The following is a 56,152-nucleotide window of genomic DNA, read 5'->3' as shown; positions in this document are numbered from 1 at the left end:
CTATCATGTCAAACGGCCGACCCCTCACCCTGCCCTCTCCCTACGGGAGAGGGTTCCCCGCGCTAGACCTCACACGCCCGATCCCAATTATGCGCGCTCTAGCAACCGCCACAGTCTTGCTGGCACTCCTTGCGGGCCAAAGCGCCCTCGCCCAGTCGCGCGTCACCGTGCCGAACTTCTGGGATCCGCGGATCCGGCTCGACCGGCCCGAGCCCGGCCCGCCCCGCGTCATCCGCTTCCTGACCGATGACGAATACCCGCCGCTGCACTTCGCCGGGCCCGATGGCGGCCTGACCGGCTTCTCGGTCGAACTGGCGCGGGCCGCCTGCGAGAAACTCGGCTGGACCTGCACCGTGCAGGCCCGCCGCTTCGACACGCTGCTGGATTCCCTCGCCGAGGGCCGCGGCGACGTGCTGGCCGCGGCGGTGAACCTGACACCGCCGATCCGCGCCCGCTTTGCGGCCAGCCATCTCTATTTCCGCGGCAGCGCCCGCTTCGCCACCACCCGCGGCAACGCCCAAGCCGAACTCGACACGCGTTCGCTCCAAGGCAAGCGCGTCGCCGTCGTCTCCGGCACGGCGCATCAGGCCTATCTCGAGCGGCTTCTGCCCTTCGTCCAGCGCCGCGAGGCTCCCACCCTCGCCGCCGCTGTCACCGCGCTGCGCAGCGGCGACGCCGAATTCGTCTTCGGCGACGGCGTCGCGCTCTCCCTGCTGCTCGCCGGCAGCGCCGGCGGCGAACTCGCCTTCACCGGCGGCCCGTTCCTGGAAAGTCGCTATTTCGGCGAGGGCGTCGCCTTCCTCATTCGCAAGGACGAAGTGCCGCTCAAGCGTTCCCTCGACTATGCGCTGCAGTCGCTCTGGGACGACGGCACCTATGCCAGGCTCTATCTGCGGTTCTTCCCGGTGAGCCCGTTCTGAGTTTCAGCGTCATTCTCGGGCGAAGACCCAAGAATGACGCCCGTGATCTCAGACCTTCGCCGCAGGCGCGTTCGCGCTCAGCGCCTGCTTCGCCACCGCCGCCAGCCAGCCGGAGGCCGCGGGAAGGATCGCGTCGTTGAAATCATAGCGGTCATTGTGCAGTTCGCCGCCGTCGCGCACCGGGCCGTTGCCGATCCAGACATAAGCGCCCGGCAGCCGTGCCAGAAAATGCGCGAAATCCTCGCCCGTGGTGCTCGCCTTGAGGTCGCGCCGCAGCCCCACCCCGGTCGCAAGAGCCGCCGCCGCGGCGATCTCCTCCTCCGGCGCCGTGTTGATGGTGGCGGCGCCATGCATCGTCTCGACCTCGGCCTGCATCTCGAAGGTGGCCGCGATGTTGTGCGCGATCGCATTGATGCGCCCGAGCAGCCGCTCGCGCACCTCCGCCACGAAGGTGCGGAACGTGCCCTCGATGAAGACGCTGGTCGGGATCTGGTTCGAGGCCGAGCCACCATGCACCTGCCCGATTGAGACCACCGCGGACTGCATCGGATCGATGTTGCGCGAGACGATGGTCTGCAGCGCGACGATGAGATGACCCATGGCGACGATCGGGTCGCGCGTCGTCTCCGGCAGCGCCGCATGGCCGGCCGTGCCGTTGAGCGTGATCCTGAACCGGCCGGGCTCCGACATCACCGGCCCGCGATGCACGGCGATGGTGCCCGCCTCCAGCCCCGGCCAGTTGTGCAGGGCGAAGATGCGCTCCATCGGGAACCGTTCGATCACCCCGTCGGCGAGCATCGCCTGCGCGCCGCCGGCGCCCTCCTCGGCTGGCTGGAAGACGAACTGTACCGTGCCGCTCCAGCTTTCGTCGCGGGCGAGCAGGGCGGCCGCGCCGAGCAGCGCCGTGGTGTGCCCGTCGTGGCCACAGGCATGCATGACGTGCGGCCGCATGGATTTGTAGGACAGATCATTGGCTTCCAGGATCGGCAGCGCGTCCATGTCGGCGCGCAGGCCGACCGAGCGCTCCGAGCCGCCGCGCCTCAGCGTCGCCACCACGCCATGGCCACCGATGCCGGCGGTGAAGGGCACGCCGAGTTCGGTCAGCTTCGCCTGGACGAAGGCACTCGTCTCCTTCTCCTCGCGGCCCAGTTCCGGATGGGCGTGGAGATGGCGTCGCCATGTGGTCAGTTGGGCGTGCAGATCGGGATTCAAGGCGGTCGTCCTCTCGAAGGCGTGTCGGCGGGCAGCCTATACCCGGCACGCCATTCGACAACTGCTCCAGACGCATCCCGTCCGACTCATTGACGCCCCCCTTCGCAATCTGCGAAAGCCCGTCCCTCGCATTTTCGCGCAGAACCTGGAGAGGACACCACTCCCGATGCCGGTTTTCGACCCCGCCCTTGTGGACGCCGCCCAGCGTTCGGCCGCCTGGCCGTTCGAGGAAGCTCGCAAGCTCGTCGCGCGGATCGAGAAATCGGGCAAGACGGAGGTGATCTTCGAGACCGGCTACGGTCCCTCGGGCCTGCCCCATATCGGCACCTTCGGCGAGGTCGCGCGCACCTCGATGGTCCGCCACGCCTTTCGCGTGCTGACCGATGACGCCATTCCCACCCGCCTGATCGCCTTCTCGGACGACATGGACGGGCTGCGCAAGGTTCCCGACAATGTCCCTAACAAGGAGTTGCTGACGGCAGCGCTGGGCAAGCCCCTGACCGAGGTGCCCGACCCCTTCGGTACGCATGACTCGTTCGGCCGGCACAACAATGCGCGGCTGCGCGCCTTCCTCGACCAGTTCGGCTTCGACTACGAGTTCAAGTCCTCGACCGACAGCTACCGCGCCGGCGAGTTCGACGCGACACTGCTGAAGATGCTGGCGCGCTACGACGCCATCATGAAGATCATGCTGCCGACGCTTCGCGAGGAGCGGGCGGCGACCTATTCGCCCTTCCTGCCGATCCACCCGGTGACGCGTGTCGTCATGCAGGTGCCGATCGAGGCGCGCGACGTCGAGGCCGGCACGATCGCCTGGACCGACCCGGCGACCGGCGAGCGCTTCGTCACGCCCGTCACCGGCGGAGAGGTCAAGCTGCAGTGGAAGCCCGACTGGGCGATGCGCTGGGTCGCGCTCGGCATCGACTACGAGATGGCGGGCAAGGACCTGATCGACTCGGTCAAGGTCTCCTCGCAGATCGCGCGCGCGCTCGACGGCACCCCGCCCGAGGGCTTCAACTACGAGCTCTTCCTGGACGAGCAGGGCCAGAAGATCTCGAAGTCGAAGGGCAACGGCCTGACCATCGAGCAATGGCTCGAATACGGCCCGCAGGAGAGCCTGGCGCTCTACATGTTCCAGCGCCCGCGCGAAGCCAAGAAGCTCCACTTCGACGTCATCCCGCGCGCGGTCGACGAGTATCTGCAGTTCCTCAGTGGCTATGAGCGCCAGGACTGGAAGAACCGCCTCGGCAATCCCGTCTGGCACCTCCACCATGGCGAGCCGCCGCAGCCAGAAGTCATCGCCACCGGCGAAGGCGACAACGTCTCGCGGGCACAGATCACCTTCGGCCTGCTGATGAACCTCGTCGCCGTCGCCAATTCCGAGGACAAGGCCGTGCTCTGGGGCTTCCTCCAGCGCTATGCACCAGGCATCTCGCCGCAGACTCATCCGCGCCTTGATGCACTGGCCGGCTACGCGATCGCCTATTTCCGCGATTTCGTGAAGCCGGCCAAGACCTACCGCCTCGCCGACGAAACCGAGGTGGCGGCCTTCACCGCGCTCGACGCCGCCATTGCCGCCCTGCCGGCGGATGCGACCGCGGAGATGGTGCAGGACACCGCGCTGGACGTCGCCCGCGCCATCCCGCGCTACCAGAACCTCACCGCCAAGAACGCGACGCCCGAGCGGCCGGGTGTCTCCGGCGAGTGGTGGAAGGCAATCTACCAGGTCTTCTTCGGCGAGGATCAGGGCCCGCGCTTCGGCTCCTTCGCCGCGATCTACGGCCTCGCCAACACCCGCGCCCTGATAGCCAAGGCACTGGCCGGCGGGCTGGTCGAGGAGCATGCCGCCTTCATCGCGTCGCGAAAGGCGGATTGAGACAGCCGTCGGTTGCCGGCGCCGCCATCCGGGGACCCGCCTTCGGCCCGCGGCTGAATCGGCACGACGTGATGTCGTGCCCATCAGCGGCAATCATATGAACCATCGGTCCGGTGGTGACCCGGGCGAGGTCGGTTTAACCGGACCGTCACCAGCGCTGCCGCATAATGCTCCACAATCAGGGGAGCGTTCGAATGAGTGGCCATGATGCGCTGGTTGTCCGCGGTTTGGTGAAGCGCTTTGGCGGCTTCACAGCCGTCAATGACCTCAACCTCACCGTGCGGCGCGGCGAACTCTACGCCTTGCTCGGTCCCAACGGTGCCGGCAAGACCACCACGCTCAGGATCGTCGCGGGGCTGCTCTCTCCGGATGCGGGAGAGGTCAGCATTTGCGGGATCAACCGCCTGCGCGATCCGGTTGCGGCCAAACGCGTGGTGGCGTGGCTCCCGGATGAACCCATGGTTTATGACAAGCTTACGCCTGTCGAGTATCTCGATTTCGTCGCCGGCCTCTGGCAGGTCGAGCCGGCGGTGACAAGGCAGCGCCGCGACGCCCTGCTGGAAACCCTCGACCTGACCCGCGTGGCCGATCAGCGCTGCGAGGGCTTTTCCAAGGGCATGCGCCAGAAGGTCGCTCTGGCTGGCGCGTTGATCCACGAACCCGATTTGCTGATCCTCGACGAGCCGCTGACCGGCCTCGACGCGTCGATGGCGCGCCATGTGAAGGACCTGCTTCAGGACCGTGTCGCAACCGGCGTGACGGTCATCCTGACCACGCATATCCTCGAAGTGGCTGAACGGCTCAGCGACCGCATCGGCATCATCCGCCAGGGCAGGCTGGTCTGCGAAGGCACGATGGCCGAATTGCGCGATGGGAGCGCCTCCCAAGGCTCGACCCTGGAGGATGTCTTCCTCGATGTCGTCGCGCGCGGAGAGGCAGCCTGACATGACGGCCCTCCTGTCCGGAACGACCCGCGCCGTGCTGGCGCTCGAAGCCCGCCTGGCCTTGCGCGGCATCGCCGACATGGCAGGTCCCAAGACACCCATGCGTCCCTGGCGCATCGCGGGCGTGCTGACTGTTGTCTGCACGCTCATTTTCGGCGTTTCGCACTTCCTGCTGACGACGGCCGGCGAACTGGACCCCGCCGATCCGCGCCTTCAGATCACCCTGACGATCAATCTTTGCTTCCTGTTCGTCCTCATGATCTCGGCTGCGCTCGATTCTGCCGCCTATGCGCTGTATGCGCGCGGCGACTATGACCTGATGTTCTCGGCGCCCCTGCCTCCGCAAGCCGTGCTGCTTGTCAGGGCTCTCAACGTCCTTGGCTTCACGCTTGCCAAAGCCGGTCTCTATGGCGCGCCGATGCTGATCCTGCTGGCGCTGCAGCGCGGCCCTCACTGGCTGGCGGGCCTGCCCCTGATCCTGGCCCTTGCGCTTAGCGCAACCGCCATCGCGATCGGACTGGCCATGGGCCTGGTGCGCCTGATCGGCATCCGGAGCACGCGCGTCGCGGCGCAGGTGATGGCCGCGCTGGCCGGTCTGCTGGTGCTCGTGATGGTGCAGTGGGAGGCGATTTTCGGGCCGGGTCCAAAGGACGCACTCCTCGCGGATTATGTCGCCGATCCTCAGTCTCTCGTCTGGCAAGTGGCGCTGCTGCCGGCCCGCGCCGTGACGGGCGACGTCGTGGCCCTCCTGGCCGTGATGGCCTGCGCTGGGCTGATGGCCGTGCTGATGTTCACCGGCCTGGCCGAGAGCTTTGTGCGCAATGCGGTCCTCGCGGCAGGATCGGCGGCTGCAGCCCCGCCCCGCGCCCGGCGCAGTCGCGCCTCCTTCGGCACGTCGCCGGTGGCGGCGCTGATGCTCAAGGAACGGCGCATCATTCTGCGCGATCCATGGCTCCTGTCGCAGATCCTGATGCAATGCATCTTTCTGATCCCGATCGTGATCGTGACGGTTTATCGGGTCGCGACCGGGGCCGACGATGCCTCGGCGCTCGTGCCGGTCCTGATTGTTCTCTGCGGTCAGATTGCCGGGGGCCTGACCTGGATCGCGATGTCGGCAGACGAAGCCGCCGAACTGGCCCTGACCGCACCGCTGGACCCCCGCTTGCGCCAGCGCGCCCGTTTCGGCGCCATCGCCTGGCTCACCGCCCTGTTCGCCGCGCCGCCCTTGATGCTCCTGCTGATCTTCGATGCCTGGGCCGGTCTGGTCAGTCTGCTCGGGGTCGCCTGCGCCATCGCCTGCGGCATCCTCGTCAACATTTGGCATCAGCCGAGACTGGCGAGGACCGGCATGATCAGGCGGCGCATGAAGAGTCCCATCTCCGTAACGCTCATGGAGCTTTTGGCCTTGATGATGGTTGCGGTCGGTCTCTGGCCCCTGCTGGCGGGCGACTACCGGGCCGCGATGCTCGGCGCGCTCCTGGCCGCGGCAACCATGGGCGTGCTGTATGCGGCGCGCCCACGTGCAGCAGCCTGAGCAGGGGACCGTCAGGATCGAGGTCGGAGGGCGGCCGTTGAAACCTCAGGCCGCCTGGTCCTGGTGAAACGGTCGCCGATCACGATGGCGGACCGGCCCCTCCCCTACCCCATCGATGGGCGTCGTCGTCCGCTCCTTCCGAAGTGGCTTCGTAGCGACCACCTCGCGACCGATGAACCTCGTCGTCCACCGCACTGGACAGCGCAGCGATGGCTCGACCGCAACCGGAAACCATGATCATGAATGATATCAATCAATTCAATTTGTCGGCCGAGGCCGTCGAGCACGCCATCACCTCCCGCCGCGCCATCCGCGCCTTCCTGCCGACGCCGGTCGATCCTGCCCTGCTGCACCGGCTGATCGAGGTCGCGGCGCGGGCGCCCAGCGGCACAAACATGCAGCCCTGGAAGCTGCGCGTGATAGGTCCGCAAGCGCGGGCGCGGCTGGAAAGCGCCCTGCTGGCGGCGCTGGACGATCCCGGCTTGGTCCAGTCCGAGGAATACCGCTACTATCCCGAGACCTTCCGCGAGCCCTATCTCTCGCGCCGCCGCAAGGTCGGCTGGGATCTCTACGGCCTGCTCGGCGTCGCCAGGGGCGATGTCGCCGGCATGAAGCGCCAGAGCGCCGCCAATCTGCGCTTCTTCGGCGCCCCTGTGGCGCTGATGCTGACGGTCGACCGTGATCTCGAGATCGGCTCCTGGATCGATCTCGGCATGTTCCTCCAGAGCCTTCTGGTCGCGGCGCAGGGACATGGCGTGCAATCCTGCCCGCAGGCGATCTTCGCCCGCTTCCACCCGGTGGTGCGGCGCGAACTCGCCATCCCCGAGAACGAGATCGTCGTCTGCGGCATCGCCATTGGGCACGCCGACCCCGACGCCCCGCAGAACGGCCTCGTCGCGGAGCGCGAGCCGGTCGAGGGCTTCACCACCTGGCTGGATTAGAAATGGTGGCGCCTATTTGGCGATCCGCCTCGCAAGCTCGGCTATGCGCTGAACCTCAACCCGCACTGCGCCAAAATCATGCTTCTGACCCAGAAGGACGAAAATCTCTTTCACTGGATCGACTAGTCGGAAGATATGGCCACCCGGTTCGTCCGCAAGTTCGGCATCGCCCATAATGGGTCCAGGAAAAATGTGCCCGACGATGTCGCCGAGGAGATAGTCGTCCAGTCGCTCGTCGAAGTGCTCCAGTGCGTTTCGCAGTGCACGGTCGACTAGCGGTGAGGAATTGCTGACCGCGAACTGCCTCCGAAGCTTAGCTGCCCGCGCTCGGGCCAACGGCCCCTTGTCGGCAGGAAAGAAAAAACGAGAGAGGGCGGCAGCATGTCCCAGCGCCTCGTGGACGCTGGCCACGATCTCGGCAGGACTGCCATCTGCTTGCAGAGCTGTTCCAAATCTGGCGAAGGATGCATCTGCGCGTCCAGCAGCATAAAGGATCGCGTGAACGTAAAACGCTCCGTAAACTGGGTAGATACCCTCGTGATCGCTCACGGTCATTTTAGCGCGGACTTGTCTTTCGCCTTCACTGGTCATGCCCATCCCAACCAGCCATTTCTTTTGCAAATTATTGAATTAGCGCGAGTTTTAGCTTTTAGCGTCAGATGATCACGGCGCGAAAATCTTATCCCATTTCTGGGGTCGATAGTTATGCCGGCTTGCGGACCAGCTTGAGCGCCGGCTGGACAGCGTAGTGCATCGCGACGATCGCGATGCCGCCGATGATCAGGCCGAACACGGCCGAGAACACCGCGCCCGTCAGCCATTCCAGGATACCGCCCAGCGGCAGCATCGCGCCGGCCGCGACCGCCAGCCCATGGCTGGCATGGCCGATCGCCGTCAGCCCGAACTCCTCCAGCCCATGAATGATGATGCCGCCGCCGACCCAGAGCATCGCCGACGTGCCGACCGCGCTGAGCGCCGTCAGGAAATGCGGCATGCCGAGCACCAGACCCCGTCCAAACCAGCGAACCGGCGCGAAACGCTGCTGCGCCAGCGCCAGACCGATATCGTCGGCCTTCACGATCAGCGCCACGGCGCCATAGACCAGCACGGTGATGCCGATGCCGACCACCGCCAGCACGATCGCCTGCATCTGGAAGGAGGCGGTCGAGACGGTCGACAGCGTGATCGCCATGATCTCGGCCGAGAGGATGAAATCGGTCTTGATCGCACCGGCGATCTTCTGCTCCTCGAGCAGCTTGGGATCGAGCGCGGCCTTGCCCGCTTCCGCCGGTGTCGCGGCGGCATGCGGCACGACCAGCTCGACGATCTTCTCGGCGCCCTCATAGCAGAGATAGACCCCGCCCATCATCAGGAGCGGCGTGATCAGCCAGGGCGCGACGAGCGCCAGGATCAGAGCACCCGGCAGCAGGAACAGCAGCTTGTTCTTCAGCGAGCCGAGCGCGATCTTCCAGATGATCGGCAATTCGCGGGCGGCGGCGAAACCCACCGCATAGCGCGGCGTCACGGCCGCATCGTCGATGACGATGCCGGCCGCCTTGGTGCCGGCCTTGGTCGCCTGCGCGACGACGTCGTCGACCGACGATGCCGCCACCTTGGCGATGCCGGCGATATCGTCGAGCAGCGCAAACAGTCCTGAAGCCACGGTCTCATCCCCCTGCTGCACGGCAGCATAGCGGCTAGCGATCTGCCGCAACCGCGTCGTGACGAAGACGCAGCTCAGCGGATTTGGTTCAACCCGGATTGATCTCGAACAGGCCCGCGCAGCCCATGCCGCCCGCCACGCACATGGTCACCACCGCATAGCGCGCCTTGCGACGACGCCCTTCGAGCAGCGCATGTCCGACCAGCCGCGCCCCGCTCATGCCGAAGGGATGGCCGATCGCGATCGCCCCGCCATTGACGTTGACCTTGTCGGGATCGATGCCGAGCTTGTCGCGGCAATAGAGCGACTGTGAGGCGAAGGCCTCGTTCAGCTCCCAGAGATCGATGTCGGACACGCTCAGGCCGTTGCGCTCCAGCAGGCGCGGCACCGCGAAGACAGGGCCGATGCCCATCTCGTCGGGCTCGCAACCGGCCGAGGCGAAGCCGCGGAAGATGCCGAGCGGGGACAGGCCGCGCCGCGCTGCCTCATCCGCCGACATCACAACGCTGGCCGAGGCGCCGTCCGAGAGCTGGCTGGCATTGCCGGCGGTGACGAACTGGTCCTCGCCGCGCACGGGCTTCAGCTTGAGGAGGCCCTCCAGTGTGGTGTCGGGGCGATTGCCCTCATCCTTGGCGAGCGTGACGGGCTTCTGGCTGACCTCGCCGGTCGCCTTGTCGGTGACGGCCATCACGGCGCTCATCGGCACGATCTCGTCGTCGAATAGGCCCCGCTCCTGGGCGGCGGCCGTGCGCTGCTGGCTCGCCAGCGAGAATTCGTCCTGCGCCTGGCGCGAGATGCCGTAGCGCTGCGCCACGATGTCGGCCGTCTCGATCATGGTCGTGTAGATCGTCGGCTTGTTGGCGAGCAGCCAGTCGTTCAGGGCGAGATCGCGCCGCGTCACCGGCTGCACCAGCGAGATCGACTCGACGCCGCCGCCGACGGCGACCGGCACCCCGTCCATCACCACGCGCCGCGCCGCATGGGCGATCGCCTCCAGGCCCGAGGCGCAGAAGCGGCTGACGGTGACGCCGGCCGACTGGACCGGGAGACCTGCCACAAGCGCGGCATGGCGGGCGACGTTCAGCCCTGTCGCGGCCTCCGGATAGCCGCAGCCCATCACCACCTCCTCGACCGCCTCCGGCTCGAGCCCGGCGCGCTCCAGAGCGTGCCGGATCGCATGGGCCGCCATGTCGGCGCCGCGCATCTGGTTGAAGGCCCCGCGATGGGCCTTGCCGATCGGCGTACGCGCCGTGGAAACGATGACGGCTTCGGTCATGGAGCGTGTCTTCCCTGCCTTGTACTGTGGAGATGTCGATCCGCCCGCTCAGGCGGATCGCGCCTTGAGGTCGGCGAAGCCCTTGCTCTCGTCCGCGAGCCGGCGCAACAGCGGCGCCGGCTGCAGCGTGGCATCGCCCGTCTCGGCCGCCTGCTGCTCCAGCCGCGCTACGAGGGTACGAAGCCCGACCGTATCGGCCCAGTACATCGGGCCACCGCGCCAGGCCGGCCAGTTGTAGCCGCTGAGCCAGATCACATCGATGTCGCCGGGGCGCGCCGCGATGCCTTCTTCCAGGATGCGCGCGCCCTCGTTCACCATCGGGTCGAGCAGGCGCGACAGGATCTCATCAGTGGTGAAGCTGCGCCGCGTCACGCCCTGTTCTTCCGAGATGCGCGCGATCAGCGCCTCAACCTCGGGGTCGCGCTGCCCGCTGCGCGCTCCTTCCGGATAGAGGAAATAGCCGCGCCCGGTCTTCTGGCCGAACCAGCCGGCCTCGCAGATCGCATCCGCGACGGCCGCCGTCTTGCCGCGCGCCTTGCGCGAGCGCCAGCCGATGTCGTTGCCGGCGAGATCGGCCATGGCGCAGGGACCCATCTTGAAGCCGAAGCCGGTCAGCGCCGCATCGACCTCATGCGGCAGCGCGCCCGCGATCAGCAGCCGCTCGGTGGCGCGTGTGCGGGCCTCCAGCATGCGGTTGCCGACGAAGCCGAAGCCGTTGCCGACGACGACCGGCACCTTGCCGAGCCGGCGACCCAGCGCCATCGCCGTCACCACCACATCATCGGCGATGCCCTGCGGCCGCACGACCTCCAGCAGCTTCATGACATTGGCCGGGCTGAAGAAGTGCATCCCCAGCACGTCCTGCGGCCGCTTCGTCGCCGCCGCGATCGTGGGTACGTCGAGATAGGAGGTGTTGCTGGCGAGGATCGCGCCGGATTTTGCGATGCCGTCGAGCGCCCCGAAGATCTGCTGCTTGACGCCCATCTCCTCGAAGGCCGCTTCGATCACGATGTCGGCGTCAGCCGCCGCAGCGAGCCCGACCGCGGGCGTGATCAGCGCCAGGCGCTCGTCGCGCTTTTCGGGCGTCAGAGAGCCACGTGTCACCGACATCGCGTAGATCGCCGCGACCCGGTTCATGCCGTTGTCGATCTGCGCCTGCTCCTGCTCGATCAGCGTCACCGGGATGCCGGCATTGGCGAAGCACATCGCGATGCCGCCGCCCATCGTGCCGGCGCCGATGACGGCAGTCCTCGCGATCGGGCGCGGCTTCACATCGGCGCCGATGCCGGGCACGCGAGCGATTTCGCGCTCGGCGAAGAAGACATGGCGCAGCGCGGCCGAGCGCGGATCGGCGACGAGCTTCAGGAAGAGCGCCCGCTCGGCCGCAAGCGCCTCCGCGAAGGGCAGCGTGAAGACGCCGCGGACGGCCTCGATCAGCGCCATGGCATTGGGCATTTCGCCCGAACCTTTGGTAGTCGCCAGCGCCTGCGCCTCGAAGGCCTCGCGGTCGGCGGCCGTCAGGCGGCCGGTCCTGTCACAAACCCGTTCCGGTGCGCCGCGGGCGGCAAGGTCGCGCGCCAGCGCCACGGCGGCGGCCACCACATCGCCATCGACCACCTCGTCGACAAGCCCCAGTTGCAGCGCCCGGCTGGCGGCGATCGGCTCGCCCGCCAGCATCAGCGGGAAGGCCTGTGCCGCACCGATCAGCCGCGGCAAACGCTGCGTGCCGCCGGCTCCCGGGATCAGGCCGAGCTTGATCTCCGGCAGGCCGAACGAGGCCGAAACCGAGGCGACGCGGCCATGGCAGGCGAGCGCGACCTCGAGCCCGCCCCCGAGCGCGACACCCTGGATCGCGGCCACGACCGGCTTGCGGCAGGTCTCGATCGCATCGAGCACATCGGGAAGAAACGGCGCGAGCGGCGGCTTGCCGAATTCGCCGATGTCGGCCCCGGCGATGAAGGCGCGGCCAGCTGCCGCCAGCACGATCGCGCTCACCGTCGGATCGGCGCCCGCCTCGGCGATGGCGCGGGCGAGATCGGCCCGCAGCGCCTGGCCGAGAGCGTTGACGGGAGGGTTGTCGATCGTCGCGATCGCGATCTCGCCCTCACGGGCGAGCCGGACGGTCTCCATAGGCATGCGTCCCTGCTGTGCCGGCGCTGGGGCGCGGCCGGTCGAGGGCGAAGGAGGACATGGCGGAGGTCCCCTTTGTCAAGCACGCCACTGCTTGACCCCCGGCGAAGCGCCATGCCAAGCCTCCCTCCGAGAGCCGGGCCTTAGAGCGTCGATCCGCGGGACCCGGCCGGGACATGGGATGGAGATCCGGGGATGACGAGCGCCGTTCTGACCGAAACCATGGCGCCCGGCGTCCTGCAGATCACGATGAACCGACCCGAGCGCAAGAACGCGCTCGACCGCGCCAGCTATCTCGGCCTGATCGCCGCTTTTGCCGCGGCAGAGGCCGATGCGGAGATCCGCGCCATCGTGGTCACCGGCGCGGGAGGCTGTTTCACCAGCGGCAATGATATCCGCGACTTCGCGGCGTCCGCCGATGACGGCGCCCGCGTCGCCATGGATTTTCTCGGTGCGATCTCGACGGCGAAGAAGCCGGTTGTCGCCGCTGTGGAAGGTTTCGCCGTCGGCATCGGCACGACGATGCTGCTGCATTGCGACCTCGCCTTTGCAGGCGCAGGCGCGGTGTTCCGCATGCCCTTCGTCACGCTCGGGCTCTGCCCGGAAGGCGCGTCGAGCTACCTGCTGCCGCTCGTGGCGGGCTCCAAGCGGGCGGCAGAGTTGCTGATGCTGGGCGAGAGCTTCGGCCCTCAGGCGGCGCTGGAGGCCGGCCTGCTCAACGGCGCTCTCGCCGAGGGCAAGGCCCTGGAGGCCGCACTCCACAAAGCCAAGGCGTTGGCGGCTCTGCCGCCGCAATCGGTCGCGCTGACCAAGATGCTGCTCAAGCGCGGCCAGGCCGCGAGCGTCGCCGAGACACTGGCGACGGAGGCGCGGCATTTCGGCGAGCGCCTACGCTCTGCCGAAGCCCAGGCCGCCTTCGCCGCCTTCCTCAAGCGCTGAAACCGGTCGGGAGGGCTGCGCCTTCCCGACCGCGCGTCAGGCTTTTGCGCCCACCGCCGCTCGCGAGGCGCCGAAGGGCAGCGCCCGCCAGATCATGAGGACCCAGATCGCCATCGTGCAGACGCCGAGCACACCGGCGATCGGCCGCGACAGGAAGCCGATCAGCGACCCGTCCGCCTTGATCATCGACGACATGAAGTTCTGCTCCAGCATCTCGCCGAGCACGAGCCCGAGGATCAGCGGCGCGACCGGCACGCCATGCTCTTCCAGCAGCCAGCCGAACACGCCCATCGTAACCATCAGCACGACGCCATAGAGCGAATTCGTCATGGCGTAGGAGCCGACGATGCAGAAGATCAGGATGATCGGCAGCAGGATGTTGCGCGGCACGCGCAGGATCTGCTTGGCCGACTTGATCGCCGCCCAACCCAGCGGGAACATCAGGAGATTGGCCAAGATGAAGATGATGAAGACGGCGTAGATCAGTTCCGGCGTCTGCAGGAACACGCTCGGACCCGGGTTCATCCCCTTCATGTAGAGCACGCCGATGACGATGGCGGTGATGGAATCGCCGGGGATGCCGAAGACGAGCGCCGGGATCCAGGCCGCGCCGAGGGCCGAGTTGTTCGCCGAGGTCGCATCGACGATGCCCTCGATATGGCCGGTGCCGAACTTCTCCGGCTCCTTCGAGGTCTTTTTGGAGATGGCATAGGAGACCCAGGCCGCGATGTCGGCGCCCGCGCCCGGCAAGGCGCCGATCACGGTGCCGATCATCGAGCCGCGCAGGAAGTTGAACCAGTACTTCTTCAGCACGCCGCCGACGCCGGTCATCAGGTTGCCGACGGCCTGGGCGACGACATGGCCGCCCTTCTCCATCGTCACCGCTCCGCGCAGCAACTCGGACACGGCGAACATGCCGATCAGCGTCGGGATGAAATTGATGCCCGACAGCAGATCGACATTGCCGAAGGTGAAGCGCGGTTGTCCTGCGGCAGGGTCGATGCCGACGCAGCCGATCGCCAGCCCGATGAAGAGCGAGAGCAGGCCCTTCAGCGGATCGCCCGTCCCGATGAAGACGGCGCAGGTCAGGCCGAGACAGGCCAGCCAGAAATACTCGAAGGACGAGAAGTTGATCGCCACCTCCGCCAGCACCGGCGCCAGCACGATCAGGATGGCCACACCGAAGATGCCGCCGAGCACCGAGAAGACAAGGTTGGTGCCCATGGCGAGGTTGAGCTGCCCCTTCTTGGTCATCTCGTAGCTCTCGTCGGCATAGGCCGCCGAGGCGGGCGTGCCGGGCATCCGCAGCATCGCGGCGGGAATGTCGCCCGCGAAGATCGCCATCGCGGTCGCCGTGACAATGGCGCCGAGCGCCGGCACGGGCGCCATGAAGAAGGTCACCGGCACCAGCAGCGCCGTCGCCATCGTGGCCGTCAGGCCCGGCATGGCGCCGACGAACATGCCGAACATGGCGGATCCCATGATGACGGCCAGCACGGTCGGATCGAAGACCAGCCCGAAGGCGGTGGAAATCGCGGTCATGCCGGTCTCCTCAGAGCACGCTGTCGAGGATGCCGCGCGGCAGCGGGACACGCATGAGGCTGCCGAAGAAGTACTGCACCGCAATCGTCATCACGGTCGCCACGACCAGGGCCATGAGCGGCCGCACCCCGAACCACAGGAACAGGCCGAGCTGGATGAGGAAGGCGGTCGGCATGAAACCGAGCGGCTCGGAGGCGACGAGATAGAACACCATCGCCGCCAGCATCAGGGCAAAGGAAGCGAGCCGCCCCGGGCGGCGCGCCCAGTCGTCGAGCACGAGCAGGGGACGCCCGCCGCCACGCCATTCGCGCAGCATCAGCAGGACGGAGCAGAAGATGATTCCGCCCCCGATGATCCGGGGGAACAGGCTCGGCCCGTATTTCTGACCCGGGAAAGGCGGAAAGGTGAAGGTCATCGCGATCATCGCGCCGGCGAGCAGCAGGAACGCGGTGCCGACGACGGCGTCATTGAAGCGCATCGGACAGACTTTCTCGAGATGGGAAGCCGGCATGGCGCAAGGCGCCACGCCGGTGGCACGACGGCGACCGCGCTCCCTGCGCGACCGCCGTCGTCGGCGTCGTTACGCCGGCTTCTTGGCAAGGCCGGCCGCGGTCATGGCCGAGCCCATCGCCTTGTCGCCCTCGGCCATGAAGGCCGCGAAGCCCTTCTGGTCCTGATAGGTCATGCCGAAGCCGCGCGCATTCATGAAGTCCTTGAACTCCTTGGAGTCGAAGGCCTTCTTGAGCTCCGTCATCAGCGTCGCCTGCACGGCCTCCGGCAGGCCCTTCGGCCCGGCGATGCCGCGCCAGGCGCCGACGGAGTAGTTGATGCCGAGCGTCTCGTTCAGCGTCGGCACGTCCTTGAACTGCGGATTGCGCGCCTTGGCCATGATGGCCAGCGACTTCGCCTTGCCGGCGTCGATCATGGCGCGGGCTTCCGGCACCGAGCAGGTGACGATGTCGATACCGCCGGCGGCGAGATCCTGCATCGCCGGTGCAGCACCGTTCGAGGGCGCCCAGGCGACATGGTTCGGCTTCAGGCCCATGGCTTGCAGCCAGCCGATCAGGGCGAGATGCCAGATGCCGCCCTGGCCGGTGCCCGAGGCCTTGAACTTGCCTTCCGGAGCGGCCTTGATCGCGTCCGCCAGGGCCTTGATGTCCTTGTAGGGCGAGTCCGCCTTCACTTGCACGCCCGGCGGATCCTCGTTCATCAGTGCCAGCGGGGTGTAGCTGGTCGGGTTGAGCTCGGTCAGGCCCTGATGGTGCATCATGGTGATTTCCACCGTGATCATGCCGATCGTGTAGCCGTCGGGCGCAGCCGTCGCGATCGCCGAATGGCCGACGACGCCCGAGCCGCCGGTGCGGTTGACCACGTTGAAGGGCTGGCCGAGATTCTTCTCGAGGATCGCGCCGACGATGCGCGCGGTCGCATCGGTGCCACCGCCCGCACCCCAGGGGCAGACGAGGGTCACGGGACGGCTCGGCCACTTCGCCTGTGCGATGGCGGGGGCTGCGATGAGCCCGGACGCGCCGACGGCGGCCGCCCCGGCGAGAACGCTGCGCCTGCTGATGATGTCGTTCATTCGATTCTTCTCCCTAAATCGATTTAGTCACCGAGCGCTCCTCGTCGTCGACGGGGCACCCTTACATGGACGGCTGCATCTGAACCGATTGTCGTCGCAGAGACAACTGCCTTGGCAGCAATTTCTACAAGGCGCAGGCGATCGGCAGGACCGACGCAGCGACCGCCTCGACGATGGCGCCGGTGCTGAGATCGGGGCCGGGGGCCGCAGGGGCCCGCGGCGGCAGCCCGCTCTTCGCCGCATGATCCTGAAGCGCGCTGCCCTCGGCCACGGCGTAGCTGCGCTGGGGCGCCACGCCGGCGACGAGCACTTTGTCGGACGGATTGCCGGTGACGACCCCCGACAGCCGCCCCTGACGGTCGAAAACCGGAGAACCGGCCTGCCCGGGCTGCAGCGGCGCCGACACGGCCGAAGCGGGGCCGATCGTCATGCCCTGCCCCGGCAGGACGAGGGACACGCGCCGCCCGCCCTCGTCGCCAAAGGCCAGGAGCAGCAGCGGCTCGCCCTCGGTCAGAGCCTCGCGCCTGAGTGACGGCACCACGAGCGCCGCCCCTCCCTGAAGATCGAGCAGCGCAAGACCGCCCTGCACCGTTCCGCGCAACTGGGCAGTACGCCCACCGACCTGGAGCGCACGACAACCCTCGATGGCGGCGGCGGCGGTCGCCACCACCCGATCGCCGACGGCAACCGCGACGCCATGGCGCTGTGTCGGACGAAGCTGGGCGACGGCCGCGGCCGTCGCCGCCGCGGGAGCCGAAGGAGCGGACGCCACGGCCGAAGCGGCCGGCAACGGACCGCTTGGGAAAGGCTCGAAGCTCGCCGCGATCGCGATCACGAGCTTGTCCACGGTACCCGAGAGCGCCTTCTCATAGCCGATCGAGAAGCCACGCAGTCCCGTCGGGCCGGTGGCGAGACGGCGATAGAACTTGCCGGTCGGCGTCTCGCCGGTGACCACGAAGAAATCCGGCCGCAGCAGCTTGTAGGTGATCTTGCGGCCCGGGTTGTTCGGTGTCGGCGCGGTGGCCTTCTGGAAGACGGCCTCCAGCGTCTCGCCCGGAGGCGCCGCGGAGGTATCCAGCGTGATCTTGCCGTCGGCGCTCTGCCAGCGGCTTCCCGCCGGCGCCACATCCCGCTTCGGCAGCACCGTCATCGGGATGCCGATGCGCAGGCCGGTGCGCTCGTCGGCGATCACCCGGAAGCCCGCCGCCCCGCGCGCCGCCTGCGCCGCCTGGGCTAGGCTGCGCCGCTCGGCGGCTGTCAGCACACCGTCGGGCGTGCCCTTCCCCGCCTTGAAGGCGTTGATCGCGCGGAAGGTCAGCGGGCCGTAGCTGCCGCTGACCGCGCCGTTGAAATGTCCGCTCCAGATCAGATCGGCCTGGATCGCCTTGCGCTCCGGCTCGGGCAGGCTCTCGAATCCGGCTTGGGCGGCGGCGAGTTGCGGGTTGGCCGCGGGCGCGGGAGCCTGCGCGTGCGCCCCGACGGACAGCGCCGCGCAGAGAGGCATCATCAGCGCCGCCGACACGATCAGACGCAACGAACGGGCTCTCATGACCGCCTCCCACCCCGATGGCCGGCATTGAGCGTCAGATCGACAGCCCCTGCAAGTGTTTCCGGCCGCCGATCGGGGGGCGCCCGACGCTCGATGCCGGCCCCCCGCGACCTTTCGGATTGCACCAATCGACGCCGGTGATAGCCTGCCGCCGCGACCATACCCGTCATGCCGTCTTTGCCTTGGGCTGGCGGAATGCGGGACGTCATCCGGAGGGAATGCCCATGCGCCTGTTGCCCCGCCTCGCGCTGGTTCTGGGCCTGGGCCTCGCCGCCCATCCCGCCTTCGCGCAGAAGGCCTATGTCCGCAACGACCTCGCCGCCGACGGCCAGCGGCTGGAGGAACGCCTCAAGCGCGAGGTCTCGGCCGGCCCCCGCTCGGCCGCCGATCTGGTGCGGGCCGGCGATGCTGCGCTCGCCCGTGGCGATGCCCGCGCCGCGCTGCCCCAGGCCAATGCCGCCGTCGTCGCCGAGCCCGCCAATGCGGCCGGCTGGCGCCTGATGGCACGCGCCGCCAACGCCATCGAGCCACGCGACTATCGCGAGCGCTGGGAGCTGCGGGAGCGCGCCATCAGCGCCGCCTATCTCGCCTATCAGCGCGCGGCCGGTCGCAATGACGAGGCCGCCTCGCTGGGTCTGCTCGCCCGCATCTTCGAGCGCCATGAGCTCTGGCGCCCGGCCCTGACGACCTACCGTCTCAGCCTCGACCTCGTCGACAACGCCTCGCTGCGCACCGCCTATGAGGGCCTGCGCGAGCAGCGCGGCTTCCGCCTGACCGGCAACAAGGTCGATGCCGATGCGGCGAGCCCGCGCGCCTGTTTCGAATTCTCCGAACCGCTGGCGCGCGGCCGTATCGATTTCGCCCCTTACGTCGCGATCTCCGGCGGCAAGGGCGATTTCGCCGTCAGCGCCGAGGACCGTCAGATCTGCGTCGATGGCCTGCGCCATGGCGAGCGCTACGGCTTCGTCATCCGCCAGGGCGTGCCCTCGGCGATCCCCGACGAAAAGCTGCTGAAATCCGCCGACTACGAGGTCTATGTCCGCGACCGCACGCCTTCGGTGCGCTTCACCGGCAAGAACTACGTGCTGCCGCGCACGGGCCAGCAGGGCGTGCCGGTCGTCTCGGTCAACGCCGACAAGCTCAACCTCGAGGTCATGCGCATCGGCGACCGCAACCTGATCAATTCGGTCCATTCCGAGGACTTCCTCGGCCAGATCGGCGCCTATCAGTCGAAGCAGATCGAAAGCGACAAGGGCCAGCGCGTCTGGACCGGCTCGATGGAGGTCAAGTCCGAGCTGAACAAGGACGTCGTCACAGCGTTCCCGGTGATCGAAGCCGTCGGCGCGCTGAAGCCCGGCGTCTATGTGATGTTCGCCAAGCCCAGCGGCGGCCTCGCGCCGGCCGCCTCCGACGGCGATGGCGACTATGACGACGGCACCACCCGCGCGACGCAGTGGTTCGTCGTCTCCGATCTCGGCCTGACCGCCTTCTCCGGGCCCGACGGCGTGCATGTGCTGGTGCGCTCGCTCTCCGACGCCACCCCCGTCGCCAATGCCGAATTGCGCCTGCTGGCGAAGAACAACGAGGTGCTGGCGACGCTCCGCTCCGACGCCAATGGCTATGCCCGCTTCGATGCCGGCCTCAGCCGTGGCCAGGGCGGACTGGCGCCGGGCCTCGTCACGGCGGGGCTGGGGGAGGATTACGGCTTCCTCGATCTCAAGCAGACGGCCTTCGATCTCTCGGATCGCGGCGTGAAGGGCCGCGTCGCCCCCGCCGGCCTCGATGCCTATCTCTACACCGAGCGCGGCGTCTATCGCTCCGGCGAGACGGTCTATCTGACCAGCCTGCTGCGCGATGCGCGCGGCGCCGCCGTCACGGGCCTGCCGCTGACGCTCGTCGTCAAGCGGCCCGACGGCGTCGAATATCGCCGCCGCCAGGTCGAGGATCAGGGCGCCGGCGGCCGCGCCCATTCGATCCCGCTGCTCTCGGGTGCGGCGACCGGCACCTGGCGCGTCCAGGCCTATGCCGATCCCAAGGGCCCGGCGATCGGCGAGGTCTCCTTCCTCGTCGAAGATTACGTTCCCGAGCGGCTCGAACTGACCCTGTCGCCGAAGGCGCCCGTCCTGCAGGCCGGCCAGCCGGCCGAGATCGACGTCAGCGCGCGCTATCTCTATGGCGCGCCGGGCTCAGGCCTCGACGTCACCGGTTCGATGACGATCCGGGCCGCCGGCCAGTCGGCCATTCCGGGTTTCGCCGGCTATCAGGTCGGCCTCACCGACGAGGCCTTCGAGCCGGTCCAGTCCGAATTCGAGGAGAGCACGACGACCGACGCCGCCGGCAAGGTCACCGTGACGAACCCGGTTGCGCAGCCGGAGACCAACCGCCCGCTCGAGGCGGAATTCACCATCCGCGTCGGCGAGCCCGGCGGGCGCGCCATCGCGCGCTCCGTCACCCTGCCGATCGTGCCCAAGGGCGCCGCCATCGGCGTGCGCAAGGCCTTCAAGGACGGCGAACTCGGCAATGGCCAGACCGCGACCTTCGACGTCATCATGGCCAATGGCGACGGCCGCCGCCTCGCCAGAGCGGGCGTGAAATGGACCCTGTCCAAGGTCACGCGCAACTATCAGTGGTTCTTTCAGGATGGCCGCTGGAACTATGAGGGTGTCAAGTCGACCCGCCGCGTCGCCGATGGCGAGGTCGCTGTTGCGGAGGCCGCGCCCGCCCGCATCGCCGCGCCGGTCGAATGGGGCAATTACCGCCTCGACGTCGCCGCCGACGGCCCGGACGCGACCGAAACCTCGGTCTCCTTCAGCGTCGGCTACGAGGCCGACAAGACCGCCGACACGCCGGATGTGCTCGACGTCATCATCGACAAGGCGGCTTATGCGGATGGCGAAAGCCTGAATATCCGCCTCAGCCCCCGCTTCGCCGGCAAGGCTACGCTCGCGGTCATCACCGACCGCGTCGTCGATCTCCGCACCATCGACATCGCCACCGGCGGCACCACCGCGACCGTCCCGGTCAAGGCGGAATGGGGTGCCGGTGCCTATCTCGTCGTGCTCGCCCACCGGCCGATGGACGCCGCCGCCAAGCGCCTGCCCGGCCGGGCCATCGGCCTGTCCTGGTTCTCGATCGGCAAGGAGAGCCGTACGCTCGCGCTCGATCTCGGCGCGCCCAACCTCGTGCGCCCGCTCTCGACGCTGTCGCTGCCGGTGAAGGTGACCGGCGCCCGGGCTGGCGAGGAGGCTTTCATCACGGTCGCCGCCGTCGATGTCGGCATCCTCAACCTGACCCGCTTTGAAAGCCCCGACCCCAGCCAATTCTTCTTCGGCCAGCGCCAGATCGGCCACGAGCTGCGCGACCTCTACGGCTATCTGATCGACGGCATGCAGGGCACGCGCGGCGCGATCCGCAGCGGCGGCGATTTTGCCCCCGCGCTCGAAGGCGAGAAGCCGACACAGGAGCCGGTTGCCCGCTATTCCGGCGTGGTCAAGGTCGGCCCCAACGGCGTGGCGAAGGTGGACTTCGAGCTGCCGGCCTTCAGCGGCTCGCTGCGCGTCATGGCCGTCGCCTGGTCGGCGGGCCGCACCGGCCAAGCCAGCGCCGACGTGATCGTGCGCGATCAGGTGGTCGCGCAGGCGACGCTGCCGCGCTTCCTCGCCATCGGCGACCAGTCGCGCTTCCACCTCGCCATCGACAATGTCGAGGGCCCGGCCGGCCCTTATGTCGTCGATCTCGACATCCGCGGCCCGGTGCTGGTGCCGGCCGACGCCACCCGCCGCACGATTCAGCTCGCTGCTGGCGCCAAGGCCCAGATGACGATCCCGGTGACGGCCGCAGGCCTCGGCCGCGCCGAATTCGACGTCCGCATCACCGGGCCCGGCGGCGTCGGCACCGTGCAGAACCTCGCGGTGCGCGTGCAGCCCTCCGCGGCCACGATCGCGCGCCGGATCGTGCGCCCGATCCCCGGCAATGGCGGCGCGATCACCGTCTCGGCCGATCTCCTGGCCGATCTCGTGCCCGGCTCCGGCCAGGTCTCGGTCTCCGTCTCGCCGCTGGCTTCGCTCGACGTGCCGGCCTTGCTCAAGGCGCTCGACCGCTACCCCTATGGTTGCACAGAGCAGACGGTCAGCCGCGCCATGCCGCTGCTCCATGTCAACCGGCTCGCCTCGCTCGAGCATCTGGCACTCGACGCCAATGCCGATGAGCGCGTTCAGAACGCGATCGAGCGCGTGCTCGCCCGCCAGGGCGCCAACGGCTCCTTCGGGCTCTGGAGCGTCGGCGGCGAGGATCTCTGGCTCGACGCCTTCACGGCGGACTTCCTGACCCGGGCCCGCGAGCGCCAGTTCCCGGTGCCGCAGACCGCCTTCAACCTCGCACTGGACCGGCTGCGCAACCAGGTGGTCAACACCGGCGAGATCGTCAAGGAGGAGGCGGCCGGCATCGCCTATGCGCTGTATGTGCTCGCCCGCAACGGCCGCCCGGTGATGGGCGATCTGCGCTATCTCGCCGACAACAAGCTCGCCGATTTCGCCACGCCTATGGCCCGCGCCCAGATCGGTGCGGCGCTCTCGGCGCTCGGCGATCGTGGCCGCGGCCGCGCCGCCTTCGTCAGCGCGCTCGCCGGCCTGCAGGAACGCGGCGACGACGGCCTGTCGCGTCCCGATTACGGCTCGCGCCTGCGCGACGGCGCCGCGGTTCTGGCGCTGATCGCGGAATCGGCCGGCGACCGGGCCGAGATCGGCCGCGCCGCCGCCATCCTCGACGGCGCGCGCAACGCGGCCCGCTATACCTCGACCCAGGAGCAGGCCTGGATGGTGCTCGCCGCCCAGGCGATGGCGAAGGATGCCGAAGGCATGACGCTGACGGTCGACGGCACTGAGCGGAAGGGGCCGCTCTACCGCACCCTCTCGGCTGCGGCGCTGGAGCAGAAGCCGCTGACGGTTGCCAACCCCGCCGCGGCGACGGCCCAAGCGGTGATCACCGTGGCCGGCATCCCGACCGGCGCCGAACCCGCCCTCAACCAGGGCTTCGGGCTGGAGCGCGTGATCTACACGATGAAGGGCGAGAGGGCCGACCCCGCCCGCCTGCGCCAGAACGAGCGCTATGTCGTGTCTCTCACGGTCACCGAACCGGCCAGCCGCTTTGGCCGCCTGCTCCTGGTCGATCCCGTCCCCGCCGGGCTCGAGATCGAGAACGCCAACCTCACCGAAGGCGCATCCGTCGCCGGCCTCGACTGGCTGAAGCAGGAGGTCGTTCCCGTCCATACCGAGGCGCGCGACGACCGCTACGTCGCCGCCTTCGAGCGCTCGGGCGGCAAGGACCAGAAGCTCGTCTACACCGTCGCCTACATCGCCCGCGCCGTCTCGCCCGGCCGCTATGTGGCGCCTGCCGCCGTGATCGAGGACATGTACCGCCCCGACCGTTTCGGGCGGACCGCCTTCGGGACGGTGGACATCGCCTCGGCGCGGTGACGTCTTGAGCCCGCACGAGCCCGGTACAGGCTCCTCCCCTCCCCCTCGTGGGGAGGGGTCAGAGCCCGCTCGCTTCCGCAAGCTGAAGATCGCAGCCGCATCGCTTGCCCTGCTCCTCGCCACCGCGACCGCCTCCCTCCTCCACTACGCCGCCAACCTCCCGCCGCTCGACCTCGCGGCCGCGAGCGAGCGCTCGACCGTGGTGCTCGACCGCGAGGGCCGGCTGCTGCGCCCCTTCCTGACCGCGGACGGCCGCTGGAAGCTCCCGGTCGGCACGGGCGACGTCGATCCGCGCTATCTCGCCATGCTCAAGGCCTTCGAGGACAGGCGCTTCGACAGCCATGCCGGCATCGACCCGCTCGGGCTCGTTCGCGCCGCCGGGCAGATGCTGTGGAACGGCCGCATCGTCTCCGGCGGCTCGACCCTGACCATGCAGGTCGCGCGCCTGCTGGAGCCGCGCGAGGAGCGCAGCCTCGGTGCCAAGCTCCGCCAGGCGGTGCGCGCCGTCGAGCTGGAGCGGCGCTTCACCAAGACGGAAGTCCTCGACCTCTACCTCACACTCGCCCCCTTCGGCGGCAATCTCGAAGGCGTGCGGGCTGCCAGCCTCGCCTGGTTCGGCAAGGAGCCGAAGCGCCTCTCGACCGCCGAGGCCGCCCTCCTCGTCGCCCTGCCGCAATCGCCCGAGACGCGCCGGCCCGACCGCTTCGTCGAGGCCGCCCGCAAGGCCCGCGACCGTGTGCTGGCGCGCGTCGAACAGGCCGGCCTCGCCACGGCTGCCGAGGTCGCGGCCGCCCGGGACGAGCCAATCCCCACGGCGCGCAAGCCCTTTCCCAACCTCGCCCCCCATGTCGCCGAGCAGGTCGTGGCCGAAGCACCGGCCGCCCGCAGCCATCGCCTGAGCCTCGATGCGCGGCTGCAGGCTGCGCTGGAAGCGCTGGCCCGCGACCGCAGCCTCGGCCTCAGCCCCCAGGTCTCGATCGCCATCCTCGCGGTCGACAACGAGACCGGCGAGATCCGCGCCTCGGTCGGCGGCGTCGACTATTTCGCCGCCGAGCGCGCCGGTTCGCTCGATCTGACGCGGGCGCTGCGCTCCCCGGGCTCGGCGCTCAAGCCCTTCATCTACGCGCTCGCCTTCGACAACGGCATCGCCCATCCCGAGACGATGCTGGAGGACCGGCCGGCGCGCTATGGGCTCTATATCCCTGAGAATTTCGACATGACCTTCCAGGGCATGGTCTCGGCCCGCAAGGCGCTGCAGCTGTCGCTGAACGTGCCGGCGGTCGAACTGCTCTCGGCGCTGGGCCCGCAGCGCTTTCTGTCGCGACTGCGCGATGTGGGCACCGCTGTCGCCATGCCCAGGGAAGGTGGCGCGCCCGGCCTCGCCGTCGGTCTCGGCGGTCTCGGCATCACACTGCAGGATTTGACCCGCCTTTATGTCGGGCTCGCGCGGGGCGGGGATGTCGCGCCGTTGAAGGTGCGGGCGGAGGATGGAGGCGCGCCCTCGCCGCGCCTCGTCGAACCCGTCGCCGCCTGGTATGTCGCGGACACGCTGCTGGGCGCTCCGCCGCCGCTCAATGCCGTGCCCGGCCGCATCGCCTTCAAGACCGGCACCTCCTATGGCTATCGCGATGCCTGGGCGGTGGGCTTCGACCGCAAGCATACGATCGGCGTCTGGGTCGGCCGCGCCGACAACGGCGCCGTGCCAGGCCTTGTCGGGCGCGTCGTCGCCGCGCCCATCCTGTTCGACGCCTTCGCCCGGATCGGCCTCGATCCGCGCCCCTTCCCGCAGCCGCCCGACAGCATCGTCGCGACATCGGCCCATCTGCCGCCGCCGCTGCGCCATCTGCGCCAGGACGTTCCCAAGACCGTGGCCGCGATGACGACGCCGTCGCTGAGGCTCGCCTTCCCGCCCGAGGGCGCCCGCATCGATCTCGCTGCCTCGGCCGCCGACGGGCGGCCCGAGCTCAACCTCAAGGTCGCGGGCGGCGCGCCGCCCTACACCTGGCTCGTCGACGGCGCCCCGATTCTCAGCCCGACGCGCCGTCGCGAAGCGATCTGGCAACCGCCGGGCAAGGGCTTCCTGCGGATCTCGGTGATCGACGGCACCGGCGCCAGCGAAAGCGTCTCGGTCAGGCTGCAGTAGCGGGCTACTCCGCCGGCTGCGGATGCGCCGCCGGCCCGTCCTTCGTGACATGCCCATGCACCGCGCGCGTCTTGCTCGCCAGATAGGAGTAGGCGACCGGCACGACATAGAGCGTCAGGATCGTGCCGAAGGTCATGCCGCCGACGATGACCCAGCCGATCTGCGAGCGGCTTTCGGCGCCGGCCCCGGTCGCGAGCGCCAGCGGCACCGCGCCGAGCACCATCGCGCCCGTCGTCATCAGGATCGGGCGCAGCCGCAACTCGGCCGCCTCGACCAGCGCGTCGATCATCTCCTTGCCCTCCTCCCGAAGCTGGTTGGTGAATTCCAGGATCAGGATGCCGTGCTTGGTGATGAGGCCGACGAGCGTGATCAGCCCGATCTGGCTGTAGACGTTCATCGTCCCGCCGGTGAAGTACAGTGCCGCCAGCGCGCCGGTCAGCGACAGTGGCACCGACACCATGATCACGATGGGGTCGATGAAGCTCTCGAACTGCGCCGCCAGCACCAGATAGATGAAACCCAACGCCAGAAGGAAGACGATCGCGATCGAGGCGCCCGACTGCTTGTACTCGCGGCTCTGGCCGCCATAGTCGATCTGCACCGTCTTCGGCAGGACGCGGGCCGCGGCCTGCTCCAGCACCGTCAGGGCGTCACCCAGCGAATAGCCCGGCGCCGGCACCGCCGTGATGGTGGCGGACCGCAGCTGGTTGAACCGGATCAGTTCCTTCGGCGCCACGCCCTCCTCGACCTTGACCAGGCTCGACAGCTGCACCACCGCACCGCCGCGTCCCATCAGATAGATGGACTGAAGCGCTTGTGGCGTGTTGCGATCCTCGCCGGCGACCTGGATGACGACGTCGTACTGCTCGCCATTCATGTTGAAGCGGGTGACCTGTCGCCCGCCCAGCAGCGTCTCCATCGTGCGGCCGATGACGTCGACACCGACACCGAGATCCGCCGCGCGCTGCCGGTCGATCGAGACCTTGATCTGCGGCTTGTCGAGGATGAGGTTGGACTCGACATTGGTCAGAGCGGGCGAGCCGGCGACCTCGGCGATGACGGCGTCGACATAATCCTTGATCTGGAGATAGGACTCCGAAGATCGCAGCACGAACTCCACCGGCCGGCTGCTGGCACCGCCCTGCCCGAGGGAGGGCGGGTTGGTGGCGAACAGCCGGATTCCCGGAATCTGGGACAGTTGCCGGTTGATCTCCGCGACGATGGTCTGCTGCTTGCGCGTGCGCTCTTCCCAGGGCTTCAGCCGCGCGAAGGCGATCGCGCGGGTCACGTCCGGGAAACCGACGATCACGAGATAGGTCTGGACCTCGGGAATCTTGCTGAACACCTCCTCGACCCGGCGCGCATACTCCGCCGTGAAGCTGATCGTCGCCCCTTCCGGCGCGACGCCGATGGCGGTGATCGTGCCGCGATCCTCGACCGGGGCGAGTTCCGAGCGAAGCCCCGTGAAGAAGAAATAGCTCGCCCCGGCGACCCCCAGAGCCAGGATCACGATGACGGGGCGGATCGACAGCGCCCCGCGCAGCGAGGCGCGATAGCCCCTCGACAGGCCGTTGAAGCCGCGCTCCATCACATTGTAGAGCCAGCTGTGCGAGGTCTCATGCTTCAGCAGCTTGGCGCACATCATCGGCGTCAGCGTCAGCGCGACGAAGCCCGAGACCAGCACCGCCCCCGCCAGCGTCAGCGCGAACTCGATGAAGAGCTTTCCGGTCCGCCCCGTCGAGAACGCCATGGGCGCATAGACCGCCACCAGCGTCAGCGTCATCGCGATGACGGCGAACGCGATCTCGTTGATGCCGCGGATCGCCGCAGCATTGGACTCCATGCCGTCCTCGATATGGCGGTGGACGTTCTCCAGCACGACGATGGCGTCGTCGACCACGAGCCCGATCGCGAGCACCATGGAGAGCAGGGTCAGCGTGTTTACGGTGAAGCCGAGCGCATACATCAGCGCGAACGAGCCCACGAGCGAGACGGGGATCGTGACGAGCGGGATCAGTGTCGCACGCAGCGAGCGCAGGAAGACGAAGATGATCAGGACGACGAGGACGACCGCCTCCAGGATGGTCGTGTAGACGGCCTGGATCGACCGATCGATGAAGACCGAGCTGTCATAGGAGGTCGCGATCGTCATGCCGTCCGGCAGATCCTCGATAATCTCCGGCAGCGCTGCCCGGACGCCGCTGGAGACGTCCAGCGGGTTGGCGGTCGCCTGCTTGACGATGCCAATCGTCACCGAGGATTTGCCTGTGAACCAGGCGGCGTTGCGCTCGGCCAGCGCACCCAGTTCGACGCGCGCCACGTCCCGCAGCTTGATCGGGAAGTTGTTGGCGTCCTTGACGACGATCTGCTGGAACTGTTCCGGCGTGGTCAGCCCGGTCTGGGAGAGCACCGTGAATTCGCGGTTGTTGCTTTCGATCCGGCCCGAGGGAATTTCGACATTCTGGGCGCGGACCGCCGCCTCGATCTCCTGGACCGTGATGTTGTAGGCCGACATGCGCGCCCGATCGAGCCAGATGCGCATCGCATAGCGCCGCTCACCGCGGATCTGCACCTCGGCGACGCCGGTGATGTTCTGCACGCGGTCGGTGATGAAGCGGTCGGCGAAGTCGGTCAGTTCGAGCGGAGAATGGCGCTCGCTGATCAGCGAGAGGAAGAGGATCGGCTGCGCGTCCGCCTCGACCTTGGCGATGATCGGCTCGTCGATCTCGGTGGGCATGCGCCCGCGTACGCGGCTGACGCGGTCGCGCACGTCCGAGGCCGCGACGTCGGGATCGATGTCCGGACGGAACCGGACTGAGATGAAACTGCGCTCCTGGCGGCTCGTCGACGAGATGATCTCGATTCCCTCGATACCCGCGATCGAGTTCTCGAGGATCTGCGTGACCTGGGTCTCGATGATCTCGGCGCTGGCACCGGTGTAGTCGGTCCGCACCGACACGACCGGTTCGTCGATGTTCGGATATTCGCGCACCGTCAGGCGCGTATAGGACACCGCGCCGATCAGCACGACGAGCAAGCTCAGCACCGTGGAGAAGACGGGCCGGCGGACGAAGAGGGCGAAGATGCTCATGGTTCGGCTCAGGGGCTCGTCGGCACGGCGGGCAGAGCGCTCGTCTGCAAGGGGCGCGCACTGTTCTTGATCGAGACGGTCGAGCCATCCCTCAGCCGCATCTGCCCGGAACTGACCACTTGCATCTGCGGGTTCAGGCCCTTCACAACCTCGACCTTGCCGGGCAGACGCTTGCCGAGTTCCACTGAGACGCGCTTCGCCTTCCCGTTCTCGACGATGAAGACGACCTTGCCGACCCCGTCCGGCACGATGGCGGATTCCGGGATCAGCATCGCATTCTCGCGCTGGTCGACGACGATGGTGACGCGGGCGAAGAGCCCCGGCTTCAGCACGAGGTCGCGGTTGGGCACGGTGGCGCGCAGCCGGATCGCGCGGCCATTGATGTCGACGACGGGATCGACCGCGAAGATCCGGCCCTGGAAGTCCTTGTTGGGAACGGCATCGACCTTGAGGCTGATCGTCTGGCCGACCTTGACCTGGGCCAGGAAGATTTCGGGCACCCGGAAATCGACCTTGATCGGATCGATATTGGTCAGCGTGATCAGCTGCTTGCCCACCGCGACATAGTCGCCGACGCTGACGGCGCGCAGGCCGACGACACCATTGAAGGGGGCGACCAGCGTCGACTGCGCGAGCTTGGCCCGCGACAGCTGGACCCGCGCCTCGGCTGCGGCGAGCTTGGCGGTGGCCTCGTCGAGCGCGACCTGCGTGCCGACGCCGCGCTGGCTGAGCGAGCGGTTGCGCTCGAAGGTGTCCTTCGCCAGTCCGAGATCGGCCTGCTGCTGCTTGAGTTCGGCGTCGAGGATCGCGGTGTCGAGCTTGACCAGCACCTGCCCCTTCTCGACCCGCTCGCCCTCCTTGAAGCCCAGAGCGATGACGCGGCCCGCGATCTCCGGCGCGATCACCACCGACTCGTCGGCGGCCAGCGTGCCGAGCGCCTCGACCTCCTCGTTCACGGTTCCGCGTTCGATCTTGGCGACCTCGACCGGCACGCCCGCACGCGGCGCAGCCGGAGCCGCGGCCTGGGTTGGGGCCTTCGTCTTCTCATAGTGGCGATAACCATAGTAGCCCCCGCCCACGAGGCCGATTAGCAGGAGCAGATAGACGAACCGCTTCATTGAACTGGACGCTCCGGGGCAACGCGATTATTTTAGACTGGACGGTCCAGTTTGATAAGGGGTGTGATGGGCAGAACCATGACGGACGCTGCCGAGCAGGAAGTCTCTGCTTCCGACGAAGCGGATGCAAGACGCCTGCCGTCACGATTACGGGCGGACAAGCATCGCGCCATCATCCGCGCCGCCTCCGCCATGTTCCTCGCGGAAGGCTATGAGCGGGTGACGCTCGACCAGATCGCGCAGCGCGCCGGCGTCTCCAAGCAGACCATCTACAGCCACTTCGCCGACAAGGATGCGCTGTTCCGCGCGATCTGCACGCAACTTGCTGAAAAACTGACGATTCCGCTCCGTCGGCCGGTCGCGGAAGCAGACCTCCGCAGTGCTCTCGTCAGGCTCGGCGAGGATACGCTGGCGATGATGCTGAACCCGCATTCCCTCGACCTCCATCGCCTCGTCATGAGCGCCGCGACGCGCTTCCCCGAACTCGGCCGAGCTGCTTACGAAGCGGGTGCTCTGCGGATCATCGACGACCTTTCGGCGCTCTTGATGCAGCGTTCACATCTCGGTGATGGCCTCCCCCGGCCGCTCGACGTGGCGCGCTCCCGGGTGCTGGCGGAGCAGTTCGTCGGCATGCTCCGGGGCTTCCATCAGCATCGGGCCCTGATGAACGTCGAACAGACACCGCCCGGCCTCCGCGCCGCCTATGTCCGCGATTGCGTCGATCTGCTGCTGCGGGGCGCCTGACGGCCGCAAAATCCGTCACCTGACTGTCATCTGCTCTGGTTAGCAATCCCTCACCAGAGAGCGTGAACCCGGCGGCATGACCTGCCTCGGGCCGAAGTCATGCTCGCCCCTGAACGCGGGACCGCGATCATGCTGCGCATCGAAGGCCTGACCAAGCGCTTCGGCACCAATGCCGCGGTCGACAACGTCACGCTCTCCATCCCCCGGGGCGAGATGGTCGGCATCATCGGTCGGTCCGGAGCCGGCAAATCGACGCTGCTGCGCATGCTCAACCGCCTCGCCGATCCCAGCGCAGGCCGCATCGTCTCCGGCGACCGTGACGTCACCGCCCTCAAGGGAGCGGCCCTGCGCCGCTGGCGCCGCGACACCGCGATGATCTTCCAGCAGTTCAATCTCGTCGGCCGGCTCGACGTGCTCACCAATGTGCTGCTCGGCCGCCTGAACCACCGCTCGACCGCCCTGACCCTGGTCAAGAGCTTCTCCCGCGACGACAAGATCCGCGCCATCGCGGCCCTCGAGCGTCTCGACATGGGCCATCTCCTGGCCCAGCGGGCCGAAACGCTGTCGGGCGGCCAGCAGCAGCGCGTCGCCATCGCCCGCGCCCTGGTCCAGGAGCCGCAGATCATCCTCGCCGACGAGCCGATCGCCTCGCTCGACCCGCGCAACACCCAGGTCGTGATGGACGCGCTGTTCCGGATCAACCGCGAGGACGGCATCACCGTCGTCTCGAACCTGCATCATCTCGATATCGCGTCGAAATACTGCGACCGGCTGATCGGCATGGCCGCCGGCAAGGTCGTTTTCGACGGCCCGCCCCACCAACTCACCAGCGAGGTCGCGGCCAAGCTCTACGGCATCGAGGCCAAGGACGCCGGCGCCGAGGCGCTCGACCAGCTCGAGGCCATCGCCAGCGAAGAGGCGCAGCGCGCCAAGCAGAACGTCGCCTGACTTCCGCCCGGCCCGCCGGGCGGTCTCTCCCCGAAGACCAACAGGAGCTCTCCATGCTGACCCGTCGTCACACCCTGACGCTCGCCGCTGCCGGCCTCGCCGCCTCGCTGGCCGCCCCCGCCTTCGCCCAGGATTGGAAGGCGAAGTATCCGGAACTGATCTTCGCGATCGTCCCCGCCGAGAACGCCGCCGGCGTGACCGAGCGCTATACGCCCTTCGTCAACTACCTCGCGAAGGAACTCGGCACCAAGGTCACCCTGCGCATCGCCAACGACTACGCCGCGATCATCGAGGGCCAGCGCGCCGGCAACATCCACATCGGCATGTATGGCCCCTCCTCCTTCGCCCGCGCGCTGATGACCGGCGCCAAGATCGAGGCCTTCGCGATCGAAACCAATCTCGACGGCACCAAAGGCTACCACTCGGTCTTCTATGTGAAGAAGGACTCGCCCTATCAGAAGGTCGAGGACCTCAAGGGCAAGAACCTCGGCCTGGTCGATCCGAACTCAACCTCCGGCAACAACGTGCCGCGCTTCGCCCTCAACGCGATGAAGATCGAACCCGAGACCTTTTTCGGCAAGGTCGTCTACACCGGCAGTCATGAGAACGCGGTCATCGCGCTCCAGCAGGGTACGGTCGACGTCGCCGCCAATTGGTGGAACGACGAGACCGAGTCGAACCTTCTGCGCATGGCGCGCAAGAACATGGTCAAGGCCGAGGATTTCCGCATCATCTTCAAGTCGGACGAGATCGTGAACTCGCCGATGGCCTATCTGACCGATCTGCCCGAGAGCCTGCGCACCGCGATCCGGACCGCCGTGCTGAACATCCAGACCAAGGACAAGGCCGCCTTCGACAAGATCTATAATGGCAAGCAGGGGCCGATGGTGCCGGTCACCAACGATGCCTACAAGCCGATCATCGAACTGAACAAGTTCGTCGACGAACTGCGCCGCAAGAAGGCGTCGTAAGGACGACACGCTCACCAGAGAAAGCGCAGGGGCCCTCTCCCATAGGGAGAGGGCAGGGTGAGGGGTCGGCCCCTTGACGTTCTGGCTGCGCTCTCACTGCGGCGTACCGGTCCGCTGAGAGACGCTGGTCCGCGGCCTACACCTCACCCCTGCCCCTCTCCTGACAGGAGAGGGGTTCCCCGCGCCCGATCGGCAACGGATTCACAAGACGATGACCCTCGCGATCGACCGCAACGACCCCGCGATCACCGCCCATGCCGCGGTCTACGCGAGCGCCATGGCCGCCAAGCGCCGCCAGACGCTGATCGGCGCGGCCGTTCTCGCCATTCTGGTGTGGCTGTCCGCGATCGGTTCGGAGGTTGATCTCGGCAAATTCGTCGACAACGCCTGGCGCTTCCCGAAATATATTCTCGACACGATGCCGACGCTGCGATTGGCGACATTCGGGGCGGATTTCGCCGAGTGGTTCTGGGGTTGGAAGGGCTGGCTCAAGCTGCTCTGGCAGACGATCCTGATCGCCTATACCGGCACCATCCTGGGCGTCGTCGGCGGCTTCCTGCTCTGCTTCGTCGCCGCCGCCAATCTCGGCCGTTCGGGCTGGATGCGCTTCGTCACCAAGCGCTATCTCGAATTCTGCCGCACCGTGCCGGAAATCGTCTTCGCGCTGATCTTCGTCATCGCCTTCGGGCTCGGCCCCTTGCCCGGCGTGCTCGCCATCGCGATCCACACCACCGGCGCCATGGGCAAGCTCTTCTCGGAGGTGGTCGAGAACATCGACATGAAGCCGGTCGACGGCCTCACCGCGACCGGGGCCGGCTGGTGGCAGGTGATCCGCTATGCCGTCGTCCCTCAGGTGCTCTCCAATTTCGCCAGCTATTCGCTGCTGCGCTTCGAGATCAATGTCCGCGGTGCCTCGATCATGGGTTTCGTCGGCGCCGGCGGCATCGGCCAGGATCTGATCGAGGCCATCCGCAAATTCTACTTCACCGATGTCAGCGCCATCCTCCTGCTGATCATCCTCGCCGTCATGGTGATCGACTACGGCACCGAGCGCCTGCGCCACGCGCTGCTCAGCCTGGAGCACGGCAAATGACTCTGGCCCTCTCCGCCTCCGACCGCGCCGCGCTGGCCGAACGTCACAAGGCCGCGATCGACGGCTCGCTGCGCACGCGCCTGACCACGATCGCCGTGGTCGTCGGTCTCGTCGGACTGTTCGTCTACGGGCTTTCCACGCTGGAGGTGTCGTTCTGGCGTCTCGTCGCCGGATTTGGCAATCTCGGCACTTTCGTCGTGCTGATGCTGCCGCCCGATCCTGGCTCCTTCGCCCGCGCCATCATTTTCGTGAAGGCCCTGTTCGAGACCATCGCCATCGCCTTCCTCGGCACGATTCTGGCCGCGATCCTCGCCTTTCCGCTCGGCTTCCTCGCCGCCAAGAATGTCGTCGCCAACCGCGTCGTCCATTTCCTGGCGCGTCGCTCGATGGACACGGTGCGCGGCGTCGATGCGCTGATCTGGGCGCTGATCTGGGTCAATGTGGTGGGCCTCGGCCCCTTCGCCGGCATGCTCGCCATCATGACGAGCGACATCGGCGCCTTCGGCAAGCTCTATTCCGAGGCCATCGAGTCGGCCGATCGCAAGCCGGTCGAGGGCGTAACCTCGATGGGCGGCAACAAGCTCCACGAGATCCGCTTCGGCCTGATTCCCCAGGTGCTGCCTGTGATCGCGAGCCAGGTGCTCTACTACATCGAATCCAACACCCGCTCCTCGACCATCATCGGCATCGTCGGCGCCGGCGGCATCGGGCTCTACCTCGCCGAGACGATCCGGACCCTCGAATGGCAGCAGGTTTCCTTCCTGATCCTGCTGATCCTCGCCGCCGTCACCGCGATCGACTTCATCTCGGCCAAGCTGCGCTTCGCCATCATCGGCAAGCGCGCGATCTGAAATCGGAGCGACGCTCGGGCGAAGACCCGGGCGTCACTCCGCGAAGGGCTCGACCACCATCTCCATGCGCTCGCCGGCGAAGACGCTGCTGACCAGATGAATCGGCGTCAGGTCCGGCAGCGCATCGACGGCGACCGAAACCATCACCGGCGCGCCGGGCTCGATCTGCAAAAGTTCCGCCTCGCGCTCATCCGCCAGCCGCGCCGTCAGCCGCGTCGACAGGCGGACATAATCGGCGATCCCATAGGCCTTGAGCGCCGCCGTCATCGAGGCCCCACCCTCCCGGAACGCCGCGTCGAAATCCGGAAAGCGCGCGACCGCCAGCCAGTGCGTGCCCGTGCCCATCGGCGTGCCGTCGGCCAGGCTCAGCCCCTCGACGCGCCACAACCTGGCACCATCCTCGAGCCCGAGAGTCGAGCAGGTCTCGGCCTCTCCGTCGACCTGCGCGGCCGAAAGCATCCGGCTCAACCCGACGAGCCCGAGTCGGCCGAGATTGGCCCGCATGCTGACGCGCCGGCCGAGCGGATAGGCGACGCGCCGCGGGCTCACCTGCGTGCCGCGCCCCCGCGAGACCGTAACCAGCCCCTGTTCCGCCAGATGGCGGAACGCCTGGCGCACCGTGTGGCGGTGGACACCATAGCGCTCCGCCAGCGCCGTGGCCGCCGGCAACGTCTCGCCGGTGGCATGGTCACCCCGGGCGATCGCGGCGGACAGATCGTCGGCGATCCGACGCCAGGCGGTCCCGCTGTCGGCCGCACCGGCGTCGGCGCCCGGACCTTCGGTCAAAAAACTGTCATTCAAAATGTATAGACCTTTCCAGCCAGACATCCTATTATAGTCTAGACATTCACGAACAGCCAGACGGCAGGCGACGATGACCGCAACCACCACCGACAGGCAGCGCTGGATGGCGATCCTCGCCCGCGCCAGCCGCGCAGAGATCACCGACCTGGTGGGGCCGGAGTTGCCCCGCCACGAAGTGCTCAAGGCGCCCGAGACCGGGACGGTAATGGTCGAGGGTCGCGCCGGCGGCGCCGGCCGGCGCTTCAACCTCGGCGAGGCCACCGTGACCCGCTGCGTCGTCAGGCTGTCCGACGGACCGATGGGCTTCTCCTATGCACTGGGCCGCGACGCCCGCAAGGCGCGCCTCGCCGCCGTCCTCGACGCCAGGCTCCAGCGCGAGGAGGCGACATCGCCCCTGCACCGGGCCATCGACGATCTCGCCGCCCGCCAGGGCGCGGCCCGTGATCTCGCCTCGCGCAAGGCGGCCGCGACCAAGGTCGATTTCTTCACTCTCGTCAGGGGCGCGTGATGGCGACCGATACGCTCATCGGGGCCGGCTTTTCCGACCCCGTCTTCCAGTCCCAGGCCGCCTTCCGCGCCTTGCTCGGCGCCCTGTCGGAGCCCGGCACACCGCAGGCCGTCCGTGGCGGCATCGCGCCGCCCGAGGGACTGCATGCGGCGACCGCGACCACCCTGCTGACGCTGGCGGATTACGAGACGCCGATCTGGCTGCCGCCTGCGCTGCGCAACGGCCCGGCCGGCGCCTGGCTGCGCTTCCATTGCGGAGCGGCGCTCGTCGAGGAGCCGCGCCGCGCCGCCTTCGCCGTCATCGACGGCGCCGCGCTTGCGCCGCTGCTCGCAGATTTCGATCCGGGCAATGACCAGTTCCCCGATCGGTCGACGACGATCATCGTGCAGTGCTCCGCCTTCCATGGCGGCGAGGCGGTGACCCTCTCGGGCCCCGGCATTGCGACCCGGCGCGACATCGCCCCGGCCGGGCTGCGTCCGGGCTTCTGGGCCGGGGTCGCGGTCAACAACGCCGCCTACCCGCTCGGTATCGATTTGCTGCTGGCCCATGCCGACAGCGTCATCGGCCTGCCGCGCTCCACGCAAATCGGAGGGGCGGCCTGATGTATGTCGCGGTCAAAGGCGGCGAAGCCGCCATCCTCGCCACCCATGAGCGCGTCGCGGAAGCGCGCCGCGGCGACGCGGCCGTTCCCGAGATCAGCGTCGCCCAGATCCGCGAGCAGCAGGCGCTGGCCTGCGCGCGCGTCATGAACGAGGGCTCGCTCTATGATGCCGACCTCGCGGCACTGGCGCTGAAGCAGGCGCAGGGCGACGTCATCGAGGCCGCCTTCCTGATGCGCGCCTATCGCACCACCTTGCCCCGCTTCGGCTCGTCGGAGCCCGTCGACACCGCGAAGATGGCGATCCGTCGCCGCGTCTCGGCGACCTACAAGGATCTGCCCGGCGGGCAGGTGCTGGGCCCGACCTACGACTACACCCACCGGCTGTTCGATTTCGCGCTGATGGATGACGCAGCGCCCTCCGTCATGGTCGGGCTTGACCCGACCATCTCGGGACAGGACGACACAGGAGCTTCATCGTCCAGAGACGCTCGGGTCGAGCCCGAGCATGACGGCCTTCACGCCCCCCTCGACACCCACATGCCCCGCGTGCCCGACATCCTCGGCGCCGAGGGGCTGATGGAGCCCGAGGTTGCGCCCGAGGGCGACCCGCGCCCCTTCGACCTGACCCGGGAGCCGGTCTCCTTCCCGGCCGACCGCGACGTCCGCCTGCAGGCCATGGCGCGCGGCGACGAGGGCTTTCTGCTCGGGCTCGGCTATTCCGTCCAGCGCGGCTTCGGCGGCAACCATCCCTTCGTCGGCGAGATCCGCGTCGGCGAGGTCTCGGTCGAGTTCGTGCCCGAGGAGTTGGGCTTCGCGGTCGATCTCGGCGAGATCACCCTGACCGAGTGCCAGATGGTCAATCAGTTTGCCGGCTCGAAGGACGTTCCGCCGCAATTCACCCGCGGCTACGGCCTGGCCTTCGGCCATAGCGAGCGCAAGGCCATGTCGATGTCGCTCGTCGATCGCGCCCTCAAGGCCCGCGAATTCGGCGAGGCGGCCGAGTACCCGGCTCAGCAGGACGAGTTCGTCCTCTACCACTCCGACAATGTCGAAGCGGCGGGCTTCGTCGAGCATCTCAAGCTGCCGCACTATGTCGATTTCCAGGGCGAGCTCGAACTGATCCGCCGCATCCGCCGCGAGCGCGAAGCACGCCTCGCAGCCGAACCCGAGACGCTGCCGGAGGCCGCGGAATGACCGTTCACCAGACCCTGCCGGGCGACGAGGCGAACCCAGCCTACAACTACGCCTATCTCGACGAGCAGACGAAGCGGATGATCCGCCGCGCCCTGCTCAAGGCCGTGGCCGTGCCCGGCTACCAGGTGCCGTTCGGCTCGCGCGAGATGCCGCTCGCCCGCGGCTGGGGCACTGGTGGCATCCAGGTCACGGCGGCGATCATCGGTCCCCAGGACACGCTGAAGGTCATCGACCAGGGCGCCGACGACACCACCAACGCCGTCTCGATCCGCCGCTTCTTCGAGAAGACCGCCGACGCCCGCACCACGGAAGCCACCGAGCAGGCCACGATCATCCAGACCCGCCACCGCATTCCCGAGGCGCCGCTCCAGGCCGGGCAGATCATGGTCTACCAGGTCCCCCAGCCGGAGCCGCTGCGCAAGCTCGAGCCGCGCGAGGCCGAGACCCGCAAGATGCACGCCTGGGCCGAATACGGGCTGATGCAGGTGAAGCTCTACGAAAACATCGCCCGCTTTGGCGAGGTCACGACGACCTATGACTACCCGGCGATGATCAATGGCCGCTACATCATGGCGCCCTCGCCCATCCCCAAATTCGACAACCCGAAGATGCACATGTCGCCGGCCCTCCAGCTCTTCGGCGCCGGCCGCGAGAAGCGCATCTATGCGCTCCCGCCCCACACCAGCGTGCGCAGTCTCGATTTCGAGGACCACCCCTTCCGCATCCAGAGCTGGAACGAGCCCTGCGCGCTCTGCGCCGCCACCGACAGCTATCTCGACGAGGTCGTGATCGACGACCAGGGCGCGCGCATGTTCGTCTGCTCGGACAGCCACCATTGCGAGACGCGCCGCGCCGCCGGCCATCGCGGCACAATGCTGGGCGATGCGACGGCGAGCGGGCTGGTCGAGGCCTCCCCGTCATTGCGAGGAGGCGATGCCGACGAAGCAATCCACACCCCGCCGCACGCTACGTCTGCTGGATTGCTTCGCTCCGCTCGCAATGACGGCGAGGAGACCCGCTGATGACCCTCCACGTCTCCCCCCCCGAGGCCGCCCTCGAACCCGCCCCGTTGCTCTCCGCTGCGCGCGTCTCGCGCTTCTATGGCGAGCGCATCGGCTGTGAGGGCGTCTCCTTCGACCTCTGGCCAGGCGAGGTGCTCGGCATCGTCGGCGAATCCGGCTCCGGCAAATCGACCCTGCTGCGCTGCCTCGCCGGCATCGACCGTCCCGACGAGGGCGAGGTTCTGTTCCGCGGCGGGTCGGCGCCGCTCGACATCTACTCGGTGCCCGAGCAGGAGCGCCGGCAGCTGATGCGCACCGCCTGGGGCATCGTCCACCAGAACCCGCGCGACGGGCTGCGCATGGACGTTTCGGCCGGCGGCAATGTCGGCGAGCGCCTGATGGACCGCGGCGACCGCCACTACGGCCAGATCCGCGAGCGCGCACTCGACTGGCTCGCCCGCGTCGAGATCGCCGGTGCCCGCATCGACGACCGGCCGCGCCAGTTCTCGGGCGGCATGCAGCAGCGCCTGCAGATCGCCAGGGTGCTCGTCTCGGAACCGCGCCTCGTCTTCATGGACGAGCCGACCGGCGGGCTCGACGTCTCGGTGCAAGCCCGCCTGCTCGACCTGCTGCGCGTGCTGGTGCGCGACCTCGGTCTCGCCGCCATCATCGTCACGCACGACCTCGCCGTGGCGCGGCTTCTCACCGACCGGCTGATGGTGATGAAGGATGGCCATGTCGTCGAGCAGGGGCTGACGGATCAGGTTCTCGACGACCCGCACCACGCCTACACGCAGCTCCTCACCTCGGCGGTGCTGACCGTATGAGCGGCTTCGTCCAGCCCCAATGGTCAGGCTTCGGCACTCAGGCCGGCCCGAGCCCCGTCTCCGGCGAAGCGGACCGGCAGCCGAGCGGGCTGGATGTCGAACGGACCCTGCTGGGCCGGCCGGCCAAGGCCGCCCCGCCGCCGAACGCCTCGACCACCCAAAGCACGCCCGTCACGCCGGCGTCACCGCCACCCTCCAAGGCCTGATCCCATGACCACGATGATTCGCGTCGAGAACGTCACCAAGGCCTTCACCCTGCACAACCAGGGCGGCGTCCGGCTGCCCGTCTTCGACGACGTCAATTTCAGCGTCGAGGCCGGCGAGGCCCTCGTCCTCGCGGGCGCGTCCGGCGCCGGCAAGTCGAGCCTGCTGCGCATCCTCTATGGCAACTACCTGCCGAGCGCGGGCCATATCCACATCACCCATGCCGGCCGGCCGGTCGACATCGTCACCGCCGTTCCCCGCACGGTGCTGGACATCCGCCGCCGCACGCTCGGCTTCGTCTCGCAGTTCCTGCGGGTGATCCCGCGCGTCAGCGCGCTCGACATCGTGCGCGACCCGCTTCTGGCGCGCGGCATCTCGCCGGATCAGGCGAGCGAACGGGCCAAGGCGATGCTCGCCCGGCTCAACCTGCCCGAGCGCCTCTGGAACCTCGCCCCGGCGACCTTCTCCGGCGGCGAGCAGCAGCGCGTCAACATCGCGCGTTCCTTCGTCGACCCTTCCGCCATCATGCTGATCGACGAGCCGACCGCCTCTCTCGACGCCGCCAATCGCGACGTCGTGGTCGAACTGATCGCGGAAGCCCGCGCCAGGGGCTCCGCCATTGTCGGGATCTTTCACGACGAGGCCGTGCGCGAGAAGGTCGCGACGCGCTATCTCGACATCACCGCTTTCCGGAAGGCCTGAAGATGCAGACCGTTCTGACCAATGCCCGCCTGATCCTCGAGGACGAGATCGTCACGGGCACGATCGCCTTCGAGAACGGCGTCATCACGGCCGTCGACCAGGGGCTCTCCTCACTGCCCGGCGCCGTCGACGCGGGCGGCGACTATGTCGCGCCCGGCCTCGTCGAGATGCACACCGACAACATGGAAAAGCACTTCATGCCGCGGCCCAAGGTCTTCTGGCCGAACGGGCTCGCCGCAGCGCTGGTCCATGACGCGCAGATGGCGGCCGCCGGCGTCACCACGGTCTATGACGCGATCTGCGCCGGCACGCCCTTCTCCGCCAAGGATTACCGCAAGGACATTTTCGCCGATGTGATGACCTCGCTCGCCCAGGGCCAGGCGGAAGGCGTCTTCCGCATCGACCACCGCATCCACATGCGCTGCGAGCTGACGAGCCCCGACCTGCTCAGGGACATCGAGCCCTATCAGGACGATGCGCTCGTGCAGCTCGTCTCGCTGATGGACCACACCCCGGGCCAGCGCCAGTGGCGCAACATCGAGCACCTGCGGACCTATGCCATCGGCAACGGCAAGAGCGAAGCCGAGTTCGAGGAGGACGTCGCCACCCGCCAGCAGGAGGGCGCGGCCAATGTCGGCCGCAACTGGCAGGCGGTGGTCGCGCTGTTCAGCGCCCGCGGCATCCCGATCGCGACCCATGACGACACCACCGTCGCGCATGTCGAGGAAGGCCTGGCCTCCGGCGCGGTGATCTCGGAATTCCCGACCACGGTCGAGGCCGCCTCCGCCGCCAAGCAGCGCGGGCTCGCGACGATCGCCGGCGCGCCGAACGTCGTGCGCGGCGGCTCCCATTCCGGCGGCGTGTCCGTCTCCGAACTGGCGGAGAAAGGACTGCTGGACGGGCTCTCCTCCGACTATGTGCCCGCCAGCCTCCTCCAGGCCGTGCTCAAGCTGCATGACGACCATGGACTCGGCCTGCCCGATGCCATGGGCATGGTGACCTGGAAGGTCGCCGACATCCTCGGCCTGAAGGATCGCGGCCATCTCAAGACCGGGCTGCGGGCCGATCTCGTTCGCTTCAGGGCGTTGGGACCGACGCCCGTGATCGCGGCCGTCTGGTCGAAGGGCGAGCGCGCATTTTGAGCGGCCCGCGCTACGCCCTCTATTACGCGCCCGCCGTCGACAGCGCGCTCTGGCGCTTCGGCTGCGCGACGCTGGGCTATGACGCCTTCACCGGCGAGGAGATCGCCTTCGCCGTTCCGCCCGGCTGCGACGCGCCAAGTTGGCCGCAGCGCACCGCCGAGCCGCGCCGTTATGGCTTCCACGCGACGCTGAAGGCGCCTTTCGAGCTGGCCAACGGCCGCAGCGAGGGTGAATTGCGGGCCTTTACCAGGCAGATCGCGATCGGCCGCGCAGCCGTGCCTCTCGCGGGGCTCAGGGTCGCCTCGCTCGGCCGCTTCGTTGCGCTGACGCCGAGCGAGCCGAGCCCGGCGCTGCAGGCGCTGGCCTTCGACATCGTCCAGTCCTTCGAGCCGTTTCGCGCGCCACTGGGACAGGCCGATCGGGAGCGGCGCCTCGCCAGCCCGCTGACACCGACCGAGCGCGCCCATCTCGACGCCTACGGCTACCCTTATGTCGGCGATGCCTTCCGCTTCCACATGACGCTGACCGGGGCGCTTCCGCCGGACGAGGGGCCCGCCGTCGCGGCGGCCCTGGCTGAGGCCCATGCGCGCGCCGTCCCCGCCGGGCCGGTCGCCATCGACCACCTCGCTTTGTTCGGGCAGGACGACCGGGCCGGCCACTTCCGCATCATCGACACATTTCCGCTCGGCCGCTGACGACCGAGCCGGCGATTCCCACAGGACGGAGAACCCCATGGCCGCCAAGAAGCTCGGGCTCGAACCGGTGATCCATGAGACGGCGGTCGTCCGAGAGGCGACGCTGGGGCGCTATACCGAGATCGGGGCGCGGACCTCGTTCATCGAGTCGACGATGGGCGACTACTCCTATGTCGTGAACGATTCCAACATCATCTACACGACCATCGGCAAGTTCTGCTCGATCGCGGCGATGACGCGGATCAACCCCGGCAACCACCCGATGCAGCGCGCCAGCCAGTCGCATTTCACCTATCGCGCCAGCGCCTATTTCGACGATGCTGAGGATGACGCCGCCTTCTTCGACTGGCGCCGCTCGACGCCGGTGACCATCGGCCACGATGTCTGGATCGGCCATGGCGCCATCATCCTGCCCGGTCGCAGCATTGGCACGGGCGCGGTCGTGGCCGGCGGCGCGATCGTCACCAAGGACGTCGCGCCCTACTCCATCGTCGCCGGCAACCCGGCCCGGCCGATCCGCCGGCGCTTCCCCGAGGCAACGTCAGAGCGGCTGATGGCGCTCGGCTGGTGGGATTGGGATCATCTGCGCCTGCGTGAGGCACTTGCCGATTTCCGCGCCCTGTCCGTCGAGGCGTTCCTTGAGCGCTACGAGGCCACGAACGCCTGATCTGCCCATCCCTTAGACGAATGACGTAGAGAAATGCAACTCTTCCGTGAGGCTTCTACAGAAAGAGGCTGTAGCTTTGATCCTTCGTTAACTAAGGAGGCGTTCCATATCATGGAGTACCGGCACAGGGTGCCGCGGGTCACAGGAGCTCTCCATGTCGTCGGATCACCTCGCCAGCCGCCTTTCCTTCATGCAGCTCGACGGCCGCGCCCGCGAGCAGATCAAGGGGATGCATGACGACATCGTCGCGGCCCTGCCGGGCGCCTTGGACACCTTCTACAAGCAGCTGCGCAGCGATCCGGAGACCCAGCGTTTCTTCTCGAGCGAGAAGCAGATCGACGGCGCCCAGCAGCGCCAGACCTCGCACTGGGACCGGATCGCCAAGGGCGAGTTCGACCAGAACTATGTCGCCGCCGTCACCAAGGTCGGCGAGATTCACGCCCGGATCGGGCTGGAGCCGCGCTGGTACATCGGCGGCTACGCGCTGATCCTCGAGAGGATCATCACAGACGTCCTGATGGCGCGCTGGCCGAAAACCCGCTTTGGCGGCAAGGCCGCCGGCGCCACCGAGCGGGCCGCTGAAATCAGCGCCCTCGTCAAGGCGGCCCTGCTCGACATGGACTACGCCATCTCCGTCTATCTCGAGGCGTCCGAAGCCGGCCGCCTCAAGCTCGAGGAACAGGCCAAGGTCGTCGAACGCTCCCTGGCGGCCGAACGCGAAAAGGCTGTCGCCTCCGTCAGCGCGGCCATGGCCGCGCTGGCCAATGGCGATCTCACCTTCCGCATGGGCCAGGACATCCCCGAGGAATACGGAGCCATCCGCGACAATTTCAACGAGGCCGTCGCACGGCTCGAGCAGGTGATGGGCACCATCAAGACGAACTCCGCCGCCATCGCCGCCTCCTCGCAGGAGATCAACTCCGGCGCGTCCGACCTGTCGATGCGGACCGAGCAGCAGGCCTCGGCGCTCGAGGAAAGCGCGGCCACGACCGAGGAACTCGCCGCCTCGGTGAAGACCTCCTCGCAAGCCTCCAAGCGCTCCGTCGCGCTCGCCGACGACGCCACCAAGATCGCCCGCACCGGTGGCGACATCGTCAAGAACGCCACCGATGCGATGTCGCGCATCGAGGATGCATCGAAGAAGATCTCCGAGATCACCAGCGTCATCGACGGCATCGCCTTCCAGACCAACCTGCTGGCCCTCAACGCCGCGGTCGAGGCCGCCCGCGCTGGCGATGCCGGACGCGGTTTCGCCGTCGTCGCCGCCGAGGTCCGCGCGCTGGCCCAGCGCTCATCCGACGCCGCCAAGGACATTACCGGCCTGATCGCCTCCTCGGACGCCGAGGTGACGGAGGGCGTCAAGCTCGTCCGTCTCGCCGGTGGCACGCTGGAGCAGATCGTCGAGGCCGCCGCCGCGGTCTCCTCTACGGTGCAGGAGATCGCCAGCGCTTCGGGCGAGCAGGCCAACGGCATCGAGGAGATGAGCCAGACGGTCAGCCACATGGACGAGATCACCCAGCAGAACGCGGCGCTCGCCGAGCAGAGCGCCGCCTCGTCGAAGACGCTTCTCGACCAGATCGAACAGCTCAACCGACTGATTGCAAGCTTCCGGACCTCGCAGGACGGCCAGGCCGTGGCGCTCCACCAGCCGCGCCGCCGGGCCGCCTGAGCATCAGCGGCCGGCGCCTCGGCGCCGGCCTATCCCTTCAAGCGCCAGACGGTGGAGTGCTTGATGTCGGCATCCTCGAGCGAGCGCGACACCGGCACGGCGTAACTCGCCAGCGGCTGAAGCCGGTCCTTCGGCAGATAGCTGCGGCCGGGATCGCCGATCAGGACCACCGCTCCGCGCGCCGATAGCCGTGCCAGCCAGGCGACGACGCTCTCGGCCATCGCCCGCTCGTAGCAGACGTCGCCGGCGCAGACGACGTCCCAGCCCTCGTCGCAGCCCACCAGATCCTCGAGGCGGACGGTAACACTGACGCCATTCGCCGCCGCATTGAGCGCGATCGCCTCCGCCGCGAAAGCGTCGATGTCGCAGGCCTCTACGCTCGCCGCCCCGCAGCGGGCGGCCGCAATGCCCACCAGCCCCGAGCCGCTGGCGAAGTCGAGCACCCGCCGCTTGCGCACGATCTCGGGGTCGTCCAGCAGATGGCGCGCGAGCGCCTGGCCCCCGGCCCAGGCGAAAGCCCAGAACGGCGGCGGCAGCCCGATCGTCGCGAGTTCGTCCTCCGTCTTCTGCCAGAGTGCGGTCGCCTCGTCGGCGACATGGAGCGCGAGCTCGGGCGCATGCGGCACGGGCAACAGACGGGTGTGCTGGAGGATGAAGCCGCGCCGGTCGAGCGCCGGCACGCTCACGCGGCGATGTCCGTCGTCGGACGGGCGAGCAGGTTGCGATACAGCGCCTTGACGGCGTTCATGACGTCGCGCTCGGTGTGTCCGTCGATCAGCCGGGCTCGCGCGCTCGCCCCCATGCGCTCGGCCAGCGCCGGCGCACGCGAGAAGGCGATCAGCGCCTGCGCCAGGGCCGCGGCGTCGTTGGCGGGCACCACCATTCCGTCCAGCCCGTCGCGCACGAAGCTGCGGCAGCCGGGGACGTCGGTGGTCAGGATCGGCCTGCCGCAGGCCGCCGCCTCGAGGATCGTGCGCGGCAGCCCTTCGCCGCCGCGCGACGGCAGGATGCAGAGATGGTGCCGCCGCCAGACGCCCTCGATGTCCCGGGTCGGGCCAGCCCAGTCGATCCCGGGCCGCGCCGCCCATTGCGTCAGCGTCTCCTCGGGAATGGCCTTGGGGTTCGAGGGGTCGGGCGCACCGTGCAGCGTCAACTCCACCCTCGCGCCCTGTGCCCGCGCCAGCCTGATCGCCTCGACCGCGAGATCGACCCCCTTCGACCAGAGCAGCCGCGCCACCAGCGCGACTTTGAGCGGCGGCGCCGGCGGCATCGGTTCCGGCATCAGGATCAGCGGATCGACCCCGGCCCCGCCGACGATTGCGACCTTGGCCGCGTCCGCGGGATCGAGCCCCAGCGTGACGGGATCGTCGGGATTCTCGAACAGGAAGCGCACCTGCGGTCCGTCGATGGCGCCGCGCAGCCAGGCGATGGCGGCCATCCGCGCCGCGGCCGCAGCCAGCCCCTCGCTGGCCCCGAGGAAGCCGAGCCCCGTCAACGCATAGACCCGCCGCTGCACCCCAGCCAGGCGACCGGCGAGGCCGGCGAGCGCGATCGGCTTCAAGGCGATGCAATGCAGGATGTCGGGCCTCTCTCGCTCGATCAGCGCCCGCAGCGCCTTGACCTGGCGATACAGTGCCCGCGGATCGAGGCTGCGGCGTTCCGCCTCCAGCGCGATGAGCCGGACGCCCGCCGCCTCGATGACGCGTCGATGGTTGCGCTCGCGCGCAATCACGGCGACGTCGAACTCCATTTCGCGCGCCGCCCGCGCCATCGGCAGGAAATGCGACGCGAAGAACCAGTCTTCGGTCGCGACGAAGAGAAGTCTGGGTCGGGCCATGGCCGGACATCAGTCCGATGCAGAGGCGAAGGTCAAGCGCTGCCTTGCATCCCAACCGCGGTCCCGGCGCTTGAACCGGGAGCCCGCGGCCATGCTAGGCTACGCTGCCACGGGAGACGACGATGGACGAGAGCTTGCAAACACCGGCTGCGAAAGCCTTCCCCGCCGCACTGGCCGGCCTGCGATCGGCCCTGAGCCATGTCGCCAACGGCGATGTCGGGCCGATCAAGGCGCTTTACTCCCATGCCGACGACGCCACCAGCATGTATGGCTGGGGCGGCTATGAGAGGGGCTGGGAGGCGATCTCGCGGCGCTGGGACTGGGCGGCCGAGCAATTCCGCGGCGGCACGGTCAGCCATGAGAACGTCACCACCGTGGTGGGAACGGAGCTCGCACTCGTCACCGACATCGAGGTCTTCGAGGTGCTGCTGCCCGGGATGGAGGCGCCGACGCGCTGGACCAACCGGGTGACCCATGTCTTCCGCTTCGAGGAGGGCGGCTGGCGCCTGCTCCATCGCCATGCCAACCGGCTGGAACAGCAATACGAGCCGGCACCGCGCCTCGCGGCGATCTCAGGGGCGTGAGGCGGTGAGCGGCGCCACGCGCGACAGCGCCGCCGCCGCATCGACGCGACCGGCGCCATAGACGGGATCGCGCCCCTTCGTGCCGAGATCGACCGCGCTCTCCGTCAACAGGCGACGGACCCCCGCGGGGTCGAGGTCCGGCCGCTTCTCCAGCATCAGCGCGACGAGGCCCGAGACATGCGCGGCCGCGATCGAGGTTCCCGACGAGAAGGCATAGCGCCCGTTCGGCTCCGCCGCGATCACGTCCACGCCCGGCGCCGCCACGGCGATATAGGCGCCGCGATTGGCCAGACGGAAGACCCGGTCCTCGGCATCGGTGGCCGTGACCGCGATGACATTGGGATCGGCACCGGGATAGAGCGGCGCCGCGCCGGGACCGGCATTGCCCGCCGCGGCGACCGCGACCACGCCCTTCGCCGCAACCCCGGCGAGGCCACGCGTGAGGAGACGGTCTTCCGGGCCGGCGAAGCTGAGATTGATCACGCGCGCGCCCTGGTTCACGGCCCATTCGATCGCGGACATGATCTGCAGGCTCGTGCCATTGGCGGAGCCGGAGCCGGCACGGCCCGAAAAGGCCCGGCCGACCAGCAGCCGCGCGCCGGGCGCGACGCCCTGCAACTGCCCCTGCGCCACGATCGCCGCCGCCATGGCCGTACCATGGGCATGCGGCAGATAATCCTCGCCCAGCGCGTCGAACAGCCCGGCGACGCCGCCGCGCAGCTCGGGATGGCCGACATCGACGCCCGAATCGATGACGGCGACCCGGATCGTCGCACCGCGGGTGAGCTTGTGAACCTCCCCGAGCCGGAGCTTGTCGACGACATATTGTGGCGGCAGTTCGCGGCGTGGCGCGGGCGTCGGCCGGACGGCGCCGGGGTCCGACAGGCGCAAAGTCGGGATGTCGGAGCGCCCGCCCGAGGCCGTCGTGCTGACGGGCTGGGCCAGGTCCTGCTGCAGCTCGAAGGTGAAGTTCGGCTGCGCGCCGGCGATGGCGTTGTCGCTCGCCATCTGCGTCAGCACGGCCCGCAGGTCACGCCCCTCGGCGAGGCGCGCGCGGATGATCGTCGTGCCGGCGAGCTCGACACGCCGGCTGGTGATCAGCGTGGCGCCGTAGCGGCGCAGCACCGTCTCCGCCTGAACATTGGGCGCGAGCTCGAACAGGATCTCGCCCGGCACGAAGCGGGTTTCGTCCGCCGCCGGCACGACGGTGCGCGAGGGCGCCTGCCCACCGAAGATGTTCGGCACCCGCCAGGCCGGGGGCGGCACCGTGATCGCCCGCGTGGGCGGGCTGGCCGCGCCGCCTGCGGGCGGGGTCGGCGCGGGCTGCTGCGCGCCGGCCGGCCCCGCGGCCAGGGCGAGCATCAGGACCAGTCCGCCACCTGCGGCCAGCCGAAGGGCCGAGACGGCGCGGATCAGCAGGAAACGGGCCGACGTCATGATGCGCTCTCCCGATGCGCTGCGAGGCAGCGACGGCATATCAGAAGCGGGCCCGCGCGTCACCGCCGTCGCCTCAGGGCGCCGGCGCGACGAAGCGCACGATCGCCGCCTCGGCCTTCATCCGGGTGGCGATGGCATCGACCTGGGCCTGCGTCAGCGAGGCGTCGCCGACACGCACCTTGAAATAGCCATTGGCGCGCGGCCCATCCACGACCGAGGCCTCGTAGCGCTTGAAGAAGGACGCGATGTCCCCGGCGCGCGCATCGGCCGAGAAGCTCAGCAGCACATAGCGCTCCGAGGACTGCGGCGGCGTGGAGGCGGTCTCGAAACCGGTTTCCTCGCGCAGCAGAATTCCCGTCAGCGCGATGCCCTGCAGCGCGATCAGCGCACAGGCCGCGGCGCCCGCATAGGCCAGCCGGCGCGGCGGCTGGGCCGCCATGACCTGGCCGAGCCAGGTTATGAACCCGCCCTTGGCGGTGGCGAGCAGACCCTGCCGGCGCGGCTCGGCTTCCGCCCCCGCCATGAGACGGTCGAGGACGCGCGGCGAGGGAGCACCGAGGCTCTCGTTCAGCAGCGTCGTCTCGGCCATGTCGTCGCGGACGATGTCGAGCCGCAGCGCCAGTTCGGGGTCCGTGGCCAGGGCCGCATCGACCCGCGCCTTGTCGGCCGCCGAGATCCGGCCATTGGCGTAGAACGGCAGCAGCAGCTCGAGTTCGGCGCGCTTCGGATCGGTCGCGATGGCGTCGGTCATGACTGGACTCCAGGATCGCTCGAGGGACGCAGCCGGAGCGGATGAAGGGTGGAAGGCATCGGCAATTCGGTCCGCGGAGGCCGCCTCAGCAGCCTCGTCTCAGGGCCAGCCGCGATCGACGCCAGCGGCCTTGAGCAGTTCGCCCAGCTTCTTGCGGGCGTGGAAAAGGCGTGTCTTGACCGTGTTCTCGGGGATGCCGACGATCCTCGCGACCTCCTCGACCGAGCTCTCGTGGTAATAGACGAGGTCGATGACTTCGGCATGGTCGCGGGACAGCTTGGCGAGGCAGGCGCGGATCGCGAGGCTCTTGTCCTGCTTCTGGACCACGACCTCGGGATCGTCGGACTCGTCCTCGATGCTGGCGGCGAAATCGTCGTCCAGCCCGGCATCGCGACGCTTGCGCAGGGCCGAGTAGGCTTTGTTGCGGGCAATGGTGAGCAGCCAGGTCGTGACCGAGGAACGACCCTCGAACCGGTCCGCCTGACGCCAGAGGTCCATGAAGACGTCACCGGTCACATCCTCCGCCATCGTCTCGTCGCGCAGCAGGCGCTGGGCGAAACGATAAACCCGTGTCTGGTGCCGCGAGAACAGCACCTTCATCGCGAGCCGGTCGCCACCGGCGATCCGCTTGACGAGGTCTTCGTCGGATTCCGTATGCATTGACCTCGAGGCCTGACATCCGGCTCGCGAGGGTTGGTCGCAGCGAGCGTGGAGAGGGTTCAATCGGCGGCGAGAAAAATCTGCCTGCGACAATTTTTCATACGGTAATGAGGGCGCGGGTCAACTGGAAGCCCGAATCGCGAGGCTCCTCCCAGGCTGGCTGCGGGATGGGCTGTGGCGATGCACGCCGTGACGGGCTGTTCCGGAAACGGCGACGCGACGTCGGAGAGGCCAAGTCGCTCACGGCCCCGTGAAGGCCGCTGCGCTGGGTGCCGAAGCCGGTCGTCAGGCCTTGGCGCGGCTCTTGGTGGCGCGCTTGGCGGTCTCGGCGACCTTCAGGGCCTTGGCGGCGGCCTTGGCATCGGCTGCCTCGGTCTTGATTCGCGCCTGCTCGGCGGCGACGATGGCCGCCGTCTCGGCATCGGCGGCCTCCTTGGCGAGGCGCAGCGCCCTCAGCCGGACCGTCTTCTGCAGCACCGCCTCGCGCTCGACCTGTTCGGCCTCCATGGCGCGTGAGGCCTCCTGCTTGCGGGCGTCGGCCTTTTCGAAGGCACGCTGCGCGCGAAGCTTGATCTCGTCGGATGAAAGGCCTCGCGTCGCCATGGCGGCTCACTCCCGTATCGGCGGCGAAAAGCGGGTTCACGATCCGGCCGGACGGCGCGGAGCGACCCGCCCCCTTTGGGCGGCATGTCATGGTCGCGGAATCCACTCGGGGATCCCGCAGGACCTGGACTGCGGAGCCTTCAGCCGCGACACGGCCGCGAGAGACCCTTCAGCATCACCGGGCGACGCCCGGTGCAGGGGTCGTCAGCGGCGACCGCCCTTGCCGGCGGCGCGCATCTGCGCGTATTGCACGGCCTCGAGCAGCACCTTGCGGGGGCGCTCCGCGTCGCGCTTCGCCTGCTCCGCCTTGCGGGCGGCCTCGCGGGCGATCTCGGCGATACGCTCTTCCTCTTCCAGTCGCAGACGCTCGATCTCGGCGAGGCGCTCCTGCTCGGCGCGGGCGGCGGCCTTCTCGGCCTCACGCTCGGCTCGGGCTGCAGCGACGGCTTCGCGTTCCGCGCGTCGCTGCTGCATGATCGGGTCATCCGGACCCGGCCTAGCCTTGAAACGCTCCAGGAGCGCTTTCTTGGCGGCCGCGGAATTGGCCTGACGATCAGTGAAGCTGCGGTCGTTCGGGTTCTTCAAGGCTGGCCTTCTCTCGGGTTGTGACGGGCGCATTCCGGCCCGCGAGGGCGCATTAATCCAAAATGCGCCCGAATGGTATCGAAATCAGCGCGGCGCGGGTGCGCTTCCAGCGCGCACCGGGCGCGGCTTGGGCTTCGGCGCGGCGATCAGACCTTCGCGCTGCATCTGCTTGCGGGCGACCTTGCGGGCGCGCCGGATCGCATCGGCCTTCTCGCGGACGCGCTTTTCGGACGGCTTCTCATAAGCCGAACGGCGCTTCATCTCGCGAAAAACACCTTCGCGCTGCATCTTCTTCTTCAGGACCCGAAGGGCCTGATCGACATTGTTGTCGCGAACGAGAACCTGCATCTGTCACTCCTGCGGTTCGAGAATGGAAAAAAGGGCCGGGCACAAGGACCGACCCTTCGTCACGCCGCTGCGGCTCAGGCTGGGAAACGGGGGCGCCAGTACATCCGTGGTCGCCCTCCTGCTGTCCTGGCCGGCCGCTGCGGCGATCGTCTCACTCGGCGCGGAGCTGGTCCGCCGACATCTTGCCCGAACGCTTGTCCTGGGTGAGCTCGTAGGAGATCTTCTGACCTTCCTGGAGATCACGCATGCCAGCGCGCTCGACGGCACTGATGTGGACGAACACGTCCTGCCCGCCGTCATCCGGCTGGATGAAACCGAAACCCTTGGTCGAATTGAACCACTTGACTGTACCGGCGCTCATGACGAACCCTTTCACGGTATGATTTGTGACGCGAGACGGATTTCTCGCGCCGTTTTCGAAGTTTTAGCGGGAAGGTCGTCAGCGTGCGCATGAAATGCGCGGGGCCAAGTCGTTCGGCCTAAATATCGACAGGCCCCATATGGGCGCTTGAACGGGCAATGTCAATGCAACTGCCGCGCGAATGCGCAGGCGACGCCCCTGCCCTCCGGGCCACGCGCTTTACAATGACGCGCTTTTCGCCAAGAGGCAGGCAGCGCAATCGCCAACCCCGCGGGTTTCCTGTCCGTGCAGACGCCGTCGCTCCATCAGTTTCGCCGCATCGTGGTGAAGGTCGGCTCGAGCCTGCTCGTCGACCGCGACCGCGGCCGCCTGCGCCAGGCCTGGCTGGCCGCGCTGGCGGAGGATCTCGCCGATCTGCACCAGCGCGGCGCGGACGTGCTCGTCGTCTCCTCCGGCGCGATCGCGCTGGGCCGCACCGTGCTCGCTTTGCCCTCCGGGCCGCTGCGCCTCGAGGAGAGCCAGGCCGCGGCGGCCGTCGGCCAGATCGCGCTCGCCCGCACCTGGGCGGAGGCGCTGGGCCACCATGGCCTCACGGCCGGCCAGATCCTGCTCACCCTGGCCGATACCGAGGAGCGCCGGCGCTACCTCAACGCCCGGGCCACCCTCGGCCGCCTGCTCAACCTGCGCGCCGTGCCTGTGATCAACGAGAACGACACGGTCGCCACCACCGAGATCCGCTATGGCGACAATGACCGCCTCGCCGCCCGCGTCGCCACCATGGCGGGCGCCGATCTGCTCGTGCTGTTCTCCGACATCGACGGTCTCTACACCGCCCCGCCCGCACGGGACCCGGCGGCGCGTCACATCCCGCTGGTCGAGCGCATCACCCCGGCGATCGATGCGATGGCGGGAGGCGCCGCCTCCGAATTCTCGCGCGGCGGCATGCGCACGAAGATCGAGGCCGGCAAGATCGCCGCCAGCGGCGGAACACATATGCTCATCGCCGACGGGCGGGCGAAGAACCCGCTCGCCGCCATTGCCGCCGGGGCGCGCTGCACCTGGTTCCTGACCGCCTCGACCCCCGCCACGGCGCGCAAGACCTGGATCGCCGGCTCGCTCGAGCCCCGCGGCACATTGCATGTCGATGCCGGCGCGGCGCGCGCTCTGGCCGGTGGCGCGAGCCTTTTGCCGGTCGGCGTGAGCCGGATCGAAGGCGACTTCGCCCGCGGCGACGCCGTGCTGATCCGCGATCCCGATGGCCGCCTGCTCGGGCGCGGCCTCGTGGCCTATGATGCCGGCGAAGCGGCGCTCGTCCTCGGCAAGGCCTCGCGCGACATCGGGGCCATCCTGGGCTATCCGGGACGGGCCGAGATGATCCACCGGGACGACATGGCGCTCGGTGTGGTCTAAGGTTGCGGAAAGATGGCGTCTGGCAGGGTGGAAATGACGAGCGAAGCGGCGCTCCGCGTGGTCTCGAGCGAGGGATCGGCAGGCGATGACGGACGGGTGCCGGATCTGGCCGCTCTCATGAGCGCGCTCGGACGGCGCGCCCGCGCCGCAGCGCGGGCGGTCGCGCTCGCCCCCACTTCGCAGCGCAACGACGCGCTGCTCGCCATGGCGGCGGCGCTGCGGGCCCGTCAGTCGCCGATTCTCGCCGCCAACGCGCTCGACCTCGCCGAGGCCAGGGCCGCCGGCCAGACCCCGGCCTTCATCGACCGCCTGCTGCTCGACCCCGGCCGCCTGTCCGCGGTGGCCGAGGCCGTCGCGAGTGTCGCCGCTCTGCCCGATCCGCTCGGTCGTGTCCTCGCGACCTGGACGCAGCCCAACGGCCTGCGCTTCGAGCGCGTCGCGACGCCGCTCGGCGTCATCGCCGTGATCTTCGAAAGCCGCCCCAACGTCACGGCCGATGCCGGCGCGCTCTGCCTGAAGAGCGGCAATGCCGCGATCCTGCGCGCGGGCTCGGACAGCTTCCGAACCGCAACCGAGATCGCGGCCGCGCTGCGCGACGGCCTCGAGGCGGCCGGGCTCCCCGGCGATGCGATCCAACTCGTGCCGACGCGCGACCGCGACGCGGTCGGCGAGATCCTCAAGGGCCTCGACGGTTGCGTCGACGTCGTCGTGCCGCGCGGCGGCAAGAGCCTGGTGGCCCGCGTCCAGAGCGATGCGCGCGTTCCCGTCTTCGCCCATCTCGACGGCAACTGCCATGTCTATGTCCATGCCGCCGCCGACCTCGCCATGGCACGCGAGATCGTGCTCAACGCCAAGCTCCGGCGCACCGGCGTCTGCGGCGCCGCCGAGACGCTGCTGGTCGACGAGGCCTGCGCGGCGACGCATCTGGAGCCGCTGGTGACGGCGCTGATCGAGGCCGGCTGTGCGGTGCGCGGCGATGCCCCCACCCAGGCGGCGGTGGCCCGGGCCGAGGCGGCGAGCGAGGCGGACTGGGCGACCGAATATCTCGACCGCATCATCGCTGTGAAGGTCGTGGCCGGGCTCGACGAAGCCATCGCCCATGTCGAGCGCTATGGCTCGCACCACACCGACGCCATCGTCACCGCCGACGCGGCCGCCGCCGGCCGCTTCCTCGCCGAGATCGACTCGGCCATCGTGCTGCACAACGCCTCGACGCAGTTCGCCGATGGCGGGGAATTTGGCTTCGGCGCGGAAATCGGCATCGCCACCGGCCGCATGCACGCCCGCGGCCCGGTCGGAGTCGAGCAGCTCTGCTCCTTCAAATACCGCGTCCACGGCAACGGCCAGATCCGCCCGTGACCACAGATTCCGCGGCGACGCGCCCCCACGAGACGATGGAACATCTGCGCCTGCCGCCGCATGCGCCCGGCCTGCGCATCGGCCTGTTCGGCGGCACCTTCAACCCGGCCCATGACGGGCACCGCATGGCGAGCCTGACCGCCTTGCGCCGGCTCCAGCTCGACCGGATCTGGTGGCTGGTGACGCCGGGCAACCCGCTGAAGGACAACGCCGGCCTGCCCTCGCTGGCGCAGCGCATCCGCTTCGGCCGCAAGCTCGCCGACCATTCCAAGATCCACGTCACCGGCATCGAGGCGATGCTGCGTACCCGCTACACCGCCGATACGCTGCGCGCTTTGAAGCGCCGCTGCCCCGGCGTGAACTTCGTCTGGATCATGGGCTCCGACAATCTCGCCAGCTTCCACCGCTGGAACGAGTGGCGCACCATCGCCCGGATGATGCCGATGGCCGTGATCGACCGCCCCGGATCGACCCACAGCGCGGTCGCCTCCCCGGCTGCCAACTGGCTGTCGCGCTGGCGGATTTCGGAGAGCCAGGGAGCCGCGCTCGCCCTGACGAAGCCGCCCGCCTGGGTCTTCCTGCATGGCCGCCGCTCCGAACTTTCGTCGACGATGCTGCGCCAGCAGGCCGAACGCGATTGAATTTTTGGCCGACAGGGCGTATTTTGCCTGCCATCGCGCCATGAGCGCCCGAACCCGTGAGGATACGGATCTGACCCGTTCAACCCGTGGCGAAGCCGAGCCTAAGCCGCTTCCCCAGGCCGCTGTGCCGGAGAACCCCTCCGCCGACAGCATCGCCCTTGCAATGCATGTTCTCGAGGACATGAAGGCCGAAGACGTCACCGTCATCGACCTCGTCGGCAAGACCTCGCTGGCCGATGCGATGATCATCGCGACCGGCCGCGTGAACCGTCATGTCGCCTCCATCGCCGATGCGCTGGTCGAGGCGCTCAAGGGCTCCGGCCTGCCGGCGCCGAAGGTCGAGGGCATGCCCGCCTGCGACTGGGTGCTGATCGACACCGGCGACATCATCGTCCATGTCTTCCGCCCCGAGGTCCGCCAGTTCTACAATCTCGAGAAGATGTGGGGCGCCGACCGGCCCAACGAGCGCCTCGTCAGCTGACGAGCGGCACGGCCGATGCGCCTCGCCGTCATCACCGTCGGCCGTCTCAAGGACGGGCCCGAACGGGAACTTTGCGAGCGCTATCGCGAGCGCGCCGCGACCCTGGGGCGCAGCCTCGGGCTGACCGGGCCGGACATCATCGAAATCGCCGAGAGCCGCGGCCGCAGGGCCGAGGAGCGCAAGCGCGAAGAGGCAGCCGCGATCACGACGAAGCTGTCTCCCGGCCTCGTCATCGCGCTGGACGAGCGCGGCGGCAGCCTCGGCAGTGACGCCTTCGCTGCACGCATCGGCGCGGCCCGCGACGCCGGAACCGCCGCCGTCACCCTCGTCATCGGCGGGGCGGACGGGCTGGCGGGAGAGTTGCGCGGGGCTGCCGGGCTGACGCTCGCCTTCGGCGCCCTGACGATCCCGCACCAGCTGGTCCGCGTCCTCGTCCTCGAACAGCTCTATCGGACGATGACGATCCTGGCCGGCCACCCCTATCATCGCGCATGAGCGCCGCCCGGCCCCTGATTCGCAGACCAGCCGGCATCCGGCCGA

Annotated in this window: 52 protein-coding genes (1 of these 52 running past the window's edge); 31 read left to right on the top strand and 21 right to left on the bottom strand. The window is 68.5% G+C overall.

The window, feature by feature from the left end; genetic code table 11:
* Positions 1–116: 116 nt before the first annotated feature.
* Positions 117–920, top strand: coding sequence for a transporter substrate-binding domain-containing protein (locus SJY11_RS05630; protein ID WP_376985516.1), 804 nt, complete (start codon positions 117–119; stop codon positions 918–920).
* 48 nt (positions 921–968) lie between these two features.
* Here the strand turns inward: SJY11_RS05630 and SJY11_RS05625 are convergent, their stop codons facing one another.
* The gene (locus tag SJY11_RS05625) at positions 969–2,132 is read right to left on the bottom strand and encodes an amidohydrolase (protein ID WP_376985514.1); all 1,164 of its coding nucleotides are present in this window, start codon (positions 2,130–2,132) and stop codon (positions 969–971) included.
* A gap of 166 nt (positions 2,133–2,298) precedes the next feature.
* On the opposite strand from SJY11_RS05625, the gene SJY11_RS05620 reads away from it, so the two are divergent.
* The 4 genes from SJY11_RS05620 to SJY11_RS05605 all read left to right on the top strand — a co-directional run bounded on the left by SJY11_RS05620 (position 2,299) and on the right by SJY11_RS05605 (position 7,427).
* Entirely contained in the window at positions 2,299–4,008 is a 1,710-nt protein-coding gene (locus tag SJY11_RS05620; protein ID WP_376985512.1) for a lysine--tRNA ligase, read from the top strand.
* 194 nt (positions 4,009–4,202) lie between these two features.
* On the top strand, positions 4,203–4,952 hold the full coding sequence (locus SJY11_RS05615) for an ABC transporter ATP-binding protein (protein ID WP_376985510.1): 750 nt from the start codon (positions 4,203–4,205) through the stop codon (positions 4,950–4,952).
* A gap of 1 nt (position 4,953) precedes the next feature.
* Positions 4,954–6,486: a hypothetical protein gene (locus SJY11_RS05610; protein ID WP_376985508.1), complete on the top strand. Its 1,533-nt coding sequence runs from the start codon at positions 4,954–4,956 to the stop codon at positions 6,484–6,486.
* A gap of 239 nt (positions 6,487–6,725) precedes the next feature.
* A complete protein-coding gene (locus tag SJY11_RS05605; RefSeq protein WP_376985506.1) occupies positions 6,726–7,427 on the top strand; it encodes a nitroreductase in 702 nt (233 codons plus the stop codon).
* Positions 7,428–7,439: 12 nt separating this feature from the next.
* Here SJY11_RS05605 and SJY11_RS05600 read toward each other — a convergent pair whose 3' ends face one another.
* The 4 genes from SJY11_RS05600 to SJY11_RS05585 all read right to left on the bottom strand — a co-directional run bounded on the left by SJY11_RS05600 (position 7,440) and on the right by SJY11_RS05585 (position 12,502).
* Positions 7,440–8,018, bottom strand: coding sequence for a hypothetical protein (locus SJY11_RS05600; protein ID WP_376985504.1), 579 nt, complete (start codon positions 8,016–8,018; stop codon positions 7,440–7,442).
* Between the two features lie 112 nt (positions 8,019–8,130).
* On the bottom strand, positions 8,131–9,090 hold the full coding sequence (locus SJY11_RS05595; protein ID WP_376985502.1) for a DUF808 domain-containing protein: 960 nt from the start codon (positions 9,088–9,090) through the stop codon (positions 8,131–8,133).
* A gap of 88 nt (positions 9,091–9,178) precedes the next feature.
* Positions 9,179–10,366 carry an acetyl-CoA C-acyltransferase gene (locus tag SJY11_RS05590; RefSeq protein WP_376985500.1) on the bottom strand — a complete coding sequence of 396 codons (1,188 nt, stop codon included), beginning with the start codon at positions 10,364–10,366 and terminating at the stop codon, positions 9,179–9,181.
* A gap of 48 nt (positions 10,367–10,414) precedes the next feature.
* Positions 10,415–12,502 carry a 3-hydroxyacyl-CoA dehydrogenase NAD-binding domain-containing protein gene (locus SJY11_RS05585; protein ID WP_376985499.1) on the bottom strand — a complete coding sequence of 696 codons (2,088 nt, stop codon included), beginning with the start codon at positions 12,500–12,502 and terminating at the stop codon, positions 10,415–10,417.
* 189 nt (positions 12,503–12,691) lie between these two features.
* On the opposite strand from SJY11_RS05585, the gene SJY11_RS05580 reads away from it, so the two are divergent.
* A complete protein-coding gene (locus SJY11_RS05580; RefSeq protein ID WP_376985497.1) occupies positions 12,692–13,435 on the top strand; it encodes an enoyl-CoA hydratase-related protein in 744 nt (247 codons plus the stop codon).
* A 36-nt stretch (positions 13,436–13,471) separates the two neighbouring features.
* Here SJY11_RS05580 and SJY11_RS05575 read toward each other — a convergent pair whose 3' ends face one another.
* From SJY11_RS05575 to SJY11_RS05560, 4 genes are all read right to left on the bottom strand, one after another.
* Positions 13,472–14,977: a tripartite tricarboxylate transporter permease gene (locus tag SJY11_RS05575; RefSeq protein ID WP_376985495.1), complete on the bottom strand. Its 1,506-nt coding sequence runs from the start codon at positions 14,975–14,977 to the stop codon at positions 13,472–13,474.
* A 10-nt stretch (positions 14,978–14,987) separates the two neighbouring features.
* Positions 14,988–15,455: a tripartite tricarboxylate transporter TctB family protein gene (locus tag SJY11_RS05570; RefSeq protein WP_376985494.1), complete on the bottom strand. Its 468-nt coding sequence runs from the start codon at positions 15,453–15,455 to the stop codon at positions 14,988–14,990.
* Between the two features lie 102 nt (positions 15,456–15,557).
* Entirely contained in the window at positions 15,558–16,559 is a 1,002-nt protein-coding gene (locus SJY11_RS05565; protein WP_376985492.1) for a tripartite tricarboxylate transporter substrate binding protein, read from the bottom strand.
* 124 nt (positions 16,560–16,683) lie between these two features.
* Entirely contained in the window at positions 16,684–18,108 is a 1,425-nt protein-coding gene (locus SJY11_RS05560) for a serine protease family protein (protein ID WP_376985491.1), read from the bottom strand.
* Positions 18,109–18,332: 224 nt separating this feature from the next.
* Between SJY11_RS05560 and SJY11_RS05555 the strand changes: the two genes are divergently transcribed.
* Together SJY11_RS05555 and pbpC are read left to right on the top strand one after the other, a co-directional pair.
* Positions 18,333–23,582, top strand: a complete 5,250-nt coding sequence (locus SJY11_RS05555; protein ID WP_376985489.1) for an MG2 domain-containing protein — start codon at positions 18,333–18,335, stop codon at positions 23,580–23,582.
* Between the two features lie 4 nt (positions 23,583–23,586).
* Complete coding sequence (gene pbpC / locus SJY11_RS05550) at positions 23,587–25,725, top strand: penicillin-binding protein 1C (RefSeq protein ID WP_376985488.1); 2,139 nt, start codon at positions 23,587–23,589, stop codon at positions 25,723–25,725.
* A gap of 4 nt (positions 25,726–25,729) precedes the next feature.
* On the opposite strand, the gene SJY11_RS05545 is transcribed toward pbpC, so the two are convergent.
* Positions 25,730–28,816, bottom strand: a complete 3,087-nt coding sequence (locus tag SJY11_RS05545) for an efflux RND transporter permease subunit (protein WP_376985486.1) — start codon at positions 28,814–28,816, stop codon at positions 25,730–25,732.
* 8 nt (positions 28,817–28,824) lie between these two features.
* Positions 28,825–29,934: an efflux RND transporter periplasmic adaptor subunit gene (locus tag SJY11_RS05540; RefSeq protein ID WP_376985484.1), complete on the bottom strand. Its 1,110-nt coding sequence runs from the start codon at positions 29,932–29,934 to the stop codon at positions 28,825–28,827.
* Between the two features lie 78 nt (positions 29,935–30,012).
* Here SJY11_RS05540 and SJY11_RS05535 point away from each other — a divergent pair, with 78 nt between their 5' ends.
* The 5 genes from SJY11_RS05535 (at position 30,013) to phnE (SJY11_RS05515) (ending at position 34,541) form a co-directional block, all read left to right on the top strand.
* A complete protein-coding gene (locus SJY11_RS05535) occupies positions 30,013–30,678 on the top strand; it encodes a TetR/AcrR family transcriptional regulator (protein WP_376985482.1) in 666 nt (221 codons plus the stop codon).
* 129 nt (positions 30,679–30,807) lie between these two features.
* On the top strand, positions 30,808–31,626 hold the full coding sequence (phnC, locus tag SJY11_RS05530) for a phosphonate ABC transporter ATP-binding protein (RefSeq protein ID WP_376985481.1): 819 nt from the start codon (positions 30,808–30,810) through the stop codon (positions 31,624–31,626).
* Between the two features lie 53 nt (positions 31,627–31,679).
* Positions 31,680–32,597 carry a phosphonate ABC transporter substrate-binding protein gene (phnD, locus tag SJY11_RS05525; RefSeq protein ID WP_376985479.1) on the top strand — a complete coding sequence of 306 codons (918 nt, stop codon included), beginning with the start codon at positions 31,680–31,682 and terminating at the stop codon, positions 32,595–32,597.
* A gap of 211 nt (positions 32,598–32,808) precedes the next feature.
* Positions 32,809–33,690, top strand: coding sequence for a phosphonate ABC transporter, permease protein PhnE (phnE, locus tag SJY11_RS05520; protein WP_376985477.1), 882 nt, complete (start codon positions 32,809–32,811; stop codon positions 33,688–33,690).
* The gene (gene phnE, locus SJY11_RS05515; protein ID WP_376985475.1) at positions 33,687–34,541 is read left to right on the top strand and encodes a phosphonate ABC transporter, permease protein PhnE; all 855 of its coding nucleotides are present in this window, start codon (positions 33,687–33,689) and stop codon (positions 34,539–34,541) included. Before phnE (SJY11_RS05520) ends, phnE (SJY11_RS05515) begins: the two co-directional genes overlap by 4 nt.
* A gap of 33 nt (positions 34,542–34,574) precedes the next feature.
* Here phnE (SJY11_RS05515) and phnF read toward each other — a convergent pair whose 3' ends face one another.
* Entirely contained in the window at positions 34,575–35,327 is a 753-nt protein-coding gene (gene phnF, locus SJY11_RS05510; protein ID WP_376985473.1) for a phosphonate metabolism transcriptional regulator PhnF, read from the bottom strand.
* Between the two features lie 88 nt (positions 35,328–35,415).
* Here phnF and phnG point away from each other — a divergent pair, with 88 nt between their 5' ends.
* The 11 genes from phnG (at position 35,416) to SJY11_RS05455 (ending at position 44,555) form a co-directional block, all read left to right on the top strand.
* Complete coding sequence (gene phnG / locus SJY11_RS05505) at positions 35,416–35,853, top strand: phosphonate C-P lyase system protein PhnG (protein ID WP_376985471.1); 438 nt, start codon at positions 35,416–35,418, stop codon at positions 35,851–35,853.
* The gene (phnH, locus tag SJY11_RS05500; protein ID WP_376985469.1) at positions 35,853–36,455 is read left to right on the top strand and encodes a phosphonate C-P lyase system protein PhnH; all 603 of its coding nucleotides are present in this window, start codon (positions 35,853–35,855) and stop codon (positions 36,453–36,455) included. The genes phnG and phnH overlap by 1 nt, the downstream gene beginning before the upstream one ends.
* Positions 36,455–37,648 (top strand): carbon-phosphorus lyase complex subunit, encoded by a 1,194-nt coding sequence (locus SJY11_RS05495; RefSeq protein WP_376985466.1) that lies wholly within the window; start codon positions 36,455–36,457, stop codon positions 37,646–37,648. Before phnH ends, SJY11_RS05495 begins: the two co-directional genes overlap by 1 nt.
* Entirely contained in the window at positions 37,645–38,670 is a 1,026-nt protein-coding gene (locus SJY11_RS05490) for an alpha-D-ribose 1-methylphosphonate 5-phosphate C-P-lyase PhnJ (protein ID WP_376985464.1), read from the top strand. The genes SJY11_RS05495 and SJY11_RS05490 overlap by 4 nt, the downstream gene beginning before the upstream one ends.
* Positions 38,670–39,476 carry a phosphonate C-P lyase system protein PhnK gene (phnK, locus tag SJY11_RS05485; protein ID WP_376985461.1) on the top strand — a complete coding sequence of 269 codons (807 nt, stop codon included), beginning with the start codon at positions 38,670–38,672 and terminating at the stop codon, positions 39,474–39,476. The genes SJY11_RS05490 and phnK overlap by 1 nt, the downstream gene beginning before the upstream one ends.
* Positions 39,473–39,682: a hypothetical protein gene (locus tag SJY11_RS05480; RefSeq protein WP_376985459.1), complete on the top strand. Its 210-nt coding sequence runs from the start codon at positions 39,473–39,475 to the stop codon at positions 39,680–39,682. The genes phnK and SJY11_RS05480 overlap by 4 nt, the downstream gene beginning before the upstream one ends.
* Positions 39,683–39,686: 4 nt before the next feature.
* Positions 39,687–40,382, top strand: coding sequence for a phosphonate C-P lyase system protein PhnL (phnL, locus tag SJY11_RS05475; protein WP_376985457.1), 696 nt, complete (start codon positions 39,687–39,689; stop codon positions 40,380–40,382).
* A gap of 2 nt (positions 40,383–40,384) precedes the next feature.
* On the top strand, positions 40,385–41,524 hold the full coding sequence (locus tag SJY11_RS05470) for an alpha-D-ribose 1-methylphosphonate 5-triphosphate diphosphatase (RefSeq protein ID WP_376985455.1): 1,140 nt from the start codon (positions 40,385–40,387) through the stop codon (positions 41,522–41,524).
* Positions 41,521–42,219, top strand: coding sequence for a DUF1045 domain-containing protein (locus tag SJY11_RS05465; protein WP_376985453.1), 699 nt, complete (start codon positions 41,521–41,523; stop codon positions 42,217–42,219). Before SJY11_RS05470 ends, SJY11_RS05465 begins: the two co-directional genes overlap by 4 nt.
* 37 nt (positions 42,220–42,256) lie before the next feature.
* Positions 42,257–42,886 (top strand): LbetaH domain-containing protein, encoded by a 630-nt coding sequence (locus SJY11_RS05460; protein WP_376985452.1) that lies wholly within the window; start codon positions 42,257–42,259, stop codon positions 42,884–42,886.
* 154 nt (positions 42,887–43,040) lie between these two features.
* The gene (locus tag SJY11_RS05455; protein ID WP_376985451.1) at positions 43,041–44,555 is read left to right on the top strand and encodes a methyl-accepting chemotaxis protein; all 1,515 of its coding nucleotides are present in this window, start codon (positions 43,041–43,043) and stop codon (positions 44,553–44,555) included.
* Positions 44,556–44,584: 29 nt separating this feature from the next.
* Here the strand turns inward: SJY11_RS05455 and SJY11_RS05450 are convergent, their stop codons facing one another.
* Entirely contained in the window at positions 44,585–45,241 is a 657-nt protein-coding gene (locus SJY11_RS05450; protein WP_376985449.1) for a class I SAM-dependent methyltransferase, read from the bottom strand.
* Positions 45,238–46,392: a glycosyltransferase family 4 protein gene (locus SJY11_RS05445; RefSeq protein ID WP_376985448.1), complete on the bottom strand. Its 1,155-nt coding sequence runs from the start codon at positions 46,390–46,392 to the stop codon at positions 45,238–45,240. Before SJY11_RS05445 ends, SJY11_RS05450 begins: the two co-directional genes overlap by 4 nt.
* 122 nt (positions 46,393–46,514) lie before the next feature.
* On the opposite strand from SJY11_RS05445, the gene SJY11_RS05440 reads away from it, so the two are divergent.
* Positions 46,515–46,976, top strand: coding sequence for a YybH family protein (locus SJY11_RS05440; RefSeq protein WP_376985446.1), 462 nt, complete (start codon positions 46,515–46,517; stop codon positions 46,974–46,976).
* On the opposite strand, the gene SJY11_RS05435 is transcribed toward SJY11_RS05440, so the two are convergent.
* From SJY11_RS05435 to SJY11_RS05405, 7 genes are all read right to left on the bottom strand, one after another.
* Entirely contained in the window at positions 46,965–48,413 is a 1,449-nt protein-coding gene (locus SJY11_RS05435; protein ID WP_376985444.1) for a S8 family serine peptidase, read from the bottom strand. The genes SJY11_RS05440 and SJY11_RS05435 overlap by 12 nt on opposite strands.
* 73 nt (positions 48,414–48,486) lie before the next feature.
* Entirely contained in the window at positions 48,487–49,164 is a 678-nt protein-coding gene (locus SJY11_RS05430; RefSeq protein ID WP_376985443.1) for an anti-sigma factor family protein, read from the bottom strand.
* A 99-nt stretch (positions 49,165–49,263) separates the two neighbouring features.
* Complete coding sequence (locus tag SJY11_RS05425) at positions 49,264–49,824, bottom strand: sigma-70 family RNA polymerase sigma factor (protein ID WP_326910576.1); 561 nt, start codon at positions 49,822–49,824, stop codon at positions 49,264–49,266.
* A gap of 285 nt (positions 49,825–50,109) precedes the next feature.
* Positions 50,110–50,427, bottom strand: a complete 318-nt coding sequence (locus SJY11_RS05420; RefSeq protein WP_326910574.1) for a hypothetical protein — start codon at positions 50,425–50,427, stop codon at positions 50,110–50,112.
* 204 nt (positions 50,428–50,631) lie between these two features.
* A complete protein-coding gene (locus SJY11_RS05415; protein WP_376985440.1) occupies positions 50,632–51,045 on the bottom strand; it encodes a DUF6481 family protein in 414 nt (137 codons plus the stop codon).
* A gap of 51 nt (positions 51,046–51,096) precedes the next feature.
* Entirely contained in the window at positions 51,097–51,360 is a 264-nt protein-coding gene (gene rpsU / locus SJY11_RS05410; protein WP_066723523.1) for a 30S ribosomal protein S21, read from the bottom strand.
* 151 nt (positions 51,361–51,511) lie between these two features.
* Positions 51,512–51,721 carry a cold-shock protein gene (locus SJY11_RS05405; RefSeq protein WP_069056707.1) on the bottom strand — a complete coding sequence of 70 codons (210 nt, stop codon included), beginning with the start codon at positions 51,719–51,721 and terminating at the stop codon, positions 51,512–51,514.
* Positions 51,722–52,006: 285 nt separating this feature from the next.
* On the opposite strand from SJY11_RS05405, the gene proB reads away from it, so the two are divergent.
* The 6 genes from proB to SJY11_RS05375 all read left to right on the top strand — a co-directional run.
* Positions 52,007–53,131 carry a glutamate 5-kinase gene (gene proB, locus SJY11_RS05400; RefSeq protein WP_376985438.1) on the top strand — a complete coding sequence of 375 codons (1,125 nt, stop codon included), beginning with the start codon at positions 52,007–52,009 and terminating at the stop codon, positions 53,129–53,131.
* Positions 53,132–53,248: 117 nt separating this feature from the next.
* Positions 53,249–54,490, top strand: a complete 1,242-nt coding sequence (locus SJY11_RS05395) for a glutamate-5-semialdehyde dehydrogenase (RefSeq protein ID WP_376985436.1) — start codon at positions 53,249–53,251, stop codon at positions 54,488–54,490.
* A 35-nt stretch (positions 54,491–54,525) separates the two neighbouring features.
* Positions 54,526–55,131 carry a nicotinate-nucleotide adenylyltransferase gene (locus SJY11_RS05390; protein WP_376989257.1) on the top strand — a complete coding sequence of 202 codons (606 nt, stop codon included), beginning with the start codon at positions 54,526–54,528 and terminating at the stop codon, positions 55,129–55,131.
* A gap of 40 nt (positions 55,132–55,171) precedes the next feature.
* Positions 55,172–55,612, top strand: coding sequence for a ribosome silencing factor (rsfS, locus tag SJY11_RS05385; protein ID WP_376985434.1), 441 nt, complete (start codon positions 55,172–55,174; stop codon positions 55,610–55,612).
* 15 nt (positions 55,613–55,627) lie between these two features.
* Positions 55,628–56,107, top strand: a complete 480-nt coding sequence (rlmH, locus tag SJY11_RS05380) for a 23S rRNA (pseudouridine(1915)-N(3))-methyltransferase RlmH (RefSeq protein WP_376985432.1) — start codon at positions 55,628–55,630, stop codon at positions 56,105–56,107.
* A gap of 44 nt (positions 56,108–56,151) precedes the next feature.
* Position 56,152 carries a 1-nt sliver of a murein hydrolase activator EnvC family protein gene (locus tag SJY11_RS05375; protein ID WP_376985431.1) on the top strand. 1,322 nt of this gene lie beyond the right edge of the window, so a 1-nt sliver of its 1,323-nt coding sequence is all that appears in the window; its start codon straddles the right edge of the window (only 1 of its three bases is visible, at position 56,152); its stop codon lies off the right edge, out of view.

The sequence above is a fragment of the Allobosea sp. R86505 genome (assembly GCF_042466375.1).
In the GTDB taxonomy this organism is placed as follows: domain Bacteria; phylum Pseudomonadota; class Alphaproteobacteria; order Rhizobiales; family Beijerinckiaceae; genus Allobosea.
The sequence above is the reverse complement of the archived record's forward strand: the minus strand, read 5'-3'. Positions and strand labels throughout refer to the sequence as shown.

Excerpts from the sequence above, each read along its gene's own strand:
- SJY11_RS05615 (WP_376985510.1), top strand. The coding sequence starts at position 4,203 with ATGAGTGGCCATGATGCGCTGGTTGTCCGCGGTTTGGTGAAGCGCTTT.
- SJY11_RS05455 (WP_376985451.1), top strand. The coding sequence starts at position 43,041 with ATGTCGTCGGATCACCTCGCCAGCCGCCTTTCCTTCATGCAGCTCGAC.
- SJY11_RS05395 (WP_376985436.1), top strand. The coding sequence starts at position 53,249 with ATGAGCGCGCTCGGACGGCGCGCCCGCGCCGCAGCGCGGGCGGTCGCG.
- SJY11_RS05585 (WP_376985499.1), bottom strand. The coding sequence starts at position 12,502 with ATGCCTATGGAGACCGTCCGGCTCGCCCGTGAGGGCGAGATCGCGATC.
- SJY11_RS05430 (WP_376985443.1), bottom strand. The coding sequence starts at position 49,164 with ATGACCGACGCCATCGCGACCGATCCGAAGCGCGCCGAACTCGAGCTG.
- phnE (WP_376985475.1), top strand. The coding sequence starts at position 33,687 with ATGACTCTGGCCCTCTCCGCCTCCGACCGCGCCGCGCTGGCCGAACGT.
- SJY11_RS05490 (WP_376985464.1), top strand. The coding sequence starts at position 37,645 with ATGACCGTTCACCAGACCCTGCCGGGCGACGAGGCGAACCCAGCCTAC.
- phnG (WP_376985471.1), top strand. The coding sequence starts at position 35,416 with ATGACCGCAACCACCACCGACAGGCAGCGCTGGATGGCGATCCTCGCC.
- SJY11_RS05460 (WP_376985452.1), top strand. The coding sequence starts at position 42,257 with ATGGCCGCCAAGAAGCTCGGGCTCGAACCGGTGATCCATGAGACGGCG.
- SJY11_RS05555 (WP_376985489.1), top strand. The coding sequence starts at position 18,333 with ATGCGCCTGTTGCCCCGCCTCGCGCTGGTTCTGGGCCTGGGCCTCGCC.
- SJY11_RS05575 (WP_376985495.1), bottom strand. The coding sequence starts at position 14,977 with ATGACCGCGATTTCCACCGCCTTCGGGCTGGTCTTCGATCCGACCGTG.
- rsfS (WP_376985434.1), top strand. The coding sequence starts at position 55,172 with ATGAGCGCCCGAACCCGTGAGGATACGGATCTGACCCGTTCAACCCGT.
- SJY11_RS05590 (WP_376985500.1), bottom strand. The coding sequence starts at position 10,366 with ATGACCGAAGCCGTCATCGTTTCCACGGCGCGTACGCCGATCGGCAAG.
- SJY11_RS05440 (WP_376985446.1), top strand. The coding sequence starts at position 46,515 with ATGGACGAGAGCTTGCAAACACCGGCTGCGAAAGCCTTCCCCGCCGCA.
- phnH (WP_376985469.1), top strand. The coding sequence starts at position 35,853 with ATGGCGACCGATACGCTCATCGGGGCCGGCTTTTCCGACCCCGTCTTC.
- rpsU (WP_066723523.1), bottom strand. The coding sequence starts at position 51,360 with ATGCAGGTTCTCGTTCGCGACAACAATGTCGATCAGGCCCTTCGGGTC.
- rlmH (WP_376985432.1), top strand. The coding sequence starts at position 55,628 with ATGCGCCTCGCCGTCATCACCGTCGGCCGTCTCAAGGACGGGCCCGAA.
- SJY11_RS05565 (WP_376985492.1), bottom strand. The coding sequence starts at position 16,559 with ATGAACGACATCATCAGCAGGCGCAGCGTTCTCGCCGGGGCGGCCGCC.
- SJY11_RS05420 (WP_326910574.1), bottom strand. The coding sequence starts at position 50,427 with ATGGCGACGCGAGGCCTTTCATCCGACGAGATCAAGCTTCGCGCGCAG.
- SJY11_RS05535 (WP_376985482.1), top strand. The coding sequence starts at position 30,013 with ATGACGGACGCTGCCGAGCAGGAAGTCTCTGCTTCCGACGAAGCGGAT.
- SJY11_RS05470 (WP_376985455.1), top strand. The coding sequence starts at position 40,385 with ATGCAGACCGTTCTGACCAATGCCCGCCTGATCCTCGAGGACGAGATC.
- SJY11_RS05570 (WP_376985494.1), bottom strand. The coding sequence starts at position 15,455 with ATGCGCTTCAATGACGCCGTCGTCGGCACCGCGTTCCTGCTGCTCGCC.
- phnK (WP_376985461.1), top strand. The coding sequence starts at position 38,670 with ATGACCCTCCACGTCTCCCCCCCCGAGGCCGCCCTCGAACCCGCCCCG.
- SJY11_RS05405 (WP_069056707.1), bottom strand. The coding sequence starts at position 51,721 with ATGAGCGCCGGTACAGTCAAGTGGTTCAATTCGACCAAGGGTTTCGGT.
- SJY11_RS05610 (WP_376985508.1), top strand. The coding sequence starts at position 4,954 with ATGACGGCCCTCCTGTCCGGAACGACCCGCGCCGTGCTGGCGCTCGAA.
- SJY11_RS05545 (WP_376985486.1), bottom strand. The coding sequence starts at position 28,816 with ATGAGCATCTTCGCCCTCTTCGTCCGCCGGCCCGTCTTCTCCACGGTG.
- SJY11_RS05600 (WP_376985504.1), bottom strand. The coding sequence starts at position 8,018 with ATGACCAGTGAAGGCGAAAGACAAGTCCGCGCTAAAATGACCGTGAGC.
- SJY11_RS05560 (WP_376985491.1), bottom strand. The coding sequence starts at position 18,108 with ATGAGAGCCCGTTCGTTGCGTCTGATCGTGTCGGCGGCGCTGATGATG.
- phnL (WP_376985457.1), top strand. The coding sequence starts at position 39,687 with ATGACCACGATGATTCGCGTCGAGAACGTCACCAAGGCCTTCACCCTG.
- SJY11_RS05620 (WP_376985512.1), top strand. The coding sequence starts at position 2,299 with ATGCCGGTTTTCGACCCCGCCCTTGTGGACGCCGCCCAGCGTTCGGCC.
- phnE (WP_376985477.1), top strand. The coding sequence starts at position 32,809 with ATGACCCTCGCGATCGACCGCAACGACCCCGCGATCACCGCCCATGCC.
- SJY11_RS05540 (WP_376985484.1), bottom strand. The coding sequence starts at position 29,934 with ATGAAGCGGTTCGTCTATCTGCTCCTGCTAATCGGCCTCGTGGGCGGG.
- SJY11_RS05580 (WP_376985497.1), top strand. The coding sequence starts at position 12,692 with ATGACGAGCGCCGTTCTGACCGAAACCATGGCGCCCGGCGTCCTGCAG.
- SJY11_RS05445 (WP_376985448.1), bottom strand. The coding sequence starts at position 46,392 with ATGGCCCGACCCAGACTTCTCTTCGTCGCGACCGAAGACTGGTTCTTC.
- SJY11_RS05495 (WP_376985466.1), top strand. The coding sequence starts at position 36,455 with ATGTATGTCGCGGTCAAAGGCGGCGAAGCCGCCATCCTCGCCACCCAT.
- SJY11_RS05415 (WP_376985440.1), bottom strand. The coding sequence starts at position 51,045 with ATGCGCCCGTCACAACCCGAGAGAAGGCCAGCCTTGAAGAACCCGAAC.
- phnC (WP_376985481.1), top strand. The coding sequence starts at position 30,808 with ATGCTGCGCATCGAAGGCCTGACCAAGCGCTTCGGCACCAATGCCGCG.
- SJY11_RS05425 (WP_326910576.1), bottom strand. The coding sequence starts at position 49,824 with ATGCATACGGAATCCGACGAAGACCTCGTCAAGCGGATCGCCGGTGGC.
- SJY11_RS05435 (WP_376985444.1), bottom strand. The coding sequence starts at position 48,413 with ATGACGTCGGCCCGTTTCCTGCTGATCCGCGCCGTCTCGGCCCTTCGG.
- SJY11_RS05605 (WP_376985506.1), top strand. The coding sequence starts at position 6,726 with ATGAATGATATCAATCAATTCAATTTGTCGGCCGAGGCCGTCGAGCAC.
- SJY11_RS05480 (WP_376985459.1), top strand. The coding sequence starts at position 39,473 with ATGAGCGGCTTCGTCCAGCCCCAATGGTCAGGCTTCGGCACTCAGGCC.
- SJY11_RS05390 (WP_376989257.1), top strand. The coding sequence starts at position 54,526 with ATGGAACATCTGCGCCTGCCGCCGCATGCGCCCGGCCTGCGCATCGGC.
- phnD (WP_376985479.1), top strand. The coding sequence starts at position 31,680 with ATGCTGACCCGTCGTCACACCCTGACGCTCGCCGCTGCCGGCCTCGCC.